We start from the raw sequence: 57,374 nt of genomic DNA, 5'->3' as shown, positions 1-57,374 counted from the left end.
ACGCCCTCGACCTGCCCGGACTCGGTGACAGCACCGGCACGCCCAAGGGCTACGACAAGGCCACCCTCGCGCGGTACGTCCACGCGCTGACCAGCCGGCTCGGCCTCCGCGACGCCTCGATCGTCGGCCACGACCTCGGCGCGGCCGTCGCGTTCCAGTACGCCAGCCAGTTCCCCGAGGACACCGCCCGCCTGGGTTACCTCGACCTGCCGCTACCGGGCCCGGCGATCGACGCGCGCACCTACCGCACGCTCAGCTGGCACATCGCGTTCCACTCGCAGCCGAAGGTCCCCGAGGCGGTCGTCCGCAACGACGTCCGCGACTACCTCGCGCTCTTCTACCCGCAGGTCTCCTACCAGGGCAGTGCTTTCGGCGGCACGTCGACGAAGTCGCCGTTCGCGGACGACGAGATCGACGAGTACGCGCGCACCTACAGCTCCGCCCTCTCGAACGGCTTCGAGCTGTACCGCGCGCTCGACCAGGACGTCCGCGACACCGAGGCCGCCCGGCCCGTGCGGGCCCCAGCCCTGGTCATGGCCGCGGAGGGCCAGGCCGAGGCGATCAAGGGCACGGCCGCACCGCGGATGACGAACATCGTGCGCACGCTCGACGTCCCGAAGGCCGGACATTGGCTCGTCGAGGAGAACCCGCAGTTCGTCACCGCAGAACTGCTGCGCTTCCTCAGCTCATGACCGGCATGCGATCGGACCACGGCAGCGCCTCTTCCAGCTGCGCCGCGAGCTTGATCAGCAACGCCTCCCCCGCGAGCGGCGCGACGAACTGGACGCCGAGCGGCAACCCGTCCGCCGTCCAGTGCAGCGGCAGCGAGAGGGCTGGCCTGCCGGTGATGTTCGCGAGCTGCGTGTACGGCACCCAGCCGAGGTTCTCACTGATCATGTCGTCGACGATCTTGGTGTGCTTGAGGAACCGGGCCGTGCCGGTCCTGAGCAGCACGTCCGTCGCCCGCTGCAACGACACCGGCAGGTCGAACTGGCCGACCTTCGGCGGCGGGGTCGCGAGCGTCGGCGTCAGCAGCAGGTCGTAGGACTCGAAGTAGGTGCTGAGGCGGCGGGTGTGCTCGTGCCGCCGCTGCACCGCGTCCACGTAGTCGACGCTGCTCGTGGCCCGTCCCAGCGCGGCCATGAGCAGCGTGTCGCGTTCGAAGGCGACGTCCGGCGCCCCGGTGAGGCGCTTCGCGTCGGCGACCTTCCACGCGAGGTTCACGAACCACGTCAGCAGGAAGTCCTTGGCCAGCACCGCGTCGTCGAACGGCGCCTGCGGCAGTTCCTCCACGTGGTGCCCGAGCTCGGTGAGCACGCGGACGGCCGACGCGACGGCCGCGACCGCCTCGGGGTGCGGGTCCGGGTTGATCGCCGACGGCACCCGCACGCCGATGCGGAGCCGGCCGGGGGCCTGGCCGACGTAGGAGGCGAACGACTCCGGCGGCATCGCGGGCGAGTACGGCCCGGCCGGTTCACCACCGCAGATGACGTCGAGCATCGCTGCCGTGTCGCGGACCGTGCGCGAGACGACGCCCTGCACCGCCGCGCCGTGCATCATCTCGGCGGTCTCCGGCCCGAACGGCGTGAGGCCTCGGCCCGGCTTCAGCCCGACGAGCCCGCAGCAGGCCGCCGGGATCCGGGTCGAGCCGCCACCGTCGTTCGCGCCCGCGCAGGGCACGATCCCGGCGGCGACCGCGGCCGCCGAGCCGCCCGACGAACCGCCGGGAGTCCGTTCCAGGTCCCAGGGGTTGCGCGCCGGGCCCCAGACGGCCGACTCGCTGATCGCCTTGGCGCCGAACTCCGGCAGGTTGGTCTTGCCGAAGATCACCAGGCCGGCGTCGATCCAGCGCTGGACGACGGTCGAGTGCTCGGAGACCTTCAGCGCCTTGAGCGAGCGCGACCCGTTGGAGGTCGGCAGGCCCGCGTAGTCCTGGCCGAGGTCCTTGATCAGGAACGGCACGCCGGCGAACGGACCGGTGAGGTCGTCGGACGGCTCGGCCGGAACGTCCCGGACGATCGCGTTGAGCCGGGGGTTGACCTCCGCGGCGCGTTCCCTCGCCACCGCGAGGAGCTCGGCCGCGGACACGTGCCTGTCCGCGACGAGCCGGGCCAGCCCGGTGGCGTCGTACTTCCGGTACTCGTCGAAGTCCACGCGATCAAGGTAGCTGCTCGGCCACGGTGAAGACGGTCTCGTCCGGGGTGGCCGCCGCCTACTCGGTGAGTTGGCGGGCCTTCCAGCAGGTTGCCGACGAACGGCAGCTCCGGGTCAGGACACCAGACACCCGGCCAGGTCGTCCATCGCCGCCTCCACGCCGACGTCGAGAGCCGCCTGCATGACGCGCGGGCGCCGTTCGGTGCGGCCGATCGTCGCGCTGCCCAGCGGCGGCCGGATCTGCAGACAGGCAGGGTGGGACGCGAGCAGTTTCTCGTCCAGCGCCCTGATGTCCTCGCGCTGCAACCAGGCCGTCACGACGCCCGGCGCGTGGCGGGCGAACCACCGCGACAGCACGAAGCGTTCCCCACGGGACGGCGGCACGCCCAGGAACTCGTCCTCGCGCCGCGTGCGCAGGGCGACGACGTGCGTGGCTCCCTGGGAGAGGGCCGTCCGCACCGGAATCGTCTCGCTCAGCCCGGCGTCGACGTACGGGCGGCCGTCGATCATCACGGGGTCGCCCGCGAGGAACGGCATCGCGGTCGACGCCCGCAGCGCGGTCTGCAGGCTCAGGGTGTCGCGGACGTGGCCGTGCAGGTCGGTCGCCTCGCCGGTGAGACCGTCCGTCGCCATCGGGTGGAACTCGACGGGGTTGTGGAGGATCTCCTGGAAGCCCATCGGGTGGACCTCCGTGTAGATGGTGTGGACGAGGTGGTGGGTGTCCACGACCGGCCGGCGGGTGAACGCGCGCCTCGGGTTGATGGTGGTGCGCATGACGGCCGGGTCCCACCAGGCGTGCTTGCTCTTGTCCGCCCGGCCGCACAGCAGCCAGGCCGCGTTCAGCGATCCGGCCGAACTGCCGTAGACGGCGTCGAACAGCGGCAGCAGCCCGAGCCGTTCGATCGCGACGGTCATCCCGCTGGAGTAGACACCGCGCGAGCTCCCGCCCTCGACCAGCAGGACGAGCCACGCGTCATCGTTCCGTTGCCCTGGAACGCTTTGCTGCCGCTTGCGCTCGCGCAGCAACTCGAGAACCGTCATGAGGAAAACACTATCTGCGGACCTCCGGGGACGCTGCTAATGTGGAAGTGAGATCAACCGCCCTCGATGAGGAGCTCGACGTGCTGGTGGGTGAAGACGACATCTCAGGGTGAGCCCTGGATGTGACAGGCCATCGTCCGCGATGGCCGTTCAGTCGTCCCCTTTTCCACACGCGCGGTCGTTCCGCGCGCGGCACATCTCTGAGGTCTCACACCCATGTCCGACGCATTCATCGTCGTGTCGTCCCTGTCCTTCTCCTGGCCGGACGACACCCCCGTGTTCGACGGCCTGTCCGTCTCGGTGCCGGGCGGGCGCACCGGTCTCGTCGCCCCGAACGGTGCCGGGAAGTCGACGCTGCTCAAGCTCGTGGCGGGCACTTTGGCGCAATCCGAGGGCAGCGTGTCCGTCGAGGGCGTCCTCGGCTACCTCCCGCAGGACCTGCCGCTCACCGCCGGGCGGACCGTGGCCGAGGTGCTCGGTGTCGCCGGCGTGCTGCGCGCCATCGCGGCCGTCGAGTCCGGTGACGCCGGCGAGGAGCACTTCACCACCATCGGCACCGACTGGGACCTGGAGGAACGCACGCGTGCCCAGCTCGACCGGCTCGGGCTCGGCGACCTCGCGCTCGACCGGGTGCTCGGCACGCTGAGCGGCGGGCAGGTCATCTCGCTGGGGCTCGCGGCCCAGTTGCTGAAGCAGCCGGACGTGCTGCTGCTCGACGAACCGACCAACAACCTCGACCTGGACGCCCGGCACCGGCTCTACGACGTGCTGGACGACTGGCGCGGGTGCCTGCTCGTGGTGAGCCACGACCGGGCGCTGCTCGACCGGATGGACCGGATCGCGGAGCTCGACGGCGGCGAGATCCGGTTCTACGGCGGGAACTTCAGCGAGTACGAGGAGGCGGTGGCGGCCGAGCGCGAGGTGGCCGAGAAGAACGTTCGCAGCGCCGAGCAGGAGGTCAAGCGCGAGAAGCGGGAGATGCAGCAGGCCCGCGAACGTGCCGCGCGCCGGGCGTCCAACGCGCAGCGCAATCTTTCGAACGCGGGACTGCCGAGGATCTTCGCGGGCAACATGAAGCGCAACGCGGAGGTGTCCGCGGCCAAGGCCGACGGCACGCACGCGAACCGGCTCGGCGCGGCCCGCTCGAAGCTCGACCAGGCCGAACGGGCGTTGAAGGACGAGCAGAAGATCAGCCTGGAGCTGCCGCAGACGGCGGTGCCGGCGGGCCGCACGCTGTTCCTCGGCACGGACATCCGGGTGAGGGACCTGTTCGACGACCTCTCGCTCGCGATCCGCGGGCCGGAACGCATCGCGCTCGCCGCACCGAACGGCGCCGGCAAGTCGACGCTGCTGCGGGTGGTCCACGGTTCGCTGACGCCGGACAGCGGTGAGGTGAAACGGGCCGACGGCCGGGTCGCGTACCTGTCGCAACGGCTGGACCTGCTCGACGACTCCCGCACGGTGGCGGAGAACCTGGCCGCGTTCGCCCCGGCGATGCCCCCTGCCGAGCGGATGAACCTGCTGGCGCGCTTCCTGTTCCGCGGTACCCGCGCACACCTGCCGGTCGGCGTGCTGTCCGGCGGCGAACGCCTGCGCGCCACGCTGGCGTGCGTCCTATTCGCCGAACCCGCGCCGCAGCTGCTGTTGCTGGACGAACCGACGAACAACCTCGACCTGGTCAGCGCCGGGCAGCTGGAGAGCGCGCTGAACGCGTACCGGGGCGCGTTCGTCGTCGTCAGCCACGACGAACGGTTCCTGAGCGAGGTGAGGATCGACCGCCGGCTGCGCCTGGACGGCGGCAAGCTGCTGGAGGCCACTCATGGCTGAGGCACTGGTCGCCACCGAACTGGTGCGCGGGTTCGGTGGCCGGCGCGTGCTCGACGGGGTGTCGCTGACCGCGGCACCCGGCCGGCGCATCGGGCTGATCGGCGAGAACGGCGCGGGCAAGTCGACGCTGCTGCGGCTGCTCGCGGGCGCCGACCAGCCCGACGGCGGTGTCGTGACGCGGCCGCCGGACCTGGGTTTCCTGCGCCAGGAGATGCCGTTCCCGGACTCGGCGACCGTCGCCCAGGTCCTGGACGACGCGCTGGCCGAGGCACGGGAGGACCTGGCCGAGCTGGAACGGCTGGGTGCGCTGGTCGCCGATCCCGCGTACCTGGAGGAGTACTCGGAACGCCTGGAACTCGCGCAGCGGCACGAGGCCTGGGACGCGGACCGCCGGGCCGGCATCGTCCTCGACGGACTCGGGCTCGGCGAGGTGGCTCACGACCGCACGCTCGGGTCGTTGTCCGGCGGCCAGCGGCGCCGCCTCGACCTGGCCGCGCTGGTGATCCGGCGACCGGCCGCGTTGCTGCTGGACGAGCCCACGAACCACCTGGACGACGACGCGGCCGCGTTCCTGGAGGAGCAGCTGCGGGCGTTGCCCGGCATCGTCGTGCTGGCGAGCCACGACAGGGCGTTCCTCGACGCGGTGTGCACGGACCTCGTCGACCTCGATCCCGCGGTGGACGGCCCGGTCCGCTTCGGCGGCACCTACAGCGAGTACCTGCGCCAGAAACGCGCCGACCGCGGCCGCTGGGAGCGCCGCTACGCCGAGGAACAGGAGGAACTGGCCTCGGTGCGCGACTCGCTGGGCCTGATCGCGGGCCGCGTCGCACCGGACCGGGCCATGCGCGACAGCGACAAGATGGGCTACGGCGTGCGCGCGAACCGCGTGCAGAGCCAGATCTCCCGCCGCGTCCGCAACGCCACCCGCCGCCTGGAAGAGCTGGAACGCAACGCCGTGCCCGCTCCCCCGCGCCCGCTGCGGTTCGCACCGGACACGGTGGCGCTGCAGGCGGAGGACCTGGTGTCGCTGCGGCAGATCAGGGTCCCCGGCCGCCTCGCGCTCGACTTCCTGGACGTGCGCGACGGCGACCGCCTGCTCGTGACCGGCCCGAACGGCGCAGGCAAGTCGACGTTGCTGCACGTGCTGGCCGGCCGCGTCCCGGCCTCGGGCGTGCGGCGCCATCCCGGCGTCCGCGTCGGGCTGCTGGACCAGGACACGTCGTTCGCGAACCCCCGCCTCACCGCGCGAGCCACGTACGGCCGCGCACTCGGCGCCGAACGGATCGCGCAGGTGCCGCTGGAATCGCTGGGGCTGCTGCACAAGTGGGACCTGGGCAAGCCCGTCGGCGCGTTGTCGGTGGGCCAGCAACGCCGCCTCGACCTGGCGTTGCTCGTGGCGGACCCGCCGCACCTGCTGCTGCTCGACGAGCCGACCAACCACCTGTCGCCGACGCTGTGCGACGAGCTGGAGGACGCGCTGGGGCCGGGTCCGGGGGCGATCGTGCTGGCGAGCCACGACCGGTGGCTGCGACGCCGTTGGGAGGGTGCGCAGATCCGGCTGTGAGAACCTCGGTGGACGTTGATCCCGGGAGCGTCACACGGCAGGCGATGTCGAAACGGCGGCAACAGCTTCGACGTGGTTGTGCAAGGACTCACCCGCACATCACGGAGGACTGATCATGACCGGACGCCCGCCCGTCGCCGACCTCGCCACCTGGCAGCAGGCCCGTGACGCGCTGCTGGCCCGCGAGAAGGCCCACACCCGCGAAGGCGACGCGATCGCGGCCGAACGCCGGAAGCTGCCGATGGTCGAGTTCGACGGCAAGGTCGAGGTCGTCGGCGCTGAGGGGGCCGTGCCGTTCGTGGAGTTGTTCCAGGGGCGTGACGAGCTCGTCGTCTACAAGCACATGTGGTGGGACGGCGCACCTCACCAGGGGCAGTGCGAGGGGTGCACCCACGTGCCATGGCACTTCGACGACGCCGCGTACCTCAACGCGCGCGGGGTCTCGTTCGCGATGCTGACCAGCGGTGCGTGGGACGAGGTGGCGCCGTTCGTGGAGTTCATGGGCTACGCCCAGCCCTGGTACTCCGTGCGCGGAGTGGACGGTCCCGCCGGCGGCGACATGGGGTACCTGACCAGCTATTTGCGCGATGGTGACCGCACGTTCCTCACCTACTCCACGACCGCGCGCGGCTGTGAGCGGGTCAACGGGTCGCTGGGGCTGCTCGACATGACCGTGTACGGGCGTGGCGAGGTCTGGGAGCAGCACCCGGAGGGCTGGCCCGCGCCACAGGAGGCGGGGTGGTTCTGGCGGACGGACGCCGACGAGAACTCGAGCTGGGGCGAGGACAGCCGGCCCGTGCCGCAGTGGACGCGTCCAGGTGCGACGCCGGTGCGGACCCTGGGGCGGCAGGGCCACTGCCACTGATCAGCGGGGTCTGGTCGCGGTGGCGAGGACGCGGCGCTTCCGGTCGAACGTGGCCAGGACGCTCCGTGCCTCGTTCTGCATCGACGCCATCGCGGGGTCGCCGGGTGCGTCGGTGGCGAGAGCCTCCTCCCACATGCGCTTCTCCCGCTCCCGCCACTCCGGCCGGTCGGACACCTCGACATCGGTGAAGCCCGCCTCGGGGAGCTGACGGGCCAGGTCGAGCTCGCGGATGCGGCGCCAGACGCGCTCGTCCGCGGGAACGGCCGCCTGCCAGCAGGTGATGACGAGCCGTCCGCCGGGGCGCAGGACGCGCAGGCACTCCCGCAGCGCGTCCGGCTTGGACTCGGCGAACTGCACCGAGTCGACGATCAGCACCGCGTCCACGGAGCCCGCGCTCAGGCCGGTGGCGGTCAGCGTGCCGACCCGGAAGTCGCCTCCGTCGCTGGACTGCCTGGCCTGGTCGACGGCCACGGCGGAGAAGTCCACACCGACCAGGCGGCACCCGGTGCGGCGCGCGATCTCCAGTCCGTACCCGCCGCGACCGCACGCGAGGTCCAGCAGCACCCGGCCCTCCGCCAGGCGCAGTGCCGGCACGACCTCGTCGAGGCCCTGCCCGCCGAGCAGGCTGGTCGACTCGAGGCCCGGAGGGAGGCCGAGCGTCCGGCGCACCAGGTCGTCGGCCAGCGGTGAGCCGGCCCGATCGGTGTACCAGCGGTCGAAGTCCTCTGCACTCGTCACCGCGCAGACCTTGCCAGAAAACGCGTTTGTGCTCGCCGCTTTCGCCGGTCCACTGTGGCGCGTGCAGATCCGTACCACGACAGCCCAGGACCTCGACGTCTTCCTCCGCACCGTCCACACCGCGTTCGGGCGCTTCCCCGAGACACCGGACGCGAACGGCGGTGGTGTCTGGTGGTCGGCCTTCGAGATGGACCGCGGTGTCCTCGCCGAGACGGCGGGCAAGGCCGTCGGAACGGCCATCTCGTACCCGTTCGAACTCACGTTGCCCGGCTCGGTCATCGCCCCTGCCGCCGGGATCACCTCGGTCGGTGTGCTGCCGACGCACCGCCGCCAGGGCGTCCTCACCGCGATGATGCGGCACCAGCTCGGCGCACTGCGGGACAGCGGAGAGTTCCTCTCCGTGCTGCTGGCGACAGAGGGCGGGATCTACGGCAGGTTCGGTTACGGCCCGGCGACCTACACGCGCCGCATGACCGTCCAGCGCGCGCACAGCGCGTTCAGGACGCAGGTGCCCGCGGGGGCGATCGAGGTCCTCCCCCGGTCCGAGGCCACCGAGGTCCTGGAGGAGGTCTACGACCGCTACCGCCGCACCCAGCCAGGCGCGTTGTCGAGGCCGCACCGGTGGTGGGCCCTGGGCGCGGGCATGCCTCCCGTCACGCGTGCGCCGCGCTACGTCGCCGTGCACCGCAACGCTCACGGTGGCCCGGACGGCTACGCCACCTACTTGCTCGACAACGGCACGCTGACCATCGACGAGATCATCACCGCCGACGACGCCGTGTTCGCGGCGCTGGCCCGGTTCGCGCTGGACCACGACCTGGTGACCGAGGTGGTGTTCAAGCACGTCCCGGCGGATCATCCGTTGCGGTGGATGCTCGCCGACTTCAACGCCGGCTCGACGAGCGGTGAGATGGACTGGCTCTGGGTGCGGCTGCTGGACGTGCCGAGGGCGCTCACCGCGCGTGGCTGGCTCACCGACGGTGAGATCGTGCTCGACGTCGACGACCCGTTCCTCGGGGAGCGCCACCGGTATCTGCTGACAGTCGAGGGAGGGAAGGCCGAATGCGTGGAGACGACCCGTGATCCGGACCTCTCCCTGGACGTGCGTGACCTGGGCTCGGTCTACCTGGGAGGAACGACGCCCAGTACTCTCGTCCGCGCCGGACATGTGAAGGCGCGCGGATCCACCGTCGAAGCTGACGCTCTGTTCCGTGCCGAACGCCCTCCGCATTGCCTGCACTGGTTCTGACACACGTCTGGACCAAAGTATGACGGCGCGTTAGGCCCAGGTATGACGCGAGCCGGCGGGCACGTCGTTATTGTCCGTTCCGTTGGACACCGTCAGCCCGTAACCCCCTTTCCGCCGGAGGGACAGCCACGTCATGTGGGAAGTTCTGCAGTCAGCGACCGACGTCCGGTCGCGCGTGACCGAGTGGATGGGGAAGCGGTTCCTCGCACACCTCAGCAAGACCGGGTTCGACCTCGAGTCGTCCTGGTTCGTGCCCTCGCGGGTGCTCGCCCCGCTGCGGCGCAACGGCTTGGACCCCGTGCCGGAGATGGCGCGGATGCAGGCCCACGGCCCGGTGACGAGGCTGCCACTGCCCGTGACGGTGTGGCTGGTGACGGGCTACGAGGCGTCCAAGCAGGTACTCGCGGACTCCGTGGCGTTCAGCAACGACTTCGGGCACCTGCGCGAGCTCGGGCTGTTCTCGGACGAGGCGCCGGGCGGGCTCGGGTTCAGCGACCCGCCGGAGCACACTCGGCTGCGCAAGGTGCTGACGCCGGAGTTCACCATGCGCCGCCTCTCCCGGCTCGTGCCGCGGATCGAGGCGATCGTGGCGGACCAGCTCGACCTGATGTCCATGAAGGACGGACCCGTCGACCTCGTCGAGCACTTCGCGATGACCGTGCCGGCGCTCACGATCTGCGAGCTGCTGGGCGTGCCCGCGAGTGAGCGCGAGGAGTTCCAGCGCCGCAGCGTCTCGCGGTTCGACCTCGGCGGCGCGGCCACGACCTCGCTGTCGGCCGTGTCGGAGTCGATCGTCTACTTCCGCGAGCTCGTGCGGGCCCAGCGGCTGAACCCGACCGACGGGCTGCTCGGCGAGCTCGTCCGCAAGCACGGCGACGACCTGGGCGACGACGAGCTCGCGGGCCTCGCGGACGGCCTGCTCACCGGCGGGTTCGAGACGACGGCGAGCATGATCTCGCTGGGCACCCTCGCGTTGCTGCGCGACCCGGGCCTGCGCGAACAGGCGCTCGGCGACGACAAGGCCGTGAACGGGCTGGTCGACGAGCTGCTGCGGCACCTGAGCGTCGTGTCGGTCGCGTTCCTGCGGATCGCCCGGCACGACATCGAGGTCGCCGGCACGAAGATCAAGGCGGGCGACATCGTAGCGTGCTCGCTGTCCCAGGCGAACCGCGACCCGAGCGCGTACCCGAGCCCCGACGTCATCGTCCCGGACCGCCCAGCCGGCCAGCACCTCGCGTTCGGTTACGGCGCGCACCGCTGCATCGGCGCCGAACTGGCGAAGATCGAGCTGCGGATCGCCTACCCGGCGCTCGTCAAGCGGTTCCCGGAGATGCGCCTCGCGGTCGCGCCGGGCGACCTGTCGTTCCGCAAGCTCTCGATCGTCTACGGGCTGCATTCGATGCCGATGCACCTCGGCGCGCAGCCCAGCCCGATCCAGCAGGTTCTTTAACGGAGGCGCATGGGGGATGGCCTGATACACCCAACTTTTCGCCGTCGGGGTTGAGGGGTTCATCCCTCATGCCTTCGCGTTCGCGCTCGAACAGTCTTTGCCTACCACCGCATTCCGCGAACGGAAGGTAGAGACCATGATCCGCCAGGCCATCATCGCCGCCGCCACCCTCTCGACCATCGCACTCCCGGCCGTGGCCGCCGCGGACCCGATCATCGGCCAGCCCGTGCCGTGCGTGAAGGTCGCCGACCTCGCCGGTGCGGACTTCTCGGTGAAGCAGTGCGGGGTCAGCGACGTCGACCAGTACCGCGCGGGTCTCGAGAACAACGGTGGCTCGTACTGCGGGCCGTCGTCGCTCTACAACGTGCTGCACCACTGGGCCCACGACAGGAACGCGCCGGTCGGCTGGCTGACCACGAAGGTCAAGAACCTCGACCCGAAGGACCCGGCCGACCACAACATCATCACCAACTCCGTCGGCCGGATCGGCGTCGACGCGAAGTACACCAGCAAGGGCACGAAGCTGAGCAACCTGCGGGCCGCCTGGACCATCGCGACCAAGCCCGCCCGTGACGCGGGCTGGAGCACCGCCACCGAGGGCATCAGCCCGCACGGGAACGCGGACTTCGGCGGTGACATGGCGAAGAGGCTCGCCCGCGGGCCGTTGCAGATGCTCTACGGCCGTTACTCGGCCGGTCCGCAGAACAGCCTGCAGCGCGGCGGCGGGCACCTCGTCACGGTCACCGCGGTCGAGGGGTCGTTCGGCGGCAACACCGTGCAGGTCCGCTACATGGACCCGGCCAAGGCGGCCGACCACGGCGTCGGTGAGTACCTGAAGACGCAGTCCGCGTACTCGACGGTCACCGCGACGCTGACGAAGAGGTCCGTCTACGAGTACAGCCCGGTGACCGACAACCCCGACACCGACACCGACGAGAGCCTCACGCCGGGCACCTACCGCACGGTGACCCGCTGGCAGCTCACCCTGCCGGGCTCGACGTCGACCACCACGGTGCTGGTGGAGGGCTTCAACTGGTTCGACATGGCCCCGCCCGTGGGCTGATGACGACGCGAGAAAGGCCACCCGGTCCGGGTGGCCTTTCTCGCGTTCACTCGCGGCTGCCGATCGTGTCGATGGGTTTGGCACGCAGCGACAACCGGGTGGACACCGCGATCGACACCAGGCCGAGCAGCGCGGCACCGGCGAGCGCGCCCAGGTAGACGAGGATCGACCCGGCGGGCAGCGGGCTGCCGGTGAGGCCGAACGCGAGCATCGCCAGCGGCACCGCCGCGACCAGCGACCCCAGCACGGCGGCCAGTCCGACCGTCAGCAGCGCTTCGGTGCGCATCATCCGGACGATCTGGCGGCGCCCGGTGCCGACCAGCCGCAGCAGGGCGAACTCGCGGCGGCGGGCGGCCGTGGACATCACCAGCGTGTTCGACACGGAGATCGCGACGTAGCCGAGGATCACGCCGACCGCGACCAGGTTGAGCAGGAACTGGGTCCGCTCGGCGCTCCGGTCCTGCGCCGCCACCCGTTCGGTCACCTGCAACCCCGGATAGCGGCTGGTCAGGCCGTTGAGGGCGGTGACGTCCGCGCCCTTCACGAGCACGGCGCTGTCCATGCCGGCCCTGGTGTGGGCACGGGCGTCGGCGGCGGACAGCACGTAGTCGCCGAACGCGAGGTCGTGCTCGTAGGTCGCGACGACCTTGAGCTTCGCCTGCTGGCCGTCCGCGAACCAGAACTCGACCATGTCGCCGATGCCCTTGTCCTCCCAGGAGGCGTGCGCGTCGCTCAACGCGACCGTGCCCGTCCGGAGGTCGTCGAGGCTGCCGGACACGACGCCGAGGTCGACCATGCCGCTCGCGGTGGAGTCGAGGCCGTTGGCGGGACGGCTCTGCACCTCGACGCCGTCCCCGGTCCTGCTCGCGGTGATCACCTGGGTGCGCACCAGCGACGTGGCCGTCCCGCCCTGGACCTGCCGGACGACCTCGGCGGGCACGCCCGTGACACCGGTGATCACGTGGTCGGCGGTGATCGACCGCTCGGTCTGCTGCTGCACGGCGGCCGTGAGGGTCGTCTGGCTGTAGTAGTTGACCACCGCGAACCCGATGGCGAGCATCAGCGGCGTCACCGCGGCCGCGAGCCTGCGAGAGTTCTTCAGCACGTTCGCCGAAGCCAGGTAACCGCTCACGCCGGACGACCTGGCCAGCGCCGGCGCGATCACCCGGACCGCCGCCCCGATCACCCTCGGCCCGGTGAGCGCCAGCCCGATGATCAGCACGAGTGCCGCCGACACCGCGAGCGCCGCGCCGATCTGCCCGCCGATGAACAGCGGCACCGCGGTCGCGCCGAGCCCGAGCGCGGTCAGCACCCACCCGATGGCGAGCCGGACCTTGCCGACGTCCCGCTTCTGCACCGCGGCCTCGCCCAGCGCCTCGACCGGGTTGATCGACGACGGCCTGCGCGACGCGCTCCAGGCCGCGACCCGCGCGGCGCCCACCCCGATCAGCAGGGCCGCGACCAGCGGAACCGGGCTGATCGAGAGGGCGAAGTCGTCCGGCACCACGCCGATCTGCGCGAACGCGGCGCGCAGCCCCTGGCTGACCCCGATGCCGAGCAGGCTGCCGATCACGCCGGCGACCACCGAGACGACCGTGGTCTCGACGCCGATGAGCTTGCGGATCTGCCGCGGCGTCGCGCCCACGGCCCGCAGCAGGGCGAACTCGCGACGGCGTTGCTCGACGGTGAGGGCGAGGGTGCTGGCCACGACGAAGATCGCGACCAGGACCGCGTACCCGCCGAAGGAGGCGGCCAGGATCGCGAGGATCGACTTGGTCTGGCTGACGTCGTCGAACTCGGCGGCGCTGCGGTCGGCGCCGGACGACACCGTGACGTGGTCGTCCGCGAGGACCTTCTCGACCTGCCGGGCGTCGGCACCGAGCACGCCGATGGCGCTCACCTGCCCGGAGCGTCCGAACAGCGCGGACGCCTCGGTCTCGCTGAAGAACACCGAGGCCTGGCGCGCTGCTCCGGCCGCCTCGGCGACTCCGGCCACGCGGTAGGTCTCGGGGACCGAGCGGGTCATGATCCGGACCTCGCCGCCCACGCCGAGGCCCGCCTCGGCGGCCAGCCCCGAGTCCAGGACCACCTCGCCCTGCTTCGGAGCGTTCCCCGCCTTCAGCGTGAACGGCGCGAGCACGGCGGAGTCCCAGTTGTGACCGTACGACCTGCTCGCGAGCGGCTGTCCGTCCTGCCCGACCACCACGGCGGGGAACGTCTGCTCGGGAACGGCCCGCGCACCCGGCACCGCGGCGATCTTGGTGACCAGCGCCGCGGGAATGGAGGGCTGCTCGGCGGCGTGTTCGAACGCCATGACGTCGCCACCGGGCGGCCGCACGGTCCGGTCACCGGTGACGACCACGTCGGCGGCCGCGTAACGCTGGGTCGGCACGCCGCCGCGCAGGCCCGACTCCATCAGGATCCCGCAGGCCGCGACGAGCGCGGTGCCGCACAGGATCGCCACGAACGCTCCGATGAACCCGCTGGTGCGGGCCTTCACGGTCTGCCAGGCGAGGCTCAGCACCGCCGATCACTCCCTGCGAACTTCCATGCGATCACCAGCGCGAAGGCCAGCAACTCGGCGGTCAGGACCTGTCCCACGCTCACCACTCCCCCAGGTGCGTCATGCGCTCGGCGACCCGCTCCGGAGTCGGACCGGCCAGTTCACCCGCGAGCCGTCCGTCCGCCAGGAACAGCACGCTGTGCGCGGCCGAAGCGGCGACCGGGTCGTGCGTGACCATCAGCACCGTCTGCCCCATGTCGTCCACAATGGACCGGAGCAGCGTCAGCACCTGGTGCGCGGTCCTGGAGTCCAGCGCGCCGGTCGGTTCGTCGGCCAGCACCACCTCGGGCCGGGCCACCAGCGCACGGGCGATCGCGACGCGTTGCTGCTGGCCGCCGGACAGTTCGGACGGCAGCCGGTCGAGCCGTCCGTCGAGACCGACCCTGCCGACGACCTCGTGCAGCCAGCCCCGGTCCGCCGTACGTCCGGCGAGGCGCAGCGGCAGGGTGACGTTCTGCTCGACGGTCAGCGACGGCAACAGGTTGTAGGCCTGGAAGACGAACCCGATCCGGTCGCGCCGCACCCGCGTCAGCGCGGCCTCCTTCAGACCGCCGAGGTCGGTGTCGCCGAGCAGCACGCGCCCGGACGTCGGCCGGTCCATGCCCGACGCGCAGTGCAGGAAGGTGCTCTTGCCCGAGCCGGACGGTCCCATCACGGCGGTGAACGTGCCCCGCCGGATGCCGACGGTGACCTCGTCCAGCGCGGTGACGGCACCACCCCCGGAGCCGTACACCTTCCGCACCGCCTGCAGCGACAGCGCGTCTGCACTCATCACGTTCTCCTTGGCTCGCAACGACTTCTGAGCAAGAAGGTAGTTCTGCGAGGTGGCGCGGAACGATCACGCAGACTGCCCGGACCGGGGTGGAGCAGGCTCTACCACCGGGTGGGTTCGTCGGCGCGGACAGATCGGGGAGGCCAGATTCGTCGGCTGCGACGAGGTGGCCGTGAGGGCGCCGAACCTAGCGTGGGCGGTGACCGGAGTCACGTCGACCTGGATGGGGCGCGGATGTCCAAGCTCAACGAGATCAACGACTGGCTGCAGGAGAACCTGCCGAGACTGGTGGCCGAGCACGGCGTGCCGGGGGCCGCTGTCGCCGTCACCGTCGGCGACGACGTGGCCGAGGCGGCGGCGGGGGTGCTCAACAAGAACACCGGTGTCGAGACGACGACCGACTCGCTGTTCCAGATCGGGTCGATCACCAAGGTCTGGACGACGACGCTCGCGATGCAGCTGGTCGACGAGGACCTGCTGGACCTCGACGCGCCCGTGCGGGACTACCTGCCCGAGTTCAAGATCGCCGACGAGGAGGCCGCCGCGCGGATCACGGTGCGGCAGCTGATGAACCACACGTCGGGCTTCGAAGGTGATCTCTTCACCGACACCGGCCGCGGTGACGACTGCGTGGAGAAGTACGTCGCCACGTTGCACGACACTCCCCAGCTCTTCGCGCCCGGTGAGATGTTCAGCTACAACAACGCGGGCTACTGCGTGCTCGGCCGGATCGTGGAGGTCGTGCGCGGCAAGTCCTACGACGACTGCCTGCGCGAGCACCTGTTCGCCCCGCTCGGCCTGACCCACGCCGCCGCGGACGCCTACGAGGCGATCCTGTACCGCGCCGCCGCCGGGCACCTCACCCACGACGAGGCCGCCGGGCCGCAGACGGCGCCGGTCTGGGCCCTGGTGCGGTCGAACGCCCCGGCCGGCTCGATGCTCGCGATGAGCCCTCGCGACCTGCTGAAGTTCGCGCGGATGCACATGAACGACGGCGCCGGGGTGCTGTCACCGGAGAGCGCCGCGGCCATGCGGCAGGTCCAGGTGCAGGTGCCCGACCTGGCGTTGATGGGCGACGCCTGGGGGCTGGGCTGGGAGCTGTTCCACTACCCGCGGGCGACGGTCATCGGGCACGACGGCGGCACGATCGGGCAGAACGCCTTCCTGCGCCTGGTTCCCGAGCACGGCGTCGCCGTCGCGTTGCTGACCAACGGCGGCAAGACGATCGACCTGTACCAGGCGATCTTCCGGCACGTGCTGCGCGAGCTCACCGGCGTCGAGCTCCCCGCGATGCCCGAACCGGTCGCGGAACCCCCGCGCGTCGACGGCGAGCGGTTCACCGGCGTGTACGTGTCGGCGGTCAGCGAGCGCGTGGTCACCCAGGACGAGGACGGCCGGATCTGGATGGAGGTCGTCCCGAAGGGGATCATGGCCGAGCTGAGCCCCGAGTCCGCCGGCAGGACCGAACTGGTGCCGTGGCGCGACGACACCCTCGTCGCCGCCGAGCCCGTCATGGGCATCCACATGCCGCACGCGTTCGTCGGTGACGACGGCAACGGGCGGGCGCTGTTCCTGCACACCGGCCGCGCGGACCGCCGGGTCGTCCGGTGATCGCGGAGGCCTTCACCGAAGCGGGCGTGGAGGGGTTCGTCCACGCCCGTGAGATCGGGGTGGACGGCCCGGAGGCCGGGCACGGCGCGGACGAGCAGGTCGTGCTGGCGTCGGTGTTCAAGATCCCGGTCGCCGTGGCCTACGCGGCCGAGGTGGCGGCGGGACGGCTCGACGAGACGGCACGGACGCGCGTCACGCCCCGCTACCGCATCGGTGGGATCGGCACGGCCGGATGTCGTGACGACGTCGAGATGAGCTGGCGCGACCTGGCCCTGTTCATGATGACCATGAGCGACAACGCCGCGACCGACGTCGTCTTCCACCGCGTCGGGCAGGCCGCCGTCGACGCCGTGGTGGCCGGGTTGCCGCGGACCCGGATCCTGGGCTGCTGCGAGGACCTCTTCGCCTCGGTGGTCGCGGACCTCGGCACCGAGGACGTCGAGGAGGCCATGACGGATCCCGCCGTGGTTCCCAAGCTGTCCATCGTGGATCCCGAGCGCACGACCTCCTCGACACCGAGGGAGATCACGGCGTTGCTCGACTCGATCTGGACCGATCGCGCCGCCGCACCCGAGGCGTGCGAACGGGTCCGGGCGATCATGGCCCAGCAGATCTGGCCGCACCGGCTCTCGTCGGGCTTCCCCGCCGACGTCCTGGTCGCCGCCAAGACGGGCACGCTGCCGAGCGTCCGCAACGAGGCCGGCGTCGTCACCTACCCGGACGGCCGCAGCTACGCCGTCGCGGTGTTCACCCGCTCGCAGTCGCTCGACCTGCGCAACCCCAGTGCCGACGCGGTGATCGGCCGCGCCGGACGCCTCGCCGTCGACCAGCTCCGGAGGACGTCATGAAGCGCGCGGTAGCCCTGCTCGCGGCCGTTGCCCTGGCCGGATGCGGAACGTCGGCGAACTCCGGCAGCCAGAACCTGGCCGAGGGCAGGACGTTCACGATGTCGGTCGGTGCCGATCCCGGCTCGCTCGATCCCGCTCTGACCGTTCTGTCGGTGGCACGGCAGGTCGGGCGGTTCCTCTACGGCAGGCTGATCGAGCGCACGTCCAGCGGCGAGATCGTGGCCGGTCTCGCCGAGAAGTGGGACGCCACCGTCACGACGGCGACTTTCACGCTGCGCCAGGGCATCACGTGCGCCGACGGTGCGCCGCTGACCGCCGCGGACGTCGCCGCGAACATCACCTTCGTCGGCGACCCCAAGAACAACTCGCCGCTGGCCGGGCTCCAGGTCGCCCCCGGCACGACGGCCACGGCGGACGAGGCCACCCGCACCGTCACGGTGACGAGCGGCGCGCCCGACGCGTTCCTGCTGACCAACGTCGGCACGCTGCCGATCGTGTGCGCCAAGGGCCTGAGCGACCGCGCCTTGCTCACCAAGGGCGAGCAGGGCACCGGCATGTTCACTGTCTCCGAGATCGTGCCCAACGACCACTACACCCTGTTGCGGCGCAAGGACTTCGCGTGGGGCCCCGGCGACTGGGAGAAGGACCAGCAGGGCCTGCCGGAGAAGATCGTCGTCCGGGTGATCGCGAACGAGACGACCGCCGTGAACCTGCTGCTGTCCGGTCAGCTCACCGCCGCGACCGTGGCCGGGCCTGACCAGGAACGCCTGTTCGGCCAGAAACTCGACCACGTCGACACCGCGACCCCGCTGGGAACGTTGTGGTTCAACCAGGCAGCCGGTCACCCCGGCCAAGATTCCGCCGTCCGGCGCGCACTGGTCCAGGGGCTCGACCTCGCCCAGGTCGGCAAGGTGCTGACCAACGGCAAGGGCAGGCCGTCCAAGAGCCTGGTGACCGTGGAACCCCGTCCGTGCAGCACTGACAACGTCGGGCCGCACCTGCCCGCGTTCGACAGGACGGCCGCCGCCGGTGCGCTGGACTCGGCGGGGTGGCGTGCCGGGCCGGACGGCGTGCGGTCGAAGGACGGCACACCGCTGTCGGTCAAGCTGCTCCAGCCGACCGTCCTCGGCCCGACGCTGACCTCGGCAGCCGAGCTGATCCAGCAGGCGTGGCAGGCGATCGGCGTGCGGGTGGAGATCCAGCCCGTCGACGCCGCGGGCGCCAACCAGACGTTGTTCGGCACCGGCGCGTGGGACGTGTCGATGGCGCCGGTGACGTTGTCGCTGCCGAGCCAGCTCGTTCCGTTCGCATCCGGCCCGGTGCCGCCGCAGGGCGTGAACTTCGCCCACATCGCCAACGCGGAGTTCGCCGCGGAGTCGAAGCAGGCCGCGTCGCTGGCCGGTGCGCAGGGATGCGAGCACTGGGGCAAGGCCGAGTCCGCCCTGGTTCGCGAAGCCGGCCTGGTGCCGTACTTCGACGCCGTCGTGCCGACGTTCGTCAAGGGTGCGCGGTTCACCATCAGCGACAGCATCGACCCGGCCTCGATCCGGATGCTCGCGTCATGACCACTGGCTGGGTCCCGTTCGCGCGGCGGCGGGCGCTGCGCTTCCTGACCTCGCTGTGGGTGCTGGTGACCGCGGCCTTCCTGATGATCCACCTGATCCCGGGCGACCCGGTCCGCGAGTCGCTGGGCCTGACCGCACCACCGGACCTCGTCGCCGCCCGCCGCGCCGCACTGGGCCTCGACGACCCGTTGCCCGTGCAGTACTGGCACTACCTGAGCGGCCTGTTCCGCGGCGAGTTCGGCACGTCGCTGATCAGCGGCACCCCGGTGGGGTCGCTGATCGGTGACCGCCTGCCCGCCACGGTGCAGCTGGCGGTGCTCGCCTTCCTGGTGGTCGTCGCCGTGGCGGTGCCGGTGGGCGTCGTGATGGCCGTCCTGACGAAGGGCGGCCGCCGGCGCGGCGGCGAGCTGGCGTTCACGTCGACGAGCGTGGTGCTGGCCGCGATCCCGGAGTTCCTGCTCGCCGTGGGACTCGTGAGCCTGCTCGCCGTGCAGCTCAACCTGTTCCCGGTGGCGGGCAACGACGCCGCCGGCTCGTGGGTGCTGCCGGTGCTGGCCCTGGCGATCGGACCGGCGGCGGTGCTCGCCCGCATCGTGCGGGTGGAGCTGCTTTCCGTGCTGGGCAACGACTACGTGCGAACCGCACGGGCCAAACGCCTGCCGTCACGGCTGGTGTACGTGCGGCACGCGCTGCCCAACGCCGTCACAGCCACGCTGACGCTGGGCGGCATGATGCTCGCCGCCCTCGTCGCGGGGACCGTGCTGGTGGAGAACGTGTTCGCGTGGCCTGGACTCGGGTCGACCATCGTCGGCTCGATCCAGCAGAAGGACTACCCGGCCGTGCAGGGCATCGTGCTGGTGTACGGGGCCGGGGTGCTGCTGGTGAACCTCGTGGTGGACGTGGTGCTGGCGATGCTCGATCCGCGTTCGACGATCAGGGAGGCGTGATGCGCCCCGCACCACCGACGTCCGGGGAGGCGGCATGCGTCGCCTGACCGTCCTCCGCTCCCCCGTCGGCGCCGCCTCCGCCGTCCTGCTCACCGTCCTCCTCGCGCTGGCGATCCTCGCCCCGGTCCTCTGGGGCGACCGGGCCGCCGCCATCGACACCGACGCGCTGCAGCAGGGCCCGTCCGCGGACCACCTGCTGGGCACCGACCAGCTCGGCCGCGACATCTTCTTCCGGGTGCTGGTGGCCACGCGGCTCACGATCGGCCTCGCGCTGCTGGCGACGGTGATCGGTGTCGTCACAGGGCTGGTCCTCGGCTCCGTGCCCTCGGTGCTGCCGAGGTGGGCGGCGCGGATCGTCATCTCCGGGGTGAACATCGCCGTCGCGTTCCCAGGGCTGTTGCTGGCGCTGTTCTTCGCCGTCATCTTCGGCACCGGGACGATCGGAGCGGTGCTGGCCATCGCGTTCGCGATCACGCCGTCGTTCGCGCGCCTCACCCAGACGCTGACGGCCTCGGTGAGCGGACGTGACTTCATCGCGGCCGCGCGGGTGTGCGGGGTGGGCCGGTTCCGGCTGCTGACCCGGCACGTCCTGCCCAACATCGCCGAGCCGCTCGTCATCAACGCCACCCTGGCGGCGGGGTCGGCGCTGACCGCGTTCGCCGGGCTGTCGTTCCTCGGCATCGGCGTGCAGGCACCCTCCTACGACTGGGGGCGGCTGCTCGGCGAAGGCCTCAACCGCATCTACATCTCCCCCGCTCCCGCACTGGGGCCGGCGATCGCGGTGGTGCTCGCGGGGCTGGCGTTCAACCTGTTCGGCGAGGCCGCAGCGGCAGGTCACCGGCAGCGGTCGCACCGCGCCACGGCCGTGCCGGCGACAACGTCGAGTGCACCGGACGACGGCGGGTTGTTGACCGTGCGGAACCTCCACGTGTCCTTCCCCGGCGGCATCACGCCGGTGCGCGGTGTGTCGTTCACCGTCCACAACGGAGAGATGATCGGCGTGGTCGGCGAGTCCGGCTCCGGCAAGAGCCTCACCGCGCTGGCCGTGTCGCGCCTCGTCGAGCACCCCGGCACCGTCACCGCGGACGCGCTGGAGTTCGGCGGAAAGCCGCTCGACCGGACTCCGGACCGGGAGCTGGGCACGCGGCTCGCGATGGTGTTCCAGGACCCGACGACGTCGTTCAACCCGACCAAGCGCATCGGCCGGCAGCTCTCCGAGGTGTCCGAGGTCCACCAGGGACTCGGCCGCGTGGCCGCGGCGCGCAAGGCCGTCGACCGGCTCGGCGCCGTGCGGATCCCGGAGCCGGAGCGCCGGGCGAAGCAGTACCCGCACGAGTTCTCGGGCGGCATGCGGCAGCGGGCGATGATCGCGATGGGGCTGATGGGCGAACCGCAGCTGGTCATCGCCGACGAACCCACCACCGCGCTCGACGTCACGGTGCAGCGCGAGGTGCTCAAGCTGCTCGCCACGATCAGGGAGGACCGCAGTGCCGCGGTGTTGCTCATCAGTCACGACATCACCGTCGTGGCGCAGACCTGCGATCGCGTGCTCGTGATGTACGCGGGCCGCATCGTCGAGGAACTGCCCACCGACGAGCTCTTCACGGCCGCACGGCACCCGTACACGACGGCGTTGCTGAAGGCGGTGCCCGACCTCGACACGGACCGCGGCGCGCCACTCGCCGTCATCCCCGGCCGGCCACCCGAGCCCGGTGAGATCGGTCGCGGGTGCCCGTTCGCGCCGCGGTGCCCGCTCGCCGACGACCAGTGCCGCACCGAGGAACCCGAGCTCACGGACTTCGGGCCGGACCACCGGGTCGCGTGCTGGAAGTCGGAGACCGAACTGGCGGGTGTGCGATGAGCGAACTCGTCTTCACCAACGTCACCGTCCGCTTCGGCCACCACACGGCCGTCGACGACGTCAGCCTCACCGTGCCGGCGGGACAGGTCGTGGGCCTCGTCGGCGAGTCGGGGTCGGGCAAGTCGACGCTCGCCGCCACCGCGGTCGGCCTCCGCAAGCCGACGGAGGGCCACATCAGGGCGGACGGCAAGGTCCAGATGGTGTTCCAGGACCCGTACTCGTCGCTCGACCCGCGGATGAGCATCGGCAACTCGATCGCCGAGGCCATGCCGCGGGGCACCGACAAGAAGGCCGAGGTCGCGCGGCTGCTCGAACTGGTGCACCTCGACCCCGGCCGTGCCTCGGCACTGCCGGCGAGGCTCTCCGGCGGGCAACGGCAACGGGTCGCGCTCGCCAGGGCGCTGGCCGGACGCCCCAGGGTCGTCATCGCCGACGAGATCACGTCCGCGCTCGACGTGTCCGTGCAGGGCGCCGTGCTGAACCTGGTGCGGGACCTGCAGCGGCAGCTCGGCCTGTCCATGCTGTTCATCTCGCACAACCTCGCCGTCGTGCGGTACGTGAGCGACCGCATCGCGGTGATGAAAGCGGGCAGGATCGTGGAGGAGGGCCCGGCCGGGGAGGTGCTCGAAGACCCACAGCACGAGTACACGCGCGAGCTGCTCGCAGCCGCGCCCCGACGGCACACGAGGCTGGAGGCTTCATGATCGACGATCTGCACGGGCGCAGCGTCGTCGCGGACACCCACAACGACCTGCTGGACGCCATCGTCCACCGCCCGGTCGAGCGGTGGGTGCCGCACTTCCGCGAACGGTGGCTGCCCCAGCTCCAGCAGGGCGGGGTGAACCTGCAGGTCCTGCCGGTGTTCGTCGACGACCTGTTCCGGCCGGAAGGCGCGCTCAGGCAGACGCTGCGGATGGTCGAGGCGGCGCACCGCATCGCCGAGGCGAGCCCGGAGACCAGGCTCTGCCTCGACGGCACCGACATCGACCAGGCGCTGGCCGCCGGCCAGATCGCGCTCGTGCTCGCGCTGGAGAGCGCACCGGGCGTCGGCGAGGACGTGGAACTCCTGGAGACCCTGTACCGGCTGGGCGTGCGGATCGCGTCCCTCGCCCACTTCGGCCGCACCGCGCTGGCCGACGGCAGCGGCGAGGACGCCACCGGCAGCAGGCTGACCAGGGCCGGAGTCGCCGCGCACGCCGAGATGGAACGCCTCGGCATGATCTTCGACGTCAGCCACCTGAGCGCGGCGGGCGTCGACCACGTCCTGGAGCTCTCGTCGCGTCCGGTGATGGCGACGCACTCGTCGGCACGGGCGCTGCGCGACCACCACCGCAACCTCACCGATGAACAACTGCGGGGCATCGCCGACAACGGCGGCGTGGTGTGCGTGAACTTCTTCGCGCCGTTCCTGCACGAGTCCGACTTCACGATCGACCGCCTGGTCGACCACGTCGAGCACATCGCGGGCGTCATGGGGGTGCGCCACGTCGGCCTCGGCCCGGACTTCGTCAAGGAGGTCCTCGAGGACGTCACGCCGCCGTGCTGCGAGGCGCAGTTCATCGAGGGCGTCCCGACCGACCGGTTCCTGCCAGGGTTGGAGGGACCTGCGGGACTGCCGCTGGTGACCGAGGCACTGCAGAAGAGGGGCTGGCCGGAAGAGGACGTCGTGCGAGTCCTCGGCCTGAACGTGCTCGACCTGTTCCGTTCCGAACTGAGGGGACCCGCATCGTGACCACCATCGAGGACCTGTACGGCCACGCGTTGCCGGAGCAGCCCGCCATCTCGCCCGACGGGTCCGAGGTCGTCTACGTCCTGCGCACCACCGACCGCGAGAACGACCGCGACGAACGGGCGCTGTGGCGGATCACGAACGGCACGGCGAAGCAGCTCACCAGGGGCAGGGCCGACACGTCACCGGCGTGGTCACCGGACGGCGCCAGGATCGCGTTCCTGCGCGCCCAGGACGGCCCGGGCCAGGTCTGGCTGCTGGACGGCGAGCCGGAGCAGCTCACGACGCTTCCGCTCGGCGCGGGCGCCCCGGTCTGGAGCGCCGACGGCACGAAGCTGGCGTTCTCGGCGCCCGTGGACATCGCGGACGCCACCGCGCCGATCGTCACGAGCCGTCTCGACCACAAGTCCGACGGAGCCGGCTACCTGCGCAGCGTCCGCGCCCACCTGCACGTCCTGGATCTGGAGACCCGCGAGGTCCGCCAGCTGACGAGCGGCGACTGGCACGCGAGCGCACCCGCGTGGTCCCCGGACGGCACGAAGCTCGCCTTCACGGCGGCCCGCGACGCGGACGCCGACCTGACCTTCCGCGTGCCGGTGCACGTCGTCGACGTCGCCGGCACCTCGGAGCCGAAGATCGCCGGCCTCGCCGAGGGGCAGGCCGCGACGGTCACGTGGACCGAGGCCGGGTTGCTCGTGACCGGCCGCACCACCGCGGACGCCGGGCATCTCGACCTCCTGCACCTGCCGCCGGACGGCGAGGTGCGCACCCTGTCCGCGTCGCTCGACCGCAACGTCATGCCCGGCATGGCGGGCTACCCCGGCGGGCTGCCCGCCCTGCACGGGAGCACCGTGCTGTTCTGCGCCCGCGACCGGGGCTGCACCCAGCTCTACGCCGTGGACCTGGAGTCCGGCGACGTGCCGCGCCTGGTGCTGGGCGGGGATTCCCGCGTCGTGGCAGGGCTTTCCGTCGCCGGCGACACCGCGGCCGTCGTGCTGAGCACGCCCACGTCGTTCGGCGAGGTCGCCACCGTCGACCTGACCACCGGCGAGGTCACCGTCCACACCGGACACAACACGACCGAGCTGTTCGTCCGCGAGGAACGCGAGTTCACGATCTCCGACGGCACGGTCGTGCACGGCTGGCTGGTCCGCGCCCCGGAGAACACCGGCCCGTCGCCGCTGCTGCTCGACATCCACGGCGGTCCGCACAACGCGTGGAACGGCACCGCCGACCCGGTCCACCTCTACCACCAGGTCCTGGCGCGGCAGGGCTGGGCGGTGCTGCTCCTCAACCCGCGCGGCAGCGACGGCTACGGCGAGGCCTTCTACAAGGCCGCGCTCGGTGCATGGGGCAAGTCCGACGCCAAGGACTTCCTGGAGCCGATCGACCAGCTGGTGGCCGAGGGGCTCGCCGATCCGGCGAAGCTCGCCGTCACCGGCTACAGCTACGGCGGTTACATGACCTGCTACCTGACCAGCCGCGACAGCAGGTTCGCCGCCGCCGTCGCGGGCGGTGTCGTCAGCGACCTGACCAGCATGGCGGGCACCTCCGACGGCGGCCACTACCTGACCGAGCTGGAACTGGGCGGCGCGGGCGACCACGTCACCGAGCTCTCCCCGCTGACGCACGTGGCCGACGTCCGCACGCCCACCCTGGTCTACCAGGGCGCCGCCGACGACCGGTGCCCCGTCGGCCAGGCCGAGCAGTGGTTCACCGCGTTGCGCCGCAACGGCGTGCCGGCCGAGCTGGTGCTCTACCCGGACGAGTCGCACCTGTTCATCCTCAGCGGCAAGCCGTCGCACCGCGAGGACTTCAACCGCCGCGTCGTCGACTGGGTGCGCGAGCACGCCGAGAACCGCAAGCCGCTCGACCAGAAGCACTGGCAGCGCAGGCTTTCCGCACTCGCGAAGAAGCACGGCCTGCCCGGTGCCGCGCTCGGCGTCCTGTACAAGGGCGAGACGCTCCTGGCGCACCACGGCGTGCTGAACCTGTCGACCGGGGTCGAGGTCACCGACGACACGATCTTCCAGATCGGTTCCATGGGCAAGGTGTTCACGACGACCGTCGTGATGCGGCTCGTCGACGAGGGCCTGCTCGACCTCGACGCCCCGATCGTCGACGTGCTGCCCGAGCTGAAGCTCTCCGACCCGGTGGTCGAGCAGAAGGTGACCATGCGGCACCTCCTCACGCACACCAGCGGCATCGACGGTGACAACTTCACCGACACCGGCCGCGGCGACGAGTGCTTGGAGCGCTACACCGAACTGCTCGCCGACGCGGCCCAGAACCACCCGCTCGGCGCGACGTTCTCCTACAGCAACGCCGGTTTCGTCCTCGCCGGGCGCGTGATCGAGAAGCTCACCGGCAAGACGTGGGACGTCGCGATGCGGGAGAAGCTCTTCGCCCCGCTCGGACTCACCCGCACCGGCACGCTGCCGGAGGAGGCGCTGCTGCACCGCGCCGCCGTCGGCCACGTCACCAAGGACGAGAAGCTCGAACCGGCGCCGGTGTGGATGCTGCCGCGCTCGGTCGGCCCGGCCGGCACGATCTTCGGCAGCACCGAGGACGTGCTCAGGTTCGCGGCGATGCACCTCAACGGCGGCAAGGCGCAGGACGGCACGCAGGTGTTGTCGGAGGCGTCGGCGACCGCGATGACCGAGAAGCAGACCGACGTGCCCGACCCGGAGGCGCTGGGCGACTCGTGGGGCATCGGCTGGATCCGGTTCGGCTGGGACGGGCAGCGGCTGATCGGCCACGACGGCAACACCATCGGGCAGTCCGCGTTCCTGCGCATCCTTCCCGGGCACGACCTGGCGGTCACGTTGCTGACCAACGGCGACACCGCCCGCGAGGTGTACCTGGAGCTGTACAAGGAGATCTTCGCCGAGCTGGCGGACCTCGACATGCCGATGCCGCGAGTGCCGGCCGCCGACCCGCCTGCCGTGGACAACGCGCTCTACCTCGGCAGGTACGAGCGGGCCTCCATGATCCTCGACATCGTCGAGGGGGAGAACGGGCTGCAGCTGGACGTGACGCCCACCGGTCCGATGGCGGACATGTTCCCCAAGCCTCCCGCGGTCGATCTGGTCCCGGCCGGCGACGGCCGTTTCCTCTACCTGTGGCCGGACTCGAAGAGCTGGTCCTCCCTGGTGTTCTACTCGCTGCCCACCGGGGAGCAGTACGTGCACATGGGTGTCCGCGCCACCCCGAAGGCGTCCTGATGAACCTGCTGAACGACATCGAGCGGCTCGTGTCCTGCGAGTCGCCGTCCACCGATCTGGCGGCGGTGGCCCGCAGCGCCGAGGTCACCGCCGAGGTGGGTGCCGCACTGCTCGGCTCGGAGCCGGAACGGATCGTGCTCGACGGCCGCACCCACCTGCGGTGGCGGCTGGGTCCGGGACCGCGCAAGGTGTTGCTGCTCGGCCACCACGACACGGTGTGGCCGATCGGGACGCTGCAACGGATTCCGTTCAGCGTGCAGGACGGCGTGCTGCGCGGGCCCGGCTGCTTCGACATGAAGACCGGCGTCGTGATGATCTTCCACGCGGTCGCGTCGCTGGGTTCTTCCGACGGCGTCACGGTTCTCATCACCGGCGACGAGGAGATCGGCTCGCCGTCGTCGCGCGGCCTGATCGAGACCGAGGCGGTGCAGCACGCGGCCGTCCTCGTCTGCGAGGGTTCGGCGGACGGCGGCGCGCTGAAGACCGAGCGCAAGGGCACGTCGATGTACGAGGTGACGCTGCACGGCCGCGCCGCGCACGCCGGGCTGGAACCCGAACGCGGTGTGAACGCCACGATCGAGGCAGCGCACCAGATCCTGGCGGTCTCGCAGCTGGCCGACGCCGCTACCGGCACCACCGTGGTGCCGACCGTGCTCTCCTCCGGCACGACGACGAACACCGTTCCCGCGCAAGGGAAGTTCATGGTCGACGTGCGCGTGCGGAACCTCGCCGAGCAGCTCCGGGTCGACGAGGACATGAAGGCGCTGCGGCCCGTGCTCGACGGTGCGAAGGTCGAGGTCGACGGCGGGCCGAACCGCCCGCCGATGGAACTGTCCGCGTCTTCGGCGTTGTTCGAGCTGGCCTCGAGGCTCCTCCCGGGCATCACGCAGGCCGCGGTCGGCGGCGCGTCCGACGGCAACTTCACGGCGGGAGCAGGGATTCCGACGCTCGACGGGCTCGGCGCCGTCGGTGGCGGGGCGCACGCCGAGCACGAGCACGTGCTGGTGTCGGAGCTCGAGCCGCGCACCCTGCTGCTCGCGGCCCTGATGAGGGAGCTGACATGACGCTGGTAGCGCAGAACGTCGTCGTCCGGCCGCTCACCGAGTTCGCCGAACTCGTTGCCACCCAACGGCTCTACGAGTCAATTTGGCGGTCGAACGGCAACACTCCCCCGGTCACCGCCGAGCTGCTGCGGGCGATGACCAAGGCGGGCAGCTACGTCGCGGGCGCGTTCGACGGTGCCGACCTGATCGGCGCGTGCATCGGTTTCTGCTCGCCGCCGGACGCGGGCACCCTGCACAGCCACATCGCCGGGGTGGCGGCGCACGCGCGAGGACGCAACGTCGGCTACGCGTTGAAGCTGCACCAACGGACGTGGGCGCTGGAGCAGGGGTTGCGCGAGGTCACCTGGACGTTCGACCCGCTGGTGCGCCGCAACGCCCACTTCAACCTCAGCAAGCTCGGCGCGGACGCGACCGAGTACCTGCCGGACTTCTACGGCCTGATGCACGACGACATCAACGCCGGCGGCGAGAGCGACAGGTTGCTGGTCAGCTGGCGGGTCGAGTCCCCGGAGGCCGTCGCCGCCTGCGCCGGTCGGCCGAAGGTCGTCAGCGCCAGGGGTGCGGTCGCCCTGGGGATCTCCGACGGCGGGCTGCCCGTGCGGGGCACGTGCACGGGCTCCACCGTGCTGGTCGCCGTACCAGCGGACATCGAGGCGCTGCGGGTCACGAACCCGGCCGCGGCCACCGAGTGGCGTCACGCCGTGCGGGAGGTGCTCGGCGGGCTGCTCGCGAGCGGTGCCCGCGTCACCGGGTTCGACAGGTCAGGTTGGTACGTAGTGGACAGGAGCAGTTCGTGAAGCTGGACGGGGTGGAGATCCGCTGGATCGAGATGCCGCTGAAGTCGCCGTTCCGCACCTCGTTCGGCACGCAGACCGTGCGGCAGTTGCTGCTCCTGCGCGCCGTCACGGACGTGGGCGAGGGCTGGGGCGAGTGCGTCGCGATGGCCGACCCGGTGTACTCGACCGAGTACATGGAGGGCTGCGCGGACGTGTTGCGGCGGTTCCTGGTCCCGGCGTTGACCGGGCCGATCGACGGCATCTCGGTGGCCCCTCGGGTGGCGAGGTTCCGTGGACACCGGATGGCCAAGGCAGCGCTGGAGATGGCCGTACTGGACGCCGAACTGCGTGCGCGCGGGGTGTCGTTCGGCCGTGAGCTGGGCGCGGTCCGCGATCGCGTGCCGTGCGGCGTGTCGGTCGGGATCATGAACTCCATCCCGGAACTGCTGGACGCGGTCGGCGGGTACGTCGACGAGGGCTACGCGCGGATCAAGCTCAAGATCGAACCAGGCTGGGACGTCGAACCCGTGCGAGCCGTGCGTGAACGGTTCGCGGACGTCTTGCTCCAGGTAGACGCGAACACCGCCTACACACTCGGCGACGCCCGCCACCTCGCGAAGCTCGACCCGTTCGACCTGCTGCTGATCGAACAGCCGCTGGACGAGGAGGAACTGCTCGCGCACGCCGAACTCGCCAAGGTCGTGCAGACGCCGATCTGCCTGGACGAGTCGATCACCTCGGCGTCGTCGGCCGCCGACGCGATCAAGCTGGGCGCCTGCCAGATCGTCAACATCAAGCCCGGCAGGGTCGGTGGCTATCTGGAGGCGCGGCGCATCCACGACGTCTGCGCGGCGCACGGAATCGCGGTGTGGTGCGGCGGAATGCTGGAGACCGGCATCGGACGCGCCGCGAACGTGGCACTGGCGGCGTTGCCCGGCTGCACGCTGCCCGGCGACACCTCGGCGTCGGACCGCTACTACCAGATGGACATCACCGAGCCGTTCGTGCTCGACGACGGGCACTTGAGCGTGCCGACCGGTCCGGGCCTGGGTGTGACGCCGTTGCCGGACGCCCTGGACGCGGTCACGGTGAAGACGGAGTGGATTCCTATGACATAAGCGCCGCACTGACCTGCAGAAATGCAACTCTTGCAGGTCAGTGCGGCTCCGTTCAGACTCGTTGAGGAACGTACTGGCACGTTCAGCGCATGGTTCTGCTCCCTCTTGCTCCCAGAACTTGCTCCCAGTACGTCCACTTCAGCTTTTGGGTCACACAGCTCCGGAAGCCAAGCGGGCAATGAGTCGACGGCCCCTTGTTCGCAGCCCTCGAGCCCGCGCAGGATCAATATCCTGAACATGTGCGACATGATCCCCAACGCGGAACATTGGAGGGTGTCCGTCCGGGAAGCCCAAGAACTTCAGCACGCGATCAGGGCTACCTGCCTGGGTACGCGACGCCTCGCATCGTCTGCGACGTGCCGTACGTGGGCAAGCGGTGGGTCCACCAGCTCGCCGAATATGGTCCAGCGACAAGATTGGTGAGTGCATGAAGTTCTCCGGCTTGCGCCCGCTGGCGCACGCGTCGAACCTGATCGACGTGACCCTCGACGGGGTGGGCGACGTCGACCTGCGCAACGACGCCCACATCGAGGAAATCCGGTTCGTGCCCGGCCCAGAGCACATGACGATCGTTGTGTGCTTCGGGTTCGACGACGCCGCCCGCGGCACGGTCGTACTGGAGTTCCTCGAGGTGGAGCTGACCGAGCTCGAGCCGTACCTGGCCACGGGGGTCGATCCGAAATACGGGTACGCGTTGCTGCATGGCATCGACCACTGGTTCGACCCGGAGCAGGAGCGGGAGGGTTTCTCCTTGTCCTGCACCGTGTTCGAGTTCAGCTTCTACGCGGTCGAGCTGCGGGCGACGGTCGTCGGCTGAGCCTTTGTGCTCATCACTTGTGCTCCCAGACTGCTCCCGATTTGCGCGAACGCTCGGGCACCCGGAGCCACCTGACCAGCCTGAACACCCTGATGCGCCAGTAGACTCCGATCGTTGAACACTTAATGGATTCCTATGACATAAACGCCGCACTGACCTGCGGAACATAGCTGTTGCAGGTCATGCAGCTCCGGAATGTGCTTCCACGGCCGATGGACAGGCCCGGCTCAGAAGTCAGGGCGTTCAGCTCCAGCGGATACCGTTGTTCTGCACACGTGCCGTTGCAGCCCCATTCCCGCGCAGCGCATCCGCCGTGTGGTCGAGGAGCGCAGCCGTTGAGGAATGCGTGTCGACTCCCTCGAACCGAGGATCAGACTCCGGGTCGAGTTGTCCGATCGCACCGTGCAATGCGCCGGGCCGTAGCTCGACGACGAGGTGGCACCCGCTGCCGTCGAGCGCGATGGGGAGCCAGTTCGGGTTCCAACCCCAGAACGCGTCTTCCTCGCCCGGCTCGACATCCGACCAGTCCTCGTCGTCCTCGTCGCTGAAGTCGTCGATCTCCGTCGCCTGGCGCTGAGCAAGTTGTTCGTTCTTCCAGCGCCAGGTCTCGAGCATGGCCTCGAGAGGCAGGAGGATCCACCTTCTCGGCACCAGGTAGGTGACCGGTTGGAAGGTGGTGCCGTCGTGGCGACGCAGTGACTCCAGCAGGTCTGCGGGGAGCCGGTGGCCGATTTCCGCCTCGGCCGCCTCGATCGCGGCGTTGTGTGCGGGGGGCCGCAGTGTGTTCTCGATGTCGTTGTGCCGGCACCACTCTTCGATGCGGCCCCAGGACACGGACACTGGGGCGGTCATGTCGCGATCGTGCCACAACGCGGTGGTGGCGGCCTGCGCCGCCGCCCCCAGGCCAGGCCTGCAGTTGCACGCGCACGACGTATGCGTCGCCGTCGAGCACGCGGTGGACCCTCTGCAGATCTCGTGGTCCAGGTAGCCACCGGACAGCTGGTTGCCCGCGGCCGCGATCGGGCGCGACGATCCGTGCCACGGGTTTGTGCCCTTGTTGGTGGATGTGCAGGCGCGGGTAGCTAGCCTTCCCTGTTCTGCTTGGCGTTTTCCGGCTCGATGTCGTCCACAACAGACAACACTGCTCGATCGCCGCAGGACCGTCGCCAGGTGCTAGATCTGAGCGGGTTTCGACGACGGGCCGGCGTCATCCCTGCATCTTCTCCCGCCGGCCCTGGTCATTCGCCGATGCCTCGGCGCGCCAGCCGAGAAGAATCGCGTGCAGGGCCTGTTCGGCCAGGCGGCGGGCGCGGTCGTTGCCGACGTTGCTGAGGTAGCCGAGAGAGGCGATGCCGTGCATCGTGCCCCAGAGGGTCTCGCAGGCCTCGTCCAGATCGGCCAGGACCACGTCGTGCCTGGCGGACCAGGTGTTGAGCAGCTCTTTGAGGGCGTCGACGGCTGGCTGTGCGACGCGCCCGCGCTCGTCCGCATCGATCGCCGGGGCGTTCATGACCTGGTAGAGGTGCGGGTGCTCGCCGGCGAACCGCACGTACTCCGACGCCGCGCGCCTCATGCGCAGGTCCACATCGGCTTCCTGCGCGGCTTCGAGGAACCTGGTCAGCATCAGGCGATGGCCGTGCGCGACCAGCTCCAGCACTAGCGCCTCCTTGTTGGCGAAGTGCTGGTAGACGACGGGTGCGGAGTATTCGACATCGCCTGCGATGCGCCGGATCGTCAGAGCCGCAGGGCCCTCGGTCTCGAGCACGTGCAGCGCCGCCTCGATGATCCGCTCATGGGTGTTCGCCCGCTCGCGGGCCCGCCTCGTGCTGATTGACATGGTCCGTCACTTCGCCTCGATGGTGTCCTCGAACACTAGCCACCGCCCTTGACCACGCTGACGGCGTGCACCATGGTTAACGACGTTAGGAAATCTAACGTCGTTAGAAAGCGAAAGGTTGATCATGATTCACCACATCTGCCGCGTCACGATGAGGGCCACCGCGACGCCTGACCAAATCGAGGCGGCACTGGAGGGCTGGCGCAACCAGGGCAGGTCGAACCCCGCCATCAAGTCGTTCATCGTCGGGCGCGACCACGGTGGCGACTACACCTACAGCGCGGTGTTCGTCGTGGAGGACCTCGACGGACTCTTCGCCTACCTGACGCACCCGACCACCTACCAGACCGACCACCTGGGACTGAACCTGGTGGACCGGATGGAGATCTTCGACGTCAGCGACGACGAAGACCCGGACCTCAACAGCAAGATCCAGGAACTGCATCGGCGCCGCAACGAGCTCAACCCGCAGATCGCCGACATGCTCGCCGGCGTGCCCAGCTACACCGGCTCCGGCGTGGACCGCTGACCGAGACTCTGGAACGGAGAGAACCGTCATGGTCGAACACGTCGTCATCGGCGCCGGATCCATCGGCAGCAACGTCGCTCGTCTGCTCGTCGAGCGCGGCCACAACGTCCGGATCATCACCCGCAGCGGTTCGGGGCCCGAGCACCCGTTGATCGACCGGGTCGCTGCGGACGCGTCCGACCCGTCCAGCCTGACCGAACTCTCCCGCGGCGCCGAGGCGATCTACCACTGCGCCAACCCGCCCTCCTACACGGAGTGGGAACGCCTGCTGCCGCCCCTGCAGACAGCAGTCATCGCCGCCGCCAAGGCGAACGACGCCGTCCTCGTCCTGACCGGCAGCATGTACGCCTACGGCCCGCAGCCCGGTGGCCTGATGACCGAACGCACCCCCATGGCCGCGGCCGGGCACAAAGGCAGGCTGCGCAAACGAATGTGGGAACAGGCCCTCGCCGCGGGCATCCGCACGGTGGAGGTCCGCGGCTCCGACTACGTCGGCAAGGGCGCCAACGGCATCTACTCCCTGCTCATCGGGCCGGCCCTGACGAAGGGCAAGGCGGCCTGGATCACCGGCCACCTGGACATGCCGCACACCTTCACGGTCAACACCGACATGGCACAGGCACTGGTCACGCTCGCGCCGGAAGAACGGGCGTGGGGCAGGGCCTGGCACGTGCCGTCCCCGCCTGCCATCACGATCCGCGAGCTCGCCGGTCGCTACGCCACCGCAGCGGGCCGATCACCGATCAAACTGATCCAGCTACCGCGCTTCGCAATGCGCGCAACCGGACTGGTCGTGCCGATCGCCCGCGAGGTGGCAGAGATGGACTACCAGTGGTACTCACCGTTCCACGTGGACGCGACGGAGACGGCCGACACCTTCGGCCTGACCCCTACCGACCTCGACACCGCCGTCCACGACGAGGTCGGCTGAACTCCTGTCGCCGCAACGGCCATGGCGCCGTGTCCACTAATTGGCTCTCACGCGTCTGGTGTCGTACGCCCACATCGCGATCTCGACGCGGTTGCGCGCGCCGAGCTTGGTCATCAGCGATGCGACGTGGTACTTGACCGTGCTCAGGCCGACGAAGAGGTCGGTGGCGATCTCGGCGTTGGTCCGGCCCCGTGCCACCAGCGCGAGCACCTCCTCCTCGCGCTCGGTGAGCGGGTCGATGGGCTGGACCGGTACCACCGGCGCCTGGTCGGCGAAGATCGCCAGCAGCCGGCTGGTGACGTTGGGGGCGATCAGCGCGTCCCCGTTGGCCGCCGCGTGGACGGCCTGCACGAGGAGCGCCGGACCGGCGTCTTTGAGCAGGAAGCCGCGAGCGCCGGCGCGCAGGGCGTTGACGACGTACTCATCGAGGTCGAAGGTGGTGATCACGACGACCGCCATCGGGTCCGTCACGTCCGGCCCGGCCAGGCGCCGCGTCACCTCGACGCCGTCGAGCCCGGGCATCCGGATGTCGACGAGCAGGACGTCGGGACGCAGCCGAGTCGCCAGGTCGAGCGCTGCGAGCCCGTCTGCCGCCTCCCCCACGACGTCGATGTCGGGTTGTGCGCCGAGGATCATCACCAACGCGGTCCGGACCAGGTCCTGGTCGTCGGCTACGACAACGCGGATGCTCATCCCAACGCCTCCACCGGCAGCACGGCCTCGACCACCCAGCCACCCCCGGACCCCGGCCCTGCGGAGAACGATCCGCCGAGGAGCTGGACGCGTTCGGCCATGCCCAGCAGCCCGAACCCGGGCTCCGGGGCCGGTCCCGGCTCGGTTCGTCCATCGTCGCTGACACGCAGCCTGACGGCGTCGCCCTCCCGGCGCACCTCGATGCCGACGCGGGTCGCGCTCCGGGCGTGCCGCACGGCGTTGGTCAGCGACTCCTGCGCGAGCCGGTAGAGCGCGGTGTCCACGGGTCGTGCCAACCGGGTCAGCGAACCGTCCAGCGCGACCTCGACGGTGGGCGTCGCGTCGGCGCGCGCCAGAGCAGGCAGGTCCGCCACACCCTGCTGCGGTGAGTAGGCGACGGCTTCCTCCTCCCGCAGCACCCGCACCATGGATCTCATCTCCGCCAGGGTTCGCGACGCTTCGGACTCGATCACGGCCAGGAACTCGGCAGCCTTCTCAGGCTGGATGCCGGCGACCACACCACCGGCCTGCGCCTGCACCGCGATGGCCGAGACGTGGTGGGCCACTGTGTCGTGCAGTTCGCGCGCCAGCGCCACCCGCTCCTGGTTGCGGATCTCGCGCCGTTGGCGATGCCAGAGGGCCGCGCGGTAGCGGAACACCGCCGCAAGCGCGACGAACAACAGCAGGAGGACGCTCCCGCCGAAAACGTCGGCCCAGCCCGCGGAGGAGGCGTACGTCCCCAGCGCGACGACGACTGTCACGAACGCCGTCCCCAAGACCATCTCCCGTCCCGATCCCCACCGCACCAGGGAGTAGAGCAGGAGCAGGACGGCCATGGTGGAGTAGAGGCCGAGGTCCCCGGCGTGCGCTGTCAGCTGGAGGACCGAGAGCAGCCCGGCGACGCCCCACCCGGCCAGGGCGGCCACCAGGGGGTGGCCCCGCCGCCAGAGCAGGGCAGGCACCAGCGCCAGGGCGAGCACCGTCACCAGGGGTTGCCAGGCCAGGCCCGGCCGAGCGATGCCCTCGACCAGGGCGGCGGCCGCGACCACGCCCACCAGCAGCCAGTCGAGCCGGCCGATGGGTGGGGCGTCGGCAGGCCGCGGCTCATGCCAGATGGAGCGCCGGACAGTGACCACGGCTCCAGCGTAGGGATCGGTGCGCCTCGGCGTACCCGCCGAAAGAACAGGAGAGAGACCGTGCCATCGGCCAGGCGAACCCCGGCCTCCGAGCCGAGGCGCCCGCCGCCGGGCTCAGCGATCGTGGACCCACCGATCCTCACCACAACGGAGCCCATGATGACAACACGTCAACCCACCACCGCCACGCTGGAAGACCAGCGGATCCCGGTGAGAGCCAAGCTCGCCGCCACGTGGACGAGCTTCATGTTCCTGTACGCCTACGTGGACATCCTCAACTTCTTCACGCCCGGCGTCATCGAAGACGTCCTCAACGGCAAGGTCTTCGAGTTCGGCCTCTCCCAGACCTTCTCGACCACGGCGCTGACCCTCGTGGCCATCCCGATCCTCATGGTCGTGCTCTCGATGACGCTGCCCGCCCAGGCGAACCGCATCACCAACCTCACCGTCGCCTCGCTCTACGTCCCCGTCACGGCGTTCAACGCGGTGGGCGAGTCCTGGCTGTACTTCTACGGGCTTGGCATCGTGCTGGAACTGATCCTGCTCGCCCTCATCGTGCGGTATGCCTGGACCTGGCCCCGCACCGCACCGCCGGCCGCCGTTGCGACCAGCCCGGACCGAGGAACCGTTCGCGCTCAACAGCAAGCGTGAACCCGGCCGGGACGTCGCGCAGGGCTGCAGGTCAACCGATTCCGGTGCGGCGTCGAGCAGATGACCGCCTGAGCTCCCCACGATCTCCACACCCCGGCACGGGTCACAACCTGACGACGTAGGTCTGCAGCGTCTCCTTGGGCCGATTTGGCCGGTCGGTGTGCCGCACCGCGTCGACAAGCTGTTCCACCGGCACGACCTGCCCAGGTCCGGCGTTCAGCCGGGCGTTCTCCGGCCAGGGGCTTTTCCCGTGCCGCAGGACAGCGCGGCCTTGGAACGCCGGCCACCTGACCCCCGCGCCTTCTCCGGTAACGATCGTACGGACCGGCACGACAACGGACGGGTGGGACGAGAGGGGTCAGGTTTGCGGTGGCTGGGGCTGGCGGTGCCGCCGTTGCTCGCGATCGCGCTGGGGCTCGCCACGAACCTCGCATCGGACACGTTCCCGTCCTCGTTCGAGTCCGTCGCGTGGCCCGTGCTCGCGGTCCTGGCGGTTGTCGCCGTCTGGCTGGAGATCGCACGTCAGCGCGTTGCCGGTCCGGTGTCCGAGGACGATCGGGTACGGATCGCGGTCGATGCGTTGGCCGGGGCGGTGAAGCAGCAGTGGACGCGTGAGGCCGGGTTGCGCGGACTGCACGGGCCGTGGGTGTTGCCGCAGCCGTGGACCACGACCAACCGCCCGGTGTCGCCGCCCGCAGTGAGCGTTCTCGGTCCTGACCGGCCGGATCCCCGTTCTGCGGAGCGGGTGCCGTGGTGGAGACGCCTTGTGCGGCGGTCTCACGCGGAGCCGGTCGGCTTGGTCGCTCGTGGCGAGGTCGACGAGCTGGTGAGCACGGTGCTGGACCTGCCGCACCGGCAGGTGGTCGTGCTGGGGAAGCCGGGCGGCGGCAAGACCGTGCTGGCCATCCAGTTCACGCTGGCGCTCCTGACTCGGCGCGGGCGACAGCGGCAACTGCCGGTGCCGGTGCTGTTGTCGGTGTCGTCGTGGCGGGTCGGTGAGGAAGAACTCCTCGACTGGATCAGGAACCAGCTGCGCACCGACTACCCGGAGCTGAGCGTCGACCTGGTCGACGATCCAGGGTTGATCTTTCCCGTGCTGGACGGCATGGACGAGTTGCCCGAAGCCCTTCACGCGGAGGCGATCGCGCAGATCGACCGAGCACTGCGGGGCAGGCCGCTGATGCTGACGTGCCGCGCCGACGAGTACGAACAAGCCGTCTCCCGAGCCGATGCGGTGCCCGCGACCGCGCTGGTCGTGGAACTCGGGCCCGTGGCCGTGGCGGACACGATCGCCTACCTGTCCGCGGGCCGGGTCGATGGTGACACGCGGTGGGCACCGGTGTTGCGGCACCTGAGGGAGAACGCCTCCGGTCCACTGGCCTCAGCGCTGCGCACGCCGTTGATGATCGGTCTGGCCCGGACCACGACCAACCCCGCCGAACTGCTCGCGTTCGACGACTGCGCGGGGATCGAACAGAGCCTGCTCGACCGCTTCGTCGCTGACGTCTACTCGGACACCCCGCGGGCGCAGACGTGGCTGCGATCGCTGGCCGTGCACCTGCGCCAGGAAGGCGGCTACGCACTGGGGTGGTGGGAGCTGTACCGGATGCGGGCGTCCGCGACCCGCCGCGCCACCAGCATCGTCACCGGACTGGTGTGCGCGGTGCTCGCCGCGGTGGCGGTCTGGCTGATGGTGTTGCCGACCGTCGCCGGAAACGGAGGCGCCCTGTCCCTCGGAGCGGTGGCCGGTGTGCTGGCGGGCGTGACGACCGGGTGGGCTGTGCGCGCTCGCGCGGTCGCCGAACCGAGCCGTGTCAACGCGGGCATCCGCGGCCGTCGGCTGCTGCTCGCCGGGCAGCTCAGCCGTGGCGTCGTGCTGGGAACGGCAGTGGGGCTCGGGATCGGCGCGATCGCGGAAGTCACCTACACGATCACGTTCGACATATCCGACCCCTCGCGGCTCGGCCTGTTGCTGGGAGTGATCTTCGGTGGCGTGACCGGCCTCGCCTACGGGCTGGTGGGGTGGCTGCAGGGCCCGGCCGACACGGTGCGCGCCGCGAGTCCCAGGGCGGCGCTGCGAGCCGATCGCACAACGAAGTTGTTGCGGCTCGCCGTGTTCGGCCTGACGTTCGGGCTCATCGTCGCGTTGGTGACAGGTGTTGTCGCGGGCCCTCGGATCGCCTTGATCGACGGCGTGGGCGCGGGCTTGCTCGGCGTCGTGGTGGGCCTCGCCCGCGGCCCGCACGTGTGGACGACCTTCCTGGTCGCTCGATGCCTTTCGGCATTGCGAGGCGAGCTGCCCTGGCGGCTCATGGCGTTCCTGGACGACGCGCACCGGCGAGAAGTGTTGCGCGCCAACGGCGGCACCTACCAGTTCCGGCACAGTCTGCTGCAGGACCACCTCGCCGGCGGTCCCGTCGAAACCGCCGACGTCGTCGCCGCGGCGCCGGCGCCCGTGCGCCGGCGGTCGCCTGCACGCAGGATGGTGCTGCCGCTCGTGGTGTCGGTGGTGGCGGGCATCGGACTGGGCGCCGGCCTGCCGGTGGCGGGCGGGTTGCAGACGCGGTGCGGTGTCTCGCCGTTCGACACGTCGATCCGCTACCTGCGGGTCGGCCTGGACAGCGAGTGCGTCGGCGTGACAGACGGCTCCTACGAGTTCAGCCCGGACGTCGCCGAGGTGTCGCGCCTGATCGCCAGCGAGAACGGGCAGGTCCGTCGCTCAGGTGAGCCCTATGTCCGGGTGGCGCTGCTCGCGCCGCTCAACGAGGGCACTCTGAGCGCCGCCCAGGTGCGGCACGCCCTGGAGGGCGCGTTCATCGCGCAGACCAGAGCGAATCGCGTCAATCCGGTCAACGCGGAACTCGTGCTCGCCAACATCGGAAGCCGCCAGCGGCACTGGGCGCCGGTCATCGATCAGCTGGCGCGGGCGAGCACCGAGGACCACCCCCTGGTCAGCGTGATCGGTCTGGGCATCAGCACGCACGACACGCATGAAGCGGCGCTGAGGCTGGCAGAACGAGGAATTCCGCTGGTCTCTGCCACAGCCAACGCCTTCCAGACCAACAGCCTGCTGCGGATCACCCCGGGCAACGCCGAGTTCGCCAAGGCCTTGGTCGCGGAACTGCGCAAGCGCTCGATCGAGCCCACTCACCTGATCACCGACGGCCCACGCGACCTGTACGTCGCCGCGTTGAGTGAAAGCCTGGCGGCAGCGTGGGAAGGACGCGTCAAACATTACGTCGTGGAGAGCACGCTTGGAGTGCGAGGCTTCGTCGAGGAGCTGTGCCGCTCGGCGGTGACGTTGTACAGCGGCCGTACGACGGGGCTGAGGAACTTGCTCACCGACATCGCCCTCCACTGCCCGAACCAGCCGATCACCGTGGTGACAGAGGCGATCAGCCTCGCAGAGGTCGCACAGGAGGTACGCGCAACCAGGGTGAGACTGATCTACGCCAGCCCAGTCGACCCAGCGGGCTGGGAGGGCGATCTCCCGTTCACGCCTCGGGGTTTCGCGGACTTCCGCGCCCGGTACGTGTATTGGTTCGACGATTCCCTGGACGACGGCTATGCACTCCTGCACCACGACGCCGCGCTCACCGCCTTCACCGCCATCAACGCCCACGGAGACCGGCCACCGACACCGGCGGGCGTCCGGCAGGCGTTGCGGCGAGTGGAGATCAACGGCGCCACGGGCGCGATCTCGTTCGACAACGCAGGAAATCCCATCGGCAAGCTGATTCCGGTGCTCGAGTTCCCGCGACGGTCGTCCGGTCCGGTCCCGTACGTCACCGGTGGACCGAAGTGAAGGCTCAGCCCTCGGGGTACGCGAGGACGGCCAGGACGCGGCGGTTGTCGTCATCGGACGGTTCGAGGCGGAGCTTGGTGAAGATGCTGTAGCTGTGTTTGCTCACGGTTTTCTCGGTGACGAGCATTCTGGCCGCGATCGCGGCATTGGAGCGGCCCTGCGCCATCAGGGCGAGGACTTCGCGCTCGCGGGGGGACAGCGTGATCAGGTCAGACCGGTACCGGCGTCGATGGCCGCGCCACCGCGCCCGTCATCCGACACCCGCATCGTCAGTTCTCCCGCGCCGCCAGAGCGGGGCGTGAACTCGACCTCGATCCGGATGTGGCTTGCCCCGGCGTGCTTGATGGCGTTCGACAGGGCTTCGCTGACGGCGAAGCAGGCCGCCGACTCCACGGGTGCGGGCAGGCGACCCGGCAGGTGGATCACCACGGTGGTCTCGATGGGGTTGACCAGGGCCAGTGCTCTCAGCGCGCCGTCCAGGCCGCGGTCCGCCAAGACCGGTGGATGGATGCCGCGCACCAGGTCGCGCAGCTCGGTCAAGGCATCGGCGGTCACCTCCTGGGCATCGGACAGCATCCGCTGAACGGCCAGCTGATCATCGGGCAGCATCTGTTTGACCAGACCCAGGCTCATTCCCAGCGACACGAGCCGGGCTTGCGCGCCGTCGTGCAGATCCCGTTCGATCCGGCGCAGCTCATCCGCCTGGGTGTCGACGGTCTCGGCTCGCGAGGTCGCCAAGTGCGCGACGCGAGCCCGCAGCCGCGCCTGTTCAGTGGGACCGAGCAGAAAGCGGATCACCTGGGCGTTGAGGTCGGCCAGAGACGTGGAGGTCTTGTACCAGAGCAAGAGGAACACCACGCCCAACGGGACCAGGGCGAACGATTTCTGGACGCTGTCCAGGCGGAAGCCCTCGCCCAAGGGAGTGCGGAACACCTGAGGCGGAGTCAGCTGGTAGAGGATCGGATAGAACACCGCCACGACACCGCAGAGGAAAACGACGAGCGACAAGCCGCAGGTGAACCAGACGGTGATCGAGTTGGCCACCAGCCACGCCCGATCCCGCCAACTCGCTGGGTCACGCAGGACCGCCCACAGCTGTGCCGGCCACCTGGCGCGTGGAGCCGGTAGGTAGGAGCGGGTGACCGGTTCGCCGAAGCGGTCGGCGGCCCACCGGCGGTGCGTGTCGGCCAGCCAACGGATCAGGAGCGTCGCGAGCAGCGTCAGGGGGATCCCGGCCCCCAGCGCGATGACCGAGATCGACGTGATCCAGACGGTGGCCAGTGTGGCTCCCGCGGCCGAGCCCAGCACGAGCATCACCGCCCAGCCCAACTGCCTCAGCCGCAGCGCCATCCCGTCGCGCAGTGCGCGCCCCCGACCCGGAACGACTTCAGCACGCTCTGGGTGTGTCCCCGAACGCGAGGCATTGTCGGGGTGATGACTCGCGCTGGAGTCGGTCATCGTTCTCGGTCATGGTCGATCGGCACGGGGCCGTCCCCTGTCCGCGGGGTCTCGCCGCGGACAGGTGCTTGATCATGGCTGGTCGGCGGCATCATGCACAGTGGAGTTCTCTCCACCGCATTTCCGGGGGCCGCCGCACTCAGCGGATGGTCTTGAGCACGTCCTGGACCGCGTCCGCGATGATGTCCGGGCGTTCGGTCACGATCCCCTCATGCGAGGTGTTCTCGGCGACCACGTGCTTCCGGTTCGGTCCGGCCTGCGCGAAGCGGGCCTGGCCGTCCCGCCACAGTCCCGCCGCGGCGGGAGAGTCCGCGAACGGCGTCTGGGACGCCACGATCGCAGTCACCGGCACGTCCTTCGGCCAGGACAGCTCGTGGAAGACGCGGTGGACGGCGGCGTAGTCGACCATCACCGCGAGCAGTTGGCGGTTCTTCTTGGTCGAAGGCTGCGCCATCAGGGCGGTGCGCTGCTGCTCAACGAGCGGTGCGAACGCCGTCAACATCTCATCGGTGAAGAAGTCGGGGACGTTCGCGTCGACGAGGACCGCGCCGGAAACCCAGCCGGGGTTCTTGTTGACGAAGTTGGCGGCGACCTCACCCGCGATCGAGTGCGAGACCAGCACCACGTCCTTGGTCACCCCCAACGACTTGAGGCCGGCCTCCAGATCCGAGACCGCGTTCTCCACCCGCCACGGGCCCGAGACCTCGTCACTCTCACCCTCGTTCGCCCGGTCGTAGGTGATGATCTTCGACCCCGTGGCCTTCGCCAGTCGCGGCGCCAGGTCCTTCCAGTAAGACGAGCCCAGGCCGCCGCCCGCGTCCAGGACCAGGGCCGGCAGCTTGCCGTCCACGACGTGGAAGACCAGCTCGTGCTCGGCGTTCGTCACCTTGCGCGTCTCGGATGCGGTGGACGCGGATGGCGTGCTGGACGGTGAACCGCTCGCGGCGGTCTGCGTAGAGCACGCCCCGATCGGCGCGGCGAGGAGTACTGCGGAAGTGAGTGCGATCGCTTTGCGATGCAGGAGGATCGAGTGTTCGGCCAGGACGAGAACCCTAGGAATTTCCCGCTCGGTCAACGATCAGGCCAACCACCGGCTTGTGGTGCTGCTAGATCCACTGTCAACGTGATGGTGCTGGCCCCTCCCGCGCGCCCGTACTTCGTCCGCCGGTGAAAAAGCGGCCGTTCACGCTGGTGAGAAGCGTGAACGGCCGCCGGACGATCAGGAGTGCGGGCAGGTGTCACGGTACTCGGAGATCGCCGTCCCCCGCGGCGCGGGGCACAGGAACTGCTCGTACCGGATGTCGTCGTCGACGAACCGCTTGAGCCACGCGATGCTGTACTTCGCGATCGTGGTGTTGGAGCTGTTGGGCGCGAAGTGGCTCGCGTTCGCCAGCTCCAGGTACGCCTTGTCCAACGTGGACGGCAGGCCGGTGTAGAACCGTTCGGAGTGCGACGAGACCGGAGCGGTCGAGTCGTCCTCGGCGCCGATGATCAGAGTCGGCGTCTGCACAGTCGACCACGTCTTCGTGGTGTTCCAGGCCGTCAGCGGGACGGAGGCCTGCAGGCTCGGCCGGTCCTTGGTGGCCTCCAGCGCGCCGCCGCCACCCATCGAGTGGCCCATCACGCCCAGCCGCGAGGAGTCGATGCGGGCCCGCACGGAACTGCTGGTGGTGAGGTAGTCCAGCGCGGCCAGCAGCTGGTCGCCGCGCGAGGCGGGCTGGTCGTACCGGGAGTTGGTGTCGATGATGAAGATGACGAAACCCTGTGAGGCCAGGCGCGGGCCGAGCCACGAGAGGCTGGACTGGCTGGCCGTGTAGCCGGGCGAGACCGCGACCGCGCCGAACGTGCCCTCGGCGGTGCTGGTCGGGTAGTAGATCGTGCCGCCGCCGAAGCCGCGCACACTCACCGCCGAGACCGTGGCCTGGCTGGTGGCGAACGGGCCGCGGGTGGCCTCGATGCTCGCGGTGGTCGGCGCCGGGCCGCGTTCGTAGGGGTTCTCGGCGGCCTCGGCGACCGAGCCGGACGTGGTGAGGGCGACTACCGCGGCGAAGACCAGGGCGCGGCGGGACAGGGGAGACCTCAGGGACATGGTGTGCTCTTCCCGGGGTGGCAAGGACTTGGCAGAGAGAGTCCTCTGTGGACCATGCTTACAGCGGCAGAGTCTGAACCACTACCTACTCGCGGGTCAAGTAGGCATCCCGAAAGGGGGATGAATTCGAAAGCAATTCACATTCGGCGAACCAGCCTCGGCTGATGTCCGGGCGATGTGCTCGTCACGGATCAGTTGTGCTTCCGGCCTTCTCTGCGGGTTCCATTGTGTTTCGCGCGCAGCGGAGCCGCGCGAGTTGCTGTAGCAGCTCTTGGCGGACCGGCTCCACGTCGGCGACGAGTTCGGCGAGCTCGTCCAGCCCCGCGGCGCGTGGGTGATCCAGGCGCCAGCGTGCCAACTGCCGCTCCATCGCCGCCTGCCCGGCACCGACATCGTGATACTCGTTCTCGAGCTGGTCACACCACACCCTGTCGGCCTGCTCCGGCGTCATCGCGGCCAACTCGCGCGCCAGGCCGCGGGCCTCGGCGAGCTCGGCGCGCAGGCCCGCCAACGCTACCGGCAACATCTCGATGCCCAGCTCCGCAGGCTCCTGGCCGGCCACCTGATCACTTCCCACTCCCAGCACGATACGAACGCTCCCGCCACCACGGCCGGAAGACACCCGCGCGGTATCGCAAGTTCGCCGATCCGAGCGACTGGAAGTGGTCATGAGAGACCACGGTCACCGGCCGTGTCGGCGGCGACTGCCCTGCCCGGAGGCTCGATCCACTGGATGAGGCCGACTTGTGCGCTGACTGAAGCCATGCGGCGCAACAACCAGAGCGCACCTGAAGCATCCGGCTGGCTGATCCGGGCCAAGCGCGAGGAGGAGGACCGGGGCGGCAGGTACACCGGCCCCAGAAGTGGTCAGCCGGCAGGAGTCAGTGCGTCGACGGCGTGACGTGCTGTGGCTCGAGTCAGCGTTCCGAGTCGTTCCCCGTGGGAGTGCTCACCCTCGATGTCGAGGTCCACGCAGGGTTCGCCGTCGTTGCCGGAGAAGGCCGGCACCGCGATGACGTTCACGTCGACATGGCAGACGTTGATGTCACTGAGCAGTTCGGCGTTCTCCATGTTGACCAGACTCACCTGGTGGTCGTGGTCGTACTTCGAGGCGAGGTCCGTCACGTCGTCCATCGCGCCGCCCTGCGTCGCGAAAGCGGGCGTGCCCATCATCAGAAAACCCGCGCCCACAGCAGCCGCGGCAAAAGCCTTCTTCAGCATGATGATTTCTCCTCACGAACCCTTCGTCCGGTTCACGCGTGCTACGAAGGAGGAACGGAGCCAGGCATCCCCGCCAGACTCCGCTCCCCGGTCAGCGGACGGCGCGCCGTCACAACGGGCGCCGCCTCACCTCACTTGTCGTCAGGGTTGGCGCACAGGCCGCTGTCGTTGCCCGACAGCACCGGCACCGCGATGACGTTGACGTCGATGAAGCAGGCGTTCAGATCGCTGAGCACCTCGGAGTCCTCCAGGTTGACACCGCCGACCTGGTGCGAAAGGTCCAGCTCGGGGGCGTCAGCCATCGCGGTGGAACCGAAACCGAGAAAAGCGCCCGCGATAGCGACGGCCGCCCCTGCCTTCTTCAGCACAAAATCTCCTCTGTTGAATCTTAGAAAGGAACGTGTCGGCATTGCACACCTTCCTCAAGTCCGACGCGACCGTATCGAAACGGTCCTGAGCCACCAAATCGCCAATCGTGCCCTTGCATGACGAATCCACTCCAGACCACACCTTCGAGTGGCATCTTCTTTTCGCCACCTGGCCTTGTTTCGCCGGATGAGCAGGCCAAAGAGGCAGGCATCTCGTTCGCATCCCGCTATCGGGTGAATGTGTCCGCACGCATGCCGTCGCCTACGCCCACCTCACCGGGTTCGCCGGCAGAGGCCCGGAACAACTCCACACCAGACCTCATCAAGTCCGGCGCCACGTCGGTGCGGCCATGAGCCCTGACACCACCGTCCCGAACATCCGGAAGGGCTCCTGACCAGCCTGAACACGCTGGTGCGTCAGTAGACTCCAATCGTTGAACACCTAGTGGGTTCCTCTGTAGACCGTTGGCAAGGTGGTGGCATGAGCCCGCGAACAGGCCTCACCCGCGTACTGGACGACCTGGGCACCACGCTGATCGACCTCGTGCGTGGCGATCCGGGCCGTGCCACCGGCATCGGCGGCGTGGTGATCCACGACCCGGACGACGACCAGGTGCTGCCGCCGTCCGCGCTGGTGCTCGGCGTCGGTGTGCGTGAGCCCGCCCCGCTCCTGGCCCTGCTGGGCGAGGAGGGAGCGGCCGCGCTGGTCGTGCGCGGCCCGATCGTCCTCACCGCGGAGCTTTCCGAGGCCGTCGACGCCTCTGGTGTGGCGTTGCTCGGCCTGGCGCCGGGCGCGTCGTGGACCCAGCTCGCCGCGATGCTGCGGTCCCTGCTGGCCGAGGGCGAGGTCGACCCGTCCGAGACCCTCGGCGGCGTACCGGCCGGCGACCTGTTCGCGCTGGCCAACGCGGTGGCGTCGCTGATCAGCGCCCCGGTGACGATCGAGGACCGCAGCTCGCGCGTGCTCGCGTTCTCGGGCCGCCAGGACGAGGCCGACTCGTCCCGCGTCGAGACGATCCTGGGCAGGAAGGTGCCCGCGCGCTACACGCAGGCGCTGGAGGCGCGCGGGGTGTTCCAGCAGCTCTACCGCAGCGACCGGCCCGTCTACATCGAGGGCCTGCGCGCCGACGACGGTTCGCTGTGCCTGCCCCGCCTCGCCGTGGCGGTGCGTGCGGGCGACGAGTTCCTCGGCTCGATCTGGGCCGCCGTCCGCGCGCCGCTGTCCGCGGACAGCTCCACCGCCTTCGGCGACGCGGCCAAGCTCGTGGCGTTGCACATGATGCGCCAGCGGGCGGGGGCCGACGTCGAACGGCGGCTGCGCGCGGACCTCGTCTCGACCGCGGTCGAGGGAGGCGCGGGAGCGACGGAGGCGGTGCGGCGGCTGGGTCTGGCCGGCCAGGCGTGCGTGGTGCTGGCGCTGGCGCTGGCCCACTCGCACGGTGACGACCCGGCCGCGCACGCCCGGCTGCTGGCCGAACGCCAGCAGATCGCCGACGCGCTCGCCATGCACCTGACGGCCGTGCACCCCCGCGCCGCGGCCGCGTTGATCGGCGACGTCGCCTACGCGATCCTGCCCGCGGAGTCGGAGGACCGGGCCCTGCGGATCGCCACGGACTTCCGCAACCGCATCGGCAATGCCGTGCTGGTCGGCGTGGGCGAGGTGTCCGACGGCCTCACGTTGTCGCGGTCGCGGGCCGGTGCCGACCTGGTGCTGCGGGTGTTGCGGGCCGGGCGTGCGTCCTGGTCGGTGGCGCGGGTGTCCGATGTGCACAGCGAGGGGCTGTTGCTGGAGCTGTCGGACCTGATCGCCGAACGCGGTGACACGCTGACCGGGCCCGTCGCGCGGTTGATCGCCTACGACCGCAAGCACAGCGCGTGCCTGGTCGAGACGCTCGGCGCGTGGCTCGACGCGTTCGGTGACGTCGCCGCCGCGTCCGCCGCCGTTTTCGTGCACCCCAACACCTTCCGCTACCGCCTGCGCCGGCTCTCGGAGGTCGGCGAGATCGACCTCAGCGATCCGGACGCGCGGTTCGCGGCGATGCTGCAGCTCCGGCTGTGGCGGCCAGGTGGCGCCGTGCCAGGGCGATGAACGCCTCGGTCGACGGGTGCGCCGTCGCCGCCGGCCACGCCAGGTGCACGACGATCGGCTCGGCGTCGGTCAGCGGCAGGTAGGTCACGCCGGGATGGGGGTGGTGGTGGCTGGTGCCGGCGGCCGTGACCCCGACCGTCGTGCCGGTCGCGATCGACGTGAGCCACTCGACGACGCCGGGGACGTCCACCGTGCGCGGGCGTGCTCCGGCCGGCCAGAGATCGGCACCGGTGGTCGCCGCCGTCTCGCACACCGCGACGCACTCGCCCACGAGGTCTTCGAGCACCAGGGCGTCGCGGGCGGCGAGCGGGTGGTCGTCCGCCACCGCCGCGATCCGGGGTTCCTCGATGAGCGCCGCGTGGCCGAGACCGGCACCGGTGGGTTCGGTGCGCAGGACCGCCACGTCCGCCTCGCCGCGGCGCAGTGCCGCCTCGGGGTCGTCGGCCTGGCGGATGCGCACCAGGACGTCCGGGTGTTCGGCCCGCCACTCGCGCAGGAACGGGATCGTGAACCGGCCGAGCGCGGCCCAGGCGAAGGTGAGCCGGATCGGCTGCGGCTGGACGGCTTCGGCCAGGGCCGAGTCGAGCGACGTGAGGATGCGGTGGCTGTGCTCCCACAGGCGCAGTCCGGGCTCGGTCAGGGCGACGTGCCTGGTCGTGCGTTCGACCAGGCGCACGCCGAGGCGCCGTTCCAGCTGCTCGAGCGTGCGGGAGAGCGCGGGCTGCGTGACGTGCAGCGCCTGGGCCGCCGCGGTGATCGACCGGTGGTCGCCGATCGCGGCGAGTGCCCTCAGGTGACGCAGCTCGACATTCATAACCGCCGATCATAAGTGCTGCACGAACGGCATTTCCCACCTCGCGAGACCGCACCTAGCGTCGACGGCATGAGAATTCTGCTCGTTGGAGCCACCGGCCTGCTCGGCACCGCGGTGCACGAGGTGCTCGTCGAACGCAAGCACGACGTCGTGACCGTCGCACGCACCGGAGGCGACCTGCAGTACGACGTGACCGACCCGGCCCTGGTGGCCGATCTCTACAGGACCGTCGGGCAGGTCGACGCCGTCGCGTCGGCCGCCGGGTACGTGCCGTTCAAGCCGTTCAGTGATCTGACGATCGCGGACTACCAGGCCGGGGTGACCGGCAAGGTGCTCTCCCAGGTCGCGCTGGTCCGGGAGGGGCTCGCCCACGTGACGGAGTCGTTCACGCTGATCACAGGGGTGCTGGCGCGCGAACCGATCGTCACCGGTGCCGCCGCGGCGCTGGCCAACGGCGCGGTCGAGGCGTTCGTGCGCGCCGCCGCCATCGAGATCGCCCCGAAGCGCGTCAACGCCGTCAGCCCGACCGTCTTCACCGAGGCGCTCGACGTGTACGGCGACTACTTCCCCGGCATGAAGCCGGTGCCACTGGCCGACGTGGCGCAGGCCTACGTGCGGTCGATCGAGGGACGGCAGACCGGGCAGGTCTACGTGCCCTGAACCTGGACCCGGCCGAGGAGGCGGTCCACGAGGTCGGGCAGCTCCTGCGCTCCGGCGCCCTCCAGCCACAGCGCGATGCCGGTGCGAATCGTGGTGAGGAAGGTCGCCGCCATCAGGCGGGCGGCCTCCTCGTCCGGTTCGCGCAGGACGAGCACGGTGGCCAGGTCGCGTTCGAGCCCGACCTGGTCGCCCGCCTGACGCGCGAGCAGTGACGGGTGCCGGCGCAGCAGCCGGAGCTGGGCCATCCACTCGACGTCGGGCAGCGGCCGGACGCGGTAGAGCTCGGCCGTGGACGCGCGCAGTGCCTGCCAGGCCCCCTCTTCGGCCGGACGCTCCCCCACCATGGCGACCAGTGCCCTGAGCCGCTCGCGGTCGGCGTCGAGCACCGCGTCCTCCTTGCTGGTGAAGTAGTTGGAGAACGTCCTGCGGGAGACCCCGGCCGCGTCCGCGATGTCCTCGACCGTCACTCCGTCCAGCCCGTGTTCCATGGCGAGCCTCAACGCCGCTCCGGCCAGCGACCGCCTGGTCACCGCCTTGTTGTGCTCGCGCCGCGTGGTGGGCGTCTCCATGCCGTCAGCGTAGCGGGTGTAAGTTGCTCATTGCGCAAACTTGCACAACGCGCAAGAATTGTGGTGACGAAGGGGCGGGACGTGAAGATCGAAACAAAGGCGATGGGGCACCGGCAGGTGCTGGAGTCGCTGTCCGGACTGCTGCTAGCGCTGTTCGTGGCCATGGTCAGTTCCACGGTGGTGTCCACCGCGCTGCCGCGGATCATCGGCTCGCTGAACGGCACGCAGACGCAGTACACCTGGGTGGTCACGGCCACCCTGCTCACGGCGACGGCCACCACCCCGCTCTGGGGCAGGCTCGCCGACCTGTTCAACAAGAAGACGCTGGTCCAGGCCGCGATCGTGATCTTCGTGATCGGCTCACTGCTCGCCGGCTTCGCCCAGGACACCGGTCAGCTCATCGCCGCCCGCGCGTTCCAGGGCATCGGAGTCGGCGGCCTGCAGGCACTGGTGCAGGTCGTGATCGCCGCGATCATCCCGCCGCGCGAACGCGGCCGCTACAACGGCTACCTCGGCGCGGTCATGGCCGTGGCGACGGTCGGCGGCCCACTGCTCGGCGGCCTCATCGTCGACGTGTCGTGGCTCGGCTGGCGCTGGTGCTTCTGGGTCGCCGTGCCGATCGCCGCGCTGGCGTTCGTCGTGCTGCAGGCGACGCTGAAGCTGGAGACCGTGCGCCGCGAGAACGTGAAGATCGACTACCTCGGCGCCGCCCTGATCGCCGCCGGCGTGAGCGTGCTGCTGGTCTGGGTCTCGTTCGTCGGCAACTCGTTCGACTGGCTCTCGTGGCAGACCGGGACCATGGTCGGCGGCGGCCTCGTGCTGCTGGCCGCGGCGATCGCCGTCGAACTCCGGGTCGAACAACCCGTCGTACCCCTGCACATCGTCGTCCAGCGCACCCCGGCCCTGGCCATCATCGCGAGCCTCTCCGTGGGCATGGCGATGTTCGGCGGCGCGGTGTTCCTCGGCCAGTACTTCCAGATCGGCCGCGGCTACAGCCCGACGGAGGCCGGCCTGCTGACCATCCCGCTGATGGCGGGCGTGCTGCTGTCGTCCACGATCTCCGGCCGCATGATCAGCCGCTCCGGCCAGATCAAGCCGTACATCGTCTCGGGCACGATCATCCTGGTGCTCGGCTTCCTCGGCCTCGGCTTCGTCGACCACGCCACCGCGCTGTGGATCGTCGGCATCGCGATGGCCGTCGTGGGCATCGGCGTCGGCATGACGATGCAGAACCTCGTGCTGGCCGTGCAGAACAGCGTGCCGCTGAGCGAACTGGGCGCCGCTTCGGCGTCCGTGACGTTCTTCCGCTCGCTGGGCGGCACGATCGGCGTGTCGGTGCTGGGCGCCGTGCTCGCCAACCGCGTGACGGCGGACCTCTCCGCCGCGCTGCACGTGCCGGCGGGCCAGTCGACGGGCAGCACCAGCGCGCTGAACCTCTCCGCCCTGCCGCCGCAGGTGCAGACGATCGTGCACACCGTCTACGGCGACGCGACGGCGCACATCTTCCTGATCTCCGCCGCGGTCGGCGTCGTCGGCATCATCGCGGCCCTGCTGCTCAAGCCGATCACGTTGCGCACCACGATCGATCTCGAGAAGAAGGAAGCAGACTCAGCGGTCGCACGATAACCGAGGAGCAACCATGAGCGCCGGCCTGCACAACGCCTTCCAGTCCACAGTGGACTCCTTCGGTCCTGCTCCCCTGCCGTCGTCGAGGACCATCATGGTCGGGATGGACGGCACCGACACCGCGATGCGAGCGGCAGCCAGCGCGTTCGGCCTGGCCCGCCGCCAGGGAGCCCGCCTGGTCGTCACGTTCGTGGCGTGCCACTCGTCCCTGGCTGCGCTGAGCCCGGCCGTCGCCTCGGTGTTCGAGCACGAGGCGACGGCCCGGCTGCACGCCGAGCTGAGCGACCAGGTCCGGTCGTTCGCCGAGGAGCTCGACGTGCCCGTGACGTTCGTGAAGACGTTCGGCGACCCGTACACGGTGCTGCGCGACTCGGCGGACCAGTGCCAGGCCGACATGGTGGTCGTCGGGGCGTCGCAGCAGGCGGGGCACCGGTTCGCCGGGTCGGTGGCGACGCGCCTGATCAGGTCTGGTCACTGGCCGGTTCTCGTGGTGCCCTGACCCCACACCTCGGACGACACGAAGCCCGCGCTCGACAACCGAGTGCGGGCTTCGTCGTGTCTACCAGCACGTTCACGCTGCCAGATGGTTCGTGAACGACTTGTCTCGTTGTCATAGGTCGGAGCACTGTACGGTGCGGATGGGCGCAGCGACGACGAGAGGTACCGGTATGCCGAGAACCCTGCTGTCCGCGGCCACCATCGCCCTGGCACTGCTGGCGCCCACTGCGGTCGCCGACGCCGGGCCGTCCACCCCGGTAGAACACGCGGGTGTCGACCAAGGCGCGCCCACCTACCACGACTCGGGCATCGCGCGCACTCCGTACATGGGGTGGAACTCCTACTTCGCCTTGGGTGCGGCGTCGGAGGAGAAGGTGCTCGGGGTGGCTGACCACCTCGTCAGCAGCGGCCTCGCGAAGGCCGGCTACGACATCGTGTGGATCGACGGCGGCTGGAACGCAAGCCCGCCGCGTGACGGCAGGGGCTTGCTCGTGCCCGACCCGGCGCGGTTCCCGTCCGGGTTCACCGAGCTGGTGGACACGTTGCACGCCAAGGGGTTGAAGGCGGGCATCTACACCGACGCGGGTGCGTGGGACGGCAAGAACTGCGCGGCCGGTAGTGGTGGTGGCTACTACGAGGCGGACGCCCGGCAGTTCGCCGGGTGGGAGTTCGACGCCATCAAGATCGACTTCCTGTGCGGCATCGCGCAGAACATGGACCCGGCCATCGCCTTCACGCAGTTCTCCGCGGCGGTGCGGAAGGCCGGGCGGAAGATGATCCTCAACCTCTGCAACCCGGTCACCGACGAGTGGAGCGTGCCGCACCGCTGGGACCAGACCGCCTACGCGGCCTACACGTACGGGCCTCGTGTCGGCGACTCGTGGCGCACCAGCACGGACGTCGCGTTCGACACGCCGTACGAGGGCATCTGGCGTGACGTGCTGCGCAACATGGACCGCAACCTCTACCGGCCCGGCGCGCAGGGGCCTGGTCACTACAACGACCCGGACTACCTGATCCCGATGCGCAAGACCGAGCAGGGCACGTACGAGCTCAACGAGGAGGAGTCGACCTCGCAGCTCGTCATGTGGTCGGTGATGGCGTCGCCGCTGATCATCGGGTCGGACCCGCGGACGCTGCCGCCGTCGATGATCGAGACGCTGAAGAACCCCGAGATCATCGCGGTCGACCAGGACCCGCTGGCGATCCAGGGCGTACGCGTCGCGAGCTCGGACAACGTCGACGTCTACAGCAAGGTGTTGTCCGGCAAGGGTGAGCGGGCCGTCGCGGTGCTCAACCGCAACGACCAGCCCTCCGAGTTCACGATCAACCTCGCCGACACCGGCCTCAAGGGGACGGTGAGCATCCGCGACCTGCGTGCGCGTGCCGACTGCGGCACGGCTACCGGCACCCGCACCGTCACGGTTCCCGCGCACGGCACCGCGTTCCTGAAGCTGCGCGGCGAGACGGCCGTTCCCGGCACCGACCTCGGTGGCGAGACCTCGGCCAGTCCGGCGCTGGTCCGCTGGGACGACAGGACGATGGCGGCGTTCGCGCGCGACAGGTCCGGCCGCCTCACGCAACGTTCCATGGTCAACGGCGAGTGGCGCGACTGGGTCGTGCTCGGTGGCCCGAAGAACGGTCAGGTCCTCGGCCAGCCGTCCGCGTTCGCGAGCCCGGACGGCCGGATCGACCTGTTCGTCCGCGGCACCGACAACGTGGCCTACCAAAGGACTCTCGCGAACAACAGGTGGGGCGACTGGACTTCGCTGGGTGGATCACTGACCGACTCCGTGTCGGTGGCGTTCACCGGGCCGGACAGCTGGAGCCTGTTCGGCCGCGGTGCCGACGGTCGCGTGTGGACGCGCGACAGTGGCAACAGCACCTGGACGTCGGTCGGTTCGCCCGGCAACCAGCAGATCTACGGCAGGCCCTCTGCCGCAACGGTCACTGGGGGCATGTTCGTCACGGTCCGCCTGCAGGACGACTCCGCCTGGTACCGCAGGCGCACCGCGAACGGCTGGTCCGCGTGGACCTCGCTGGGCGGCGTGATCAGCGGCAGCCCGACGGCGGTCGCGAACGGTGACCGCGTCAACGTCTTCGTGCGAGGCAGCGACTACACGCTGTGGCAGCAGGACCTCGTCGACGGCGCCGGCACCTGGTGGACCAAGCGCGACCAGTTCGTCAGCAACGCGCTGACCGGCGCGGCCGGCGGTGCCGCGGGTGCGGGTGGATCGACCTGGGTCGCCGTGCGCGGTCCGGACAACGCCGTGCACGTGTCCCGCCTCGACGCCCGCTGACCAGCCCTCCCAACGGAGCTCAAGGATGACCTCACGTCGCAACTTCCTGAAGGCCTCCGGTGCGCTGGGCCTCGGCGCACTCGTCCTGCCGGCCTTCTCCGCCCACGCCGAGCCCTACCGCCCGACGTCCAACCCGCTCAACCCCAAGCCCACGACGCTTTGGCACCCCGCTCCCGCCGACGAGATGAAGATCATCGAGCAGGGCCTGCCGATCGGCAACGGCCGTCTCGGCGCGCTCGTCGGCGGTGGCGTCGAGAAGGACTTCCTGTACCTGACCGACGTCACGCTGTGGACCGGCGAGCTCAACGACACGCTCGAAGGCGACGGCCAGCTGCCGTACGACTCGCGCTTCGGCACGTTCTCCCTGCTGGCCAAGCTTTATGTGGAGATGCCGGGCCACGCGGGAGCCGCCAAGTACCGCCGCGAGCTCGACCTGAGCAACGGCCTCGTCACCACGAGGTACACCCACGGCGGCAAGCAGTACCGGCGCGAAATCTTCTCGAGCCACCCGGACGACGTGGTGATCGTCCGCCTCGTCGGCCCGGACCAGTCCGGCAAGATCACGCTCCAGGGCGCGCACGGTGAACCGACCGTGGGCGACGCGCCGCACACCGCGGCCGTCTTCACCGGCTCGTTCCCGAACAAGCTGGCGTACAGCGGTGTCGCCACGGCCTTCAGTCCTGATGGAACGGTCGAGGTGGACGGTGCGGACCTGTCGTTCACCGGCTGCTCGGACCTCGTGGTCGTGTTCTCCGGCGGCACGAACTACGTCCCGGACGCCTCGGCGGGCTTCATGGACCCGCTCGTGGAACCGGCGAAGCTCGCGCTGCAGAAGGCGGCCGTGCGCGCCAAGGCCGACGCCCTGCTGCGCACGCACGTCGCGGACTACCGCAAGAAGTACGACCGGCAGAAGGTCGACCTCGGCCGTTCCACCGACGCCCAGCGCGCGATGGACACGTGGACCCGTTTGCAGGCAAGGGCTTCGGGCGCCACGCCCGACCCGGAGCTGGAGGCGAGCTACCTCCAGTTCGGCCGCTACCTCGCCATCACGGGGTCGCGCGACAACCTGCCGATCAACCTGCAGGGCCTGTGGCTGTCGAACAACAACCCCGACTGGTACAGCGACTACCACACCGACATCAACATCCAGATGAACTACTGGCTCGCGGACCGGGCCGGGCTGCCGGACACGTTCGACGCGCTCGCGAACTACTGCGTGGCACAGCTGCCGGCGTGGACGAACACCACGCAGTCGGTGTTCCAGAGACTCGCGCAACCGGTTCCGCAACACCAACGACCGGGTGGCCGGGTGGGCGGTCGCCTTCTCCACCAACATCTACGGTGGCAGCGGCTGGTGGTGGCACCCCGGTGGCAACGCGTGGCTGTGCATGTCGTTGTTCGAGCACTACGAGTACACGCTCGACCGGGACTACCTGGCCAAGATCTACCCGTTGCTCAAGGGCGCCTGTGAGTTCTGGGAGGCACGTCTGGTCGAGACGCCGGAAGGCCTGGTCGACGACCACGACTGGTCGCCGGAGCACGGACCGCAGGACGCGCGTGGTCTCACCTACACGCAGGAGTTGGTGCACCACCTCTTCGGCACGTACCGGACCGCGACCGACGTGCTGCGCCGCGACCAGTCCTACGGCCGGAAGATGACGGGCCTGCGGGACCGGCTGTACCTCCCGGTCGTCAGCCCGAAGACCGGCATGCTGCAGGAGTGGATGTCGCCGGACGACCTCGGCGAGACCACCCACCGGCACCTGTCGCCGCTCGTCGGCTTCTTCCCCGGTGACCGCATCAACCGCGACGACTCCCCCGCCGCGCTGGTCGAGGGCGTGAAGCAGCACCTGATCACCCGCGGCATGGAGAGCTTCGGCTGGGGCCTCGCGTGGCGGGCGGCGTGCTGGGCGCGGCTGAAGGACGCAGACCGGTCGTACGAGCTGATCGGGAAGGTCATCCGGCCGTCGATCGGCTTCGCGAACGGCACGGCGCCGAACTTCTTCGACATGTACAGCTTCGGCGACCGTTCGATCTTCCAGATCGACGCGAACCTGGGTGCTCCGGCGGCGATGCTGGAGATGCTGCTGTACGCACGCCCCGGCGTGATCGAGTTGCTGCCCGCGCTGCCCTCGGCGTGGAAGACCGGCTCGGTCACCGGCATCGGCGCCCGCGGCGGCTTCTCCGTCGACCTGGCGTGGAAGGACGGGAAGGTCACCAGCGCGACCGTCCGCAGCGTCGGCGGCACGGAGACCGAGGTGCGCTTCGGCCGCTGGAAGAAGCGGATCACCCTGCGGAGGGGCCAGTCGGTGACGCTTCGCCCGTAACGCGACCGGGTTCGTGGTCACCGGGTCTAAGCTCGACCGGTGACCACGAACCCCGCTGAAGTCACCCTGACGACCCCTGGTTCGGCACGAGCCCAGCGCATCGTCGCCGGGGCGGCGATCGTCGCCGTGGTCCCCGCCATGGTCTGGCTCGTCTTCTCCGATCAACCGTGGTGGGCGATCGCGCTGTGGGAGTTCGGCTTGCTGGTGGTCCTCTTCGGCATGCTGGCGATCTGGTCGACCGCGGCCGAGTCCGCCAAGGAGACCGTCGCGTTGCGCGCCAAGGGAACCATCGTGGTCGCCGAGGTGCTCGACAGCACGGCGCACGACGACGGCGAGGGCGTCAGCCACGAGCTGACGCTCTGGATCCCGTCAGGCGGCGGCTTCGAGGTCCACCACCGTTGTGGCCACTACAGCGGCGAGCAGCACCTTCACGTTCTCGTCGATCCTGTGGTGCGCACTTGGGGTGTCGTGCACTAAGCACCTGGCCAGAAGTCTTGTCCGAAACCTTGGGGTAGCCAGGGCGAAGTCCAGGGTGCGGCGGTGGTGAGTGTCTGCTCGGTGGTCCGGTCGCGGAAGTAGGCGTGGGTTTGGCGGACGCGACCGGCCATCGTGGCGGGTGCGGTGTTGGCGATGTGCTGTTTGAGACCGGCCCAGATGCGTTCGACTGGGTTGTCCTGTGGGCTGTATTTCGCGCCTTCGATCAGCTTCAGGCGTGGGTGTTCGGTCAGCCAGCGGGTGGTGGTTCCACTGTGGTGGGTGCCGCCGTTGTCACAGATCACCGCGACGACCGGTGCATCGGGATAGGCGTCGAGCAGCATGTGCAGGAAGTAGCAGAACACCACGGAGACGTTCTTCATGGAGACGTGGTGGTGCCAGGTGCCGGTGGCGAGGTTGATCGCGCCGTGCAGGGTGCGGCGGATGTTGGTG

49 protein-coding genes and 3 pseudogenes (1 of these 52 running past the window's edge) are annotated in these 57,374 nt (G+C 70.0%); 33 read left to right on the top strand and 19 right to left on the bottom strand.

The window, feature by feature from the left end; translation table 11 throughout:
* On the top strand, positions 1-692 hold the 3' portion of the coding sequence (locus LX88_RS19790) for an alpha/beta fold hydrolase (protein ID WP_258949261.1). It extends 262 nt beyond the left edge of the window; only the last 692 of its 954 coding nucleotides appear in the window; the start codon falls outside the window, past its left edge; it ends in the stop codon at positions 690-692.
* Here LX88_RS19790 and LX88_RS19785 read toward each other — a convergent pair.
* On the bottom strand, positions 682-2,154 hold the full coding sequence (locus LX88_RS19785) for an amidase (protein WP_258949260.1): 1,473 nt from the start codon (positions 2,152-2,154) through the stop codon (positions 682-684). The two genes, LX88_RS19790 and LX88_RS19785, sit on opposite strands and share 11 nt — an antisense overlap.
* 114 nt (positions 2,155-2,268) lie before the next feature.
* On the bottom strand, positions 2,269-3,195 hold the full coding sequence (locus LX88_RS19780; protein WP_258949259.1) for a patatin-like phospholipase family protein: 927 nt from the start codon (positions 3,193-3,195) through the stop codon (positions 2,269-2,271).
* Between the two features lie 216 nt (positions 3,196-3,411).
* On the opposite strand from LX88_RS19780, the gene LX88_RS19775 reads away from it, so the two are divergent.
* The 3 genes from LX88_RS19775 to LX88_RS19765 all read left to right on the top strand — a co-directional run bounded on the left by LX88_RS19775 (position 3,412) and on the right by LX88_RS19765 (position 7,451).
* Positions 3,412-5,022 carry an ABC-F family ATP-binding cassette domain-containing protein gene (locus tag LX88_RS19775; protein WP_258949258.1) on the top strand — a complete coding sequence of 537 codons (1,611 nt, stop codon included), beginning with the start codon at positions 3,412-3,414 and terminating at the stop codon, positions 5,020-5,022.
* Positions 5,015-6,586, top strand: a complete 1,572-nt coding sequence (locus tag LX88_RS19770) for an ABC-F family ATP-binding cassette domain-containing protein (RefSeq protein WP_258949257.1) — start codon at positions 5,015-5,017, stop codon at positions 6,584-6,586. Before LX88_RS19775 ends, LX88_RS19770 begins: the two co-directional genes overlap by 8 nt.
* Positions 6,587-6,701: 115 nt before the next feature.
* Complete coding sequence (locus LX88_RS19765; RefSeq protein ID WP_258949256.1) at positions 6,702-7,451, top strand: DUF899 family protein; 750 nt, start codon at positions 6,702-6,704, stop codon at positions 7,449-7,451.
* Here the strand turns inward: LX88_RS19765 and LX88_RS19760 are convergent, their stop codons facing one another.
* Entirely contained in the window at positions 7,452-8,189 is a 738-nt protein-coding gene (locus LX88_RS19760) for a class I SAM-dependent methyltransferase (RefSeq protein WP_258949255.1), read from the bottom strand.
* A gap of 61 nt (positions 8,190-8,250) precedes the next feature.
* On the opposite strand from LX88_RS19760, the gene LX88_RS19755 reads away from it, so the two are divergent.
* The 3 genes from LX88_RS19755 to LX88_RS19745 all read left to right on the top strand — a co-directional run bounded on the left by LX88_RS19755 (position 8,251) and on the right by LX88_RS19745 (position 11,951).
* Positions 8,251-9,438 carry a GNAT family N-acetyltransferase gene (locus LX88_RS19755; RefSeq protein WP_258949254.1) on the top strand — a complete coding sequence of 396 codons (1,188 nt, stop codon included), beginning with the start codon at positions 8,251-8,253 and terminating at the stop codon, positions 9,436-9,438.
* A gap of 133 nt (positions 9,439-9,571) precedes the next feature.
* On the top strand, positions 9,572-10,888 hold the full coding sequence (locus LX88_RS19750; protein WP_258949253.1) for a cytochrome P450: 1,317 nt from the start codon (positions 9,572-9,574) through the stop codon (positions 10,886-10,888).
* Positions 10,889-11,024: 136 nt separating this feature from the next.
* The gene (locus LX88_RS19745) at positions 11,025-11,951 is read left to right on the top strand and encodes a hypothetical protein (RefSeq protein WP_258949252.1); all 927 of its coding nucleotides are present in this window, start codon (positions 11,025-11,027) and stop codon (positions 11,949-11,951) included.
* 46 nt (positions 11,952-11,997) lie between these two features.
* Here LX88_RS19745 and LX88_RS19740 read toward each other — a convergent pair whose 3' ends face one another.
* Both LX88_RS19740 and LX88_RS19735 read right to left on the bottom strand, forming a co-directional pair.
* On the bottom strand, positions 11,998-14,475 hold the full coding sequence (locus LX88_RS19740) for an FtsX-like permease family protein (protein WP_258949251.1): 2,478 nt from the start codon (positions 14,473-14,475) through the stop codon (positions 11,998-12,000).
* A gap of 79 nt (positions 14,476-14,554) precedes the next feature.
* On the bottom strand, positions 14,555-15,286 hold the full coding sequence (locus tag LX88_RS19735) for an ABC transporter ATP-binding protein (RefSeq protein ID WP_258949250.1): 732 nt from the start codon (positions 15,284-15,286) through the stop codon (positions 14,555-14,557).
* Between the two features lie 234 nt (positions 15,287-15,520).
* Between LX88_RS19735 and LX88_RS19730 the strand changes: the two genes are divergently transcribed.
* The 13 genes and pseudogenes from LX88_RS19730 (at position 15,521) to LX88_RS19670 (ending at position 30,846) form a co-directional block, all read left to right on the top strand.
* The gene (locus LX88_RS19730) at positions 15,521-16,897 is read left to right on the top strand and encodes a serine hydrolase domain-containing protein (RefSeq protein WP_258949249.1); all 1,377 of its coding nucleotides are present in this window, start codon (positions 15,521-15,523) and stop codon (positions 16,895-16,897) included.
* Positions 16,894-17,745, top strand: coding sequence for a serine hydrolase (locus tag LX88_RS19725; RefSeq protein WP_258949248.1), 852 nt, complete (start codon positions 16,894-16,896; stop codon positions 17,743-17,745). Before LX88_RS19730 ends, LX88_RS19725 begins: the two co-directional genes overlap by 4 nt.
* Positions 17,742-19,310, top strand: a complete 1,569-nt coding sequence (locus tag LX88_RS19720) for an ABC transporter substrate-binding protein (RefSeq protein WP_258949247.1) — start codon at positions 17,742-17,744, stop codon at positions 19,308-19,310. The genes LX88_RS19725 and LX88_RS19720 overlap by 4 nt, the downstream gene beginning before the upstream one ends.
* Complete coding sequence (locus LX88_RS19715) at positions 19,307-20,257, top strand: ABC transporter permease (RefSeq protein WP_258949246.1); 951 nt, start codon at positions 19,307-19,309, stop codon at positions 20,255-20,257. The genes LX88_RS19720 and LX88_RS19715 overlap by 4 nt, the downstream gene beginning before the upstream one ends.
* A 34-nt stretch (positions 20,258-20,291) precedes the next feature.
* Positions 20,292-22,118 carry a dipeptide/oligopeptide/nickel ABC transporter permease/ATP-binding protein gene (locus tag LX88_RS19710; protein ID WP_258949245.1) on the top strand — a complete coding sequence of 609 codons (1,827 nt, stop codon included), beginning with the start codon at positions 20,292-20,294 and terminating at the stop codon, positions 22,116-22,118.
* Positions 22,115-22,810, top strand: a pseudogene (locus LX88_RS19705) (ABC transporter ATP-binding protein); the annotation flags it as partial. The gene LX88_RS19710 and the pseudogene LX88_RS19705, both read left to right, overlap by 4 nt.
* A gap of 8 nt (positions 22,811-22,818) precedes the next feature.
* Complete coding sequence (locus tag LX88_RS19700) at positions 22,819-23,850, top strand: dipeptidase (RefSeq protein WP_258949244.1); 1,032 nt, start codon at positions 22,819-22,821, stop codon at positions 23,848-23,850.
* Positions 23,847-27,071, top strand: coding sequence for a serine hydrolase (locus LX88_RS19695; protein WP_258949243.1), 3,225 nt, complete (start codon positions 23,847-23,849; stop codon positions 27,069-27,071). Before LX88_RS19700 ends, LX88_RS19695 begins: the two co-directional genes overlap by 4 nt.
* Positions 27,071-28,135, top strand: a complete 1,065-nt coding sequence (locus LX88_RS19690) for a M20 family metallopeptidase (RefSeq protein WP_258949242.1) — start codon at positions 27,071-27,073, stop codon at positions 28,133-28,135. Before LX88_RS19695 ends, LX88_RS19690 begins: the two co-directional genes overlap by 1 nt.
* The gene (locus LX88_RS19685) at positions 28,132-28,932 is read left to right on the top strand and encodes a GNAT family N-acetyltransferase (RefSeq protein WP_258949241.1); all 801 of its coding nucleotides are present in this window, start codon (positions 28,132-28,134) and stop codon (positions 28,930-28,932) included. Before LX88_RS19690 ends, LX88_RS19685 begins: the two co-directional genes overlap by 4 nt.
* The gene (menC, locus tag LX88_RS19680; RefSeq protein WP_258949240.1) at positions 28,929-30,029 is read left to right on the top strand and encodes an o-succinylbenzoate synthase; all 1,101 of its coding nucleotides are present in this window, start codon (positions 28,929-28,931) and stop codon (positions 30,027-30,029) included. Before LX88_RS19685 ends, menC begins: the two co-directional genes overlap by 4 nt.
* A gap of 237 nt (positions 30,030-30,266) precedes the next feature.
* A pseudogene (locus LX88_RS19675) lies at positions 30,267-30,430 on the top strand (lysine 2,3-aminomutase); the annotation flags it as partial.
* 26 nt (positions 30,431-30,456) lie between these two features.
* Positions 30,457-30,846 carry a hypothetical protein gene (locus LX88_RS19670; protein WP_258949239.1) on the top strand — a complete coding sequence of 130 codons (390 nt, stop codon included), beginning with the start codon at positions 30,457-30,459 and terminating at the stop codon, positions 30,844-30,846.
* Between the two features lie 243 nt (positions 30,847-31,089).
* Here LX88_RS19670 and LX88_RS19665 read toward each other — a convergent pair whose 3' ends face one another.
* The gene (locus tag LX88_RS19665) at positions 31,090-31,698 is read right to left on the bottom strand and encodes an SMI1/KNR4 family protein (protein ID WP_258949238.1); all 609 of its coding nucleotides are present in this window, start codon (positions 31,696-31,698) and stop codon (positions 31,090-31,092) included.
* A 355-nt stretch (positions 31,699-32,053) separates the two neighbouring features.
* On the bottom strand, positions 32,054-32,683 hold the full coding sequence (locus LX88_RS19660) for a TetR/AcrR family transcriptional regulator (protein WP_258949237.1): 630 nt from the start codon (positions 32,681-32,683) through the stop codon (positions 32,054-32,056).
* A gap of 124 nt (positions 32,684-32,807) precedes the next feature.
* On the opposite strand from LX88_RS19660, the gene LX88_RS19655 reads away from it, so the two are divergent.
* Both LX88_RS19655 and LX88_RS19650 read left to right on the top strand, forming a co-directional pair.
* Positions 32,808-33,212, top strand: coding sequence for a Dabb family protein (locus LX88_RS19655; protein ID WP_258949236.1), 405 nt, complete (start codon positions 32,808-32,810; stop codon positions 33,210-33,212).
* A 28-nt stretch (positions 33,213-33,240) separates the two neighbouring features.
* Positions 33,241-34,143 carry an NAD-dependent epimerase/dehydratase family protein gene (locus LX88_RS19650; RefSeq protein ID WP_258949235.1) on the top strand — a complete coding sequence of 301 codons (903 nt, stop codon included), beginning with the start codon at positions 33,241-33,243 and terminating at the stop codon, positions 34,141-34,143.
* Positions 34,144-34,179: 36 nt separating this feature from the next.
* Here the strand turns inward: LX88_RS19650 and LX88_RS19645 are convergent, their stop codons facing one another.
* Together LX88_RS19645 and LX88_RS19640 are read right to left on the bottom strand one after the other, a co-directional pair.
* Positions 34,180-34,836 (bottom strand): response regulator, encoded by a 657-nt coding sequence (locus tag LX88_RS19645; protein WP_258949234.1) that lies wholly within the window; start codon positions 34,834-34,836, stop codon positions 34,180-34,182.
* The gene (locus tag LX88_RS19640) at positions 34,833-35,972 is read right to left on the bottom strand and encodes a sensor histidine kinase (protein WP_258949233.1); all 1,140 of its coding nucleotides are present in this window, start codon (positions 35,970-35,972) and stop codon (positions 34,833-34,835) included. Before LX88_RS19640 ends, LX88_RS19645 begins: the two co-directional genes overlap by 4 nt.
* Positions 35,973-36,131: 159 nt before the next feature.
* Between LX88_RS19640 and LX88_RS19635 the strand changes: the two genes are divergently transcribed.
* Positions 36,132-36,623 (top strand): DUF6326 family protein, encoded by a 492-nt coding sequence (locus tag LX88_RS19635; protein ID WP_258949232.1) that lies wholly within the window; start codon positions 36,132-36,134, stop codon positions 36,621-36,623.
* Positions 36,624-36,987: 364 nt separating this feature from the next.
* Positions 36,988-40,428, top strand: coding sequence for an NACHT domain-containing protein (locus LX88_RS19630; RefSeq protein WP_258949231.1), 3,441 nt, complete (start codon positions 36,988-36,990; stop codon positions 40,426-40,428).
* A 4-nt stretch (positions 40,429-40,432) separates the two neighbouring features.
* Here LX88_RS19630 and LX88_RS19625 read toward each other — a convergent pair whose 3' ends face one another.
* The 7 genes from LX88_RS19625 to LX88_RS19595 all read right to left on the bottom strand — a co-directional run bounded on the left by LX88_RS19625 (position 40,433) and on the right by LX88_RS19595 (position 45,564).
* Positions 40,433-40,627: a response regulator transcription factor gene (locus LX88_RS19625; RefSeq protein ID WP_307790733.1), complete on the bottom strand. Its 195-nt coding sequence runs from the start codon at positions 40,625-40,627 to the stop codon at positions 40,433-40,435.
* A gap of 5 nt (positions 40,628-40,632) precedes the next feature.
* Positions 40,633-41,778 (bottom strand): sensor histidine kinase, encoded by a 1,146-nt coding sequence (locus LX88_RS19620; RefSeq protein WP_307790710.1) that lies wholly within the window; start codon positions 41,776-41,778, stop codon positions 40,633-40,635.
* A 247-nt stretch (positions 41,779-42,025) separates the two neighbouring features.
* A complete protein-coding gene (locus LX88_RS19615) occupies positions 42,026-42,772 on the bottom strand; it encodes an alpha/beta fold hydrolase (protein ID WP_258949230.1) in 747 nt (248 codons plus the stop codon).
* A gap of 333 nt (positions 42,773-43,105) precedes the next feature.
* Positions 43,106-43,975: a bis(hydroxyethyl) terephthalate hydrolase gene (gene bdeA / locus LX88_RS19610; RefSeq protein ID WP_258949229.1), complete on the bottom strand. Its 870-nt coding sequence runs from the start codon at positions 43,973-43,975 to the stop codon at positions 43,106-43,108.
* A gap of 184 nt (positions 43,976-44,159) precedes the next feature.
* Positions 44,160-44,552 carry a VOC family protein gene (locus LX88_RS19605; protein WP_258949228.1) on the bottom strand — a complete coding sequence of 131 codons (393 nt, stop codon included), beginning with the start codon at positions 44,550-44,552 and terminating at the stop codon, positions 44,160-44,162.
* A 290-nt stretch (positions 44,553-44,842) separates the two neighbouring features.
* On the bottom strand, positions 44,843-45,196 hold the full coding sequence (locus LX88_RS19600) for a hypothetical protein (RefSeq protein ID WP_258949227.1): 354 nt from the start codon (positions 45,194-45,196) through the stop codon (positions 44,843-44,845).
* 131 nt (positions 45,197-45,327) lie between these two features.
* Positions 45,328-45,564: a hypothetical protein gene (locus LX88_RS19595; RefSeq protein WP_258949226.1), complete on the bottom strand. Its 237-nt coding sequence runs from the start codon at positions 45,562-45,564 to the stop codon at positions 45,328-45,330.
* 481 nt (positions 45,565-46,045) lie between these two features.
* On the opposite strand from LX88_RS19595, the gene LX88_RS19590 reads away from it, so the two are divergent.
* Positions 46,046-47,653: a PucR family transcriptional regulator gene (locus tag LX88_RS19590; protein WP_258949225.1), complete on the top strand. Its 1,608-nt coding sequence runs from the start codon at positions 46,046-46,048 to the stop codon at positions 47,651-47,653.
* Here LX88_RS19590 and LX88_RS19585 read toward each other — a convergent pair.
* Positions 47,574-48,467 (bottom strand): LysR family transcriptional regulator, encoded by an 894-nt coding sequence (locus tag LX88_RS19585; protein WP_258949224.1) that lies wholly within the window; start codon positions 48,465-48,467, stop codon positions 47,574-47,576. The two genes, LX88_RS19590 and LX88_RS19585, sit on opposite strands and share 80 nt — an antisense overlap.
* Positions 48,468-48,536: 69 nt before the next feature.
* Between LX88_RS19585 and LX88_RS19580 the strand changes: the two genes are divergently transcribed.
* Positions 48,537-49,127 (top strand): short chain dehydrogenase, encoded by a 591-nt coding sequence (locus tag LX88_RS19580; protein WP_258949223.1) that lies wholly within the window; start codon positions 48,537-48,539, stop codon positions 49,125-49,127.
* Here LX88_RS19580 and LX88_RS19575 read toward each other — a convergent pair.
* Positions 49,115-49,696: a TetR/AcrR family transcriptional regulator gene (locus LX88_RS19575; RefSeq protein ID WP_258949222.1), complete on the bottom strand. Its 582-nt coding sequence runs from the start codon at positions 49,694-49,696 to the stop codon at positions 49,115-49,117. The two genes, LX88_RS19580 and LX88_RS19575, sit on opposite strands and share 13 nt — an antisense overlap.
* A gap of 102 nt (positions 49,697-49,798) precedes the next feature.
* Between LX88_RS19575 and LX88_RS19570 the strand changes: the two genes are divergently transcribed.
* The 7 genes and pseudogenes from LX88_RS19570 (at position 49,799) to LX88_RS19545 (ending at position 56,924) form a co-directional block, all read left to right on the top strand.
* A complete protein-coding gene (locus tag LX88_RS19570) occupies positions 49,799-51,322 on the top strand; it encodes an MDR family MFS transporter (protein ID WP_258949667.1) in 1,524 nt (507 codons plus the stop codon).
* Positions 51,323-51,335: 13 nt separating this feature from the next.
* Positions 51,336-51,821: a universal stress protein gene (locus LX88_RS19565; RefSeq protein ID WP_258949221.1), complete on the top strand. Its 486-nt coding sequence runs from the start codon at positions 51,336-51,338 to the stop codon at positions 51,819-51,821.
* A 169-nt stretch (positions 51,822-51,990) separates the two neighbouring features.
* On the top strand, positions 51,991-54,120 hold the full coding sequence (locus tag LX88_RS19560; protein WP_258949220.1) for a DUF8189 domain-containing protein: 2,130 nt from the start codon (positions 51,991-51,993) through the stop codon (positions 54,118-54,120).
* A gap of 25 nt (positions 54,121-54,145) precedes the next feature.
* Positions 54,146-55,591: a glycosyl hydrolase family 95 catalytic domain-containing protein gene (locus LX88_RS19555; RefSeq protein WP_258949219.1), complete on the top strand. Its 1,446-nt coding sequence runs from the start codon at positions 54,146-54,148 to the stop codon at positions 55,589-55,591.
* Positions 55,476-56,147 (top strand): annotated as a pseudogene (locus tag LX88_RS44605) (glycosyl hydrolase family 95 catalytic domain-containing protein); the annotation flags it as partial. The gene LX88_RS19555 and the pseudogene LX88_RS44605, both read left to right, overlap by 116 nt.
* Positions 56,130-56,447, top strand: coding sequence for a glycoside hydrolase family 95-like protein (locus LX88_RS44600; protein WP_372511381.1), 318 nt, complete (start codon positions 56,130-56,132; stop codon positions 56,445-56,447). The pseudogene LX88_RS44605 and the gene LX88_RS44600, both read left to right, overlap by 18 nt.
* Positions 56,448-56,486: 39 nt before the next feature.
* Complete coding sequence (locus LX88_RS19545; RefSeq protein WP_258949217.1) at positions 56,487-56,924, top strand: hypothetical protein; 438 nt, start codon at positions 56,487-56,489, stop codon at positions 56,922-56,924.
* Here LX88_RS19545 and LX88_RS19540 read toward each other — a convergent pair.
* Positions 56,921-57,374: transposase (locus LX88_RS19540; RefSeq protein WP_258949216.1), on the bottom strand; the 454-nt coding region annotated here is incomplete at its 5' end. The two genes, LX88_RS19545 and LX88_RS19540, sit on opposite strands and share 4 nt — an antisense overlap.

The sequence above is a fragment of the Lentzea californiensis genome (assembly GCF_024648825.1).
Lineage (GTDB): Bacteria > Actinomycetota > Actinomycetes > Mycobacteriales > Pseudonocardiaceae > Lentzea > Lentzea californiensis.
The sequence above is the reverse complement of the archived record's forward strand: the minus strand, read 5'-3'. Positions and strand labels throughout refer to the sequence as shown.

Excerpts from the sequence above, each read along its gene's own strand:
- LX88_RS19665 (WP_258949238.1), bottom strand. The coding sequence starts at position 31,698 with ATGACCGCCCCAGTGTCCGTGTCCTGGGGCCGCATCGAAGAGTGGTGC.
- LX88_RS19585 (WP_258949224.1), bottom strand. The coding sequence starts at position 48,467 with ATGAATGTCGAGCTGCGTCACCTGAGGGCACTCGCCGCGATCGGCGAC.
- LX88_RS19745 (WP_258949252.1), top strand. The coding sequence starts at position 11,025 with ATGATCCGCCAGGCCATCATCGCCGCCGCCACCCTCTCGACCATCGCA.
- LX88_RS19750 (WP_258949253.1), top strand. The coding sequence starts at position 9,572 with ATGTGGGAAGTTCTGCAGTCAGCGACCGACGTCCGGTCGCGCGTGACC.
- LX88_RS19660 (WP_258949237.1), bottom strand. The coding sequence starts at position 32,683 with ATGTCAATCAGCACGAGGCGGGCCCGCGAGCGGGCGAACACCCATGAG.
- LX88_RS19775 (WP_258949258.1), top strand. The coding sequence starts at position 3,412 with ATGTCCGACGCATTCATCGTCGTGTCGTCCCTGTCCTTCTCCTGGCCG.
- LX88_RS19780 (WP_258949259.1), bottom strand. The coding sequence starts at position 3,195 with ATGACGGTTCTCGAGTTGCTGCGCGAGCGCAAGCGGCAGCAAAGCGTT.
- LX88_RS19570 (WP_258949667.1), top strand. The coding sequence starts at position 49,799 with ATGGGGCACCGGCAGGTGCTGGAGTCGCTGTCCGGACTGCTGCTAGCG.
- LX88_RS19650 (WP_258949235.1), top strand. The coding sequence starts at position 33,241 with ATGGTCGAACACGTCGTCATCGGCGCCGGATCCATCGGCAGCAACGTC.
- LX88_RS19565 (WP_258949221.1), top strand. The coding sequence starts at position 51,336 with ATGAGCGCCGGCCTGCACAACGCCTTCCAGTCCACAGTGGACTCCTTC.
- LX88_RS19690 (WP_258949242.1), top strand. The coding sequence starts at position 27,071 with ATGAACCTGCTGAACGACATCGAGCGGCTCGTGTCCTGCGAGTCGCCG.
- bdeA (WP_258949229.1), bottom strand. The coding sequence starts at position 43,975 with ATGTCCCTGAGGTCTCCCCTGTCCCGCCGCGCCCTGGTCTTCGCCGCG.
- LX88_RS19635 (WP_258949232.1), top strand. The coding sequence starts at position 36,132 with ATGACAACACGTCAACCCACCACCGCCACGCTGGAAGACCAGCGGATC.
- LX88_RS19670 (WP_258949239.1), top strand. The coding sequence starts at position 30,457 with ATGAAGTTCTCCGGCTTGCGCCCGCTGGCGCACGCGTCGAACCTGATC.
- LX88_RS19575 (WP_258949222.1), bottom strand. The coding sequence starts at position 49,696 with ATGGAGACGCCCACCACGCGGCGCGAGCACAACAAGGCGGTGACCAGG.
- LX88_RS19700 (WP_258949244.1), top strand. The coding sequence starts at position 22,819 with ATGATCGACGATCTGCACGGGCGCAGCGTCGTCGCGGACACCCACAAC.
- LX88_RS19580 (WP_258949223.1), top strand. The coding sequence starts at position 48,537 with ATGAGAATTCTGCTCGTTGGAGCCACCGGCCTGCTCGGCACCGCGGTG.
- LX88_RS19735 (WP_258949250.1), bottom strand. The coding sequence starts at position 15,286 with ATGAGTGCAGACGCGCTGTCGCTGCAGGCGGTGCGGAAGGTGTACGGC.
- LX88_RS19655 (WP_258949236.1), top strand. The coding sequence starts at position 32,808 with ATGATTCACCACATCTGCCGCGTCACGATGAGGGCCACCGCGACGCCT.
- LX88_RS19555 (WP_258949219.1), top strand. The coding sequence starts at position 54,146 with ATGACCTCACGTCGCAACTTCCTGAAGGCCTCCGGTGCGCTGGGCCTC.
- LX88_RS19720 (WP_258949247.1), top strand. The coding sequence starts at position 17,742 with ATGAAGCGCGCGGTAGCCCTGCTCGCGGCCGTTGCCCTGGCCGGATGC.
- LX88_RS44600 (WP_372511381.1), top strand. The coding sequence starts at position 56,130 with ATGTACAGCTTCGGCGACCGTTCGATCTTCCAGATCGACGCGAACCTG.
- LX88_RS19620 (WP_307790710.1), bottom strand. The coding sequence starts at position 41,778 with ATGGCGCTGCGGCTGAGGCAGTTGGGCTGGGCGGTGATGCTCGTGCTG.
- LX88_RS19730 (WP_258949249.1), top strand. The coding sequence starts at position 15,521 with ATGTCCAAGCTCAACGAGATCAACGACTGGCTGCAGGAGAACCTGCCG.
- LX88_RS19770 (WP_258949257.1), top strand. The coding sequence starts at position 5,015 with ATGGCTGAGGCACTGGTCGCCACCGAACTGGTGCGCGGGTTCGGTGGC.
- LX88_RS19715 (WP_258949246.1), top strand. The coding sequence starts at position 19,307 with ATGACCACTGGCTGGGTCCCGTTCGCGCGGCGGCGGGCGCTGCGCTTC.
- LX88_RS19560 (WP_258949220.1), top strand. The coding sequence starts at position 51,991 with ATGCCGAGAACCCTGCTGTCCGCGGCCACCATCGCCCTGGCACTGCTG.
- LX88_RS19710 (WP_258949245.1), top strand. The coding sequence starts at position 20,292 with ATGCGTCGCCTGACCGTCCTCCGCTCCCCCGTCGGCGCCGCCTCCGCC.
- LX88_RS19590 (WP_258949225.1), top strand. The coding sequence starts at position 46,046 with ATGAGCCCGCGAACAGGCCTCACCCGCGTACTGGACGACCTGGGCACC.
- LX88_RS19765 (WP_258949256.1), top strand. The coding sequence starts at position 6,702 with ATGACCGGACGCCCGCCCGTCGCCGACCTCGCCACCTGGCAGCAGGCC.
- LX88_RS19685 (WP_258949241.1), top strand. The coding sequence starts at position 28,132 with ATGACGCTGGTAGCGCAGAACGTCGTCGTCCGGCCGCTCACCGAGTTC.
- LX88_RS19600 (WP_258949227.1), bottom strand. The coding sequence starts at position 45,196 with ATGCTGAAGAAGGCTTTTGCCGCGGCTGCTGTGGGCGCGGGTTTTCTG.
- LX88_RS19645 (WP_258949234.1), bottom strand. The coding sequence starts at position 34,836 with ATGAGCATCCGCGTTGTCGTAGCCGACGACCAGGACCTGGTCCGGACC.